Here is a 57,671-nt window from a genome sequence, read left to right as displayed (position 1 = left end):
TCTACTTTTTCATAAAGCTGCTGCTTGATGTCGAGTCGCTCCACGACCACTTCGATGACCCAATCGTAATCCTTGATTTTGGGAAGGTCATCGTCGAAGTTACCCGTAGAGATCAGCGATGCAAACGCTTTGTCATAAATAGCAGATGGATTGGACTTCAGCGTGTTTTGCAAGGCTGTCGTCACAATCCGATTTCTCACTGCGGGATGGTCCTTGGTGAGTCCCTTTTTCTGTTCCTCTTCTGTGAGTTCGAATGGAACAATATCCAACAAAAGTACTTGGACACCGATGTTGGCAAAATGACAGGCTATTCGCGAGCCCATCACTCCGGAACCTAAAACGGCAACTTTTTTAATGGTTCTGTTCATTTTTTTGGGTTTTTTGGTAGTTAAAATCCTGTACTGGGATTGGGTTTATATTTCAAATATGGGCTTGTTGATCTCATTGATCTGAACCTGGTCGATCACCGATTGGATTTTGGAAAAGACTCCAAAAAAGACTTCCAATTCGGCTTCACTTACCACTTCCCGCACTCTTAGATTAAACGTCATGATGGTCTGGATCGAGATTTCTTTTTTCCGCTTGCCTTCGGCTGTGAGAAAAATCCTCACGGATCGTTTGTCCACCGGATCGGCTTTTTTGAAAATCAAGCCCTTTTCCTCCATGGTCTTCAGCATTCTGGTGAGACTTCGGGTCTCCAATCCTATCAAGGGAGCAATTTTAGTAGCTGGAGTTCCTTCTTTCGAATTGATATTGATCAAGACAAATCCTATTGCCGTGGTAAATCCCTCCTCGGCAGCTTGCTGATTGTACATGCGGGAAATTGCATGCCAGGCACTTTTGATATGATAATCGACTGTTTCTTCTCTTTTCATGAACCTCTACTCGAAAAATGGCGAGTTCTAAGTTAGAGAAATTTTGTATGCATGCATACTATTTTTTAAAAAAGTTATGCATGCATCACAAATTAAAAATGGCAATAGGACCAATAGATAAAATATAAATTTGATAAAAGACTATTTCATACTTCCAATCGGAATAAAAATTGAAGAACTTACAGAAATCCAGAAATAAATTTTGGTTAGATTTTTTTATGATTTTAAAGTAATCACAAAAAAACCAGGCAATTAAGCCTGGTATATTTCATCGATCTGCCGCTGATATTTTTGAGTGATGATTTTTCGCTTCAATTTCATGGTAGGAGTAAGCTCACCTGAATCAATTCCCCAAGGTTTATCCAAGAGGGTGAATCGCTTGATCTGCTCCCATTTTCCAAAATACTTGTTGTATGAATCGACCTCGGCTTGATACTTTTCTTTGATCTCAGGCTTATTGACCATTTCTGCATCAGAAGTATAAGGAATATCCTTTCGCTTGCAATATTCCCTCAATCCATCAAAACTGGGAACGATCAATGCAGCCGGAAAATTACGCCCGTCACCCACTACAATCAGTTGTTCGATAAGCAGCGACTCCTTGAATTTATTTTCCATTACCTGTGGAGCAATGTATTTCCCTCCGGAGGTTTTAAACATCTCTTTTTTGCGATCCGTGATTTTGAGATACTCTCCATCCAGCTCCCCGATATCTCCTGTGTGAAACCAGCCGTTTTTAAGTACCTCTGCGGTCATCTCAGGCTCTCGGTAGTACCCTTGCATCACATTGGGCCCTTTGACCAGAATTTCGCCGTCTTCCGCGATTTTTACCTGAACATCTTTTACGATCTTTCCTACGTACCCAATTCGGATTTCTTCTTTTGTCCCAATAGATGCCGTCACGACTGGTGAAGTTTCTGTCAGTCCATATCCTTCACAAACTTTGATACCTGCAGCCCAAAATACTCTGGCAAGGCGTGGCTGCAGGGCTGAGGCTCCCGAATTGATCTGCATTACATTGCCGCCTAAGGCTTCTCTCCATTTCGAGAAAATGAGCTTATTGGCCAGTTTCAACTGAAAATTATACCACCCCCCCATATCAGCTCCCGGATCGTACTTCAAACCCAAATTAAGCGCCCAGAAAAAGAGCATTTTCTTAATTCCGGTGAGTTCATATCCTTTAGCCACAATTTTGTCATAGACCTTCTCCAAAAGTCGCGGAACCGTATTGAAAACATGGGGCTGAACTTCTTTTAGATTTTCTCCGATTTTTTCCATGTTTTCGGCATAGTAGACCGAGAAACCCAAATAGATAAAGCAGAAGGAGGCCGTTCGTTCATAAATATGACAAAGAGGCAAAAAACTCAAGACTTTTGAACTTCCCGGAGGAGGCGACATGATATGGGATACGGAGATCAGGTTAGAAAGGACATTAGAGTGAGTCAGCATGACTCCTTTCGGTTTTCCTGTGGTCCCTGAAGTATAGATGATCGTAAAAAGATCTTCAGGACGTACTTTAGCTTTGGATGCTTCTAAAGCATCCAAATCTCCTGATTCGCCCTTCTCTTCCAGAGCGGACCAATGTTCCACTCCATCCAAACGGTCAAAAGAATAGATTTTGCGGTTTTCAGCCACTTGAGCAGCTTTGTCATAAATCACCTGATCGCCGACAAAAATCATCTTGACCTCTGCATGATCAAAGATGTAAGCATAATCCTCCGAGGTAATGGTAGGATACATCGGCACAGAGATGGCTCCGATTTGTTGCAAAGCCAAATCGATGAAATTCCATTCCGGTCTGTTTTCAGAAATAATGGCAACTTTATCGCCTTCTGTCACTCCTTGATTTAAAAATGCCAAACTGAGATTATCGACAATTTTTTTTAGATTCTGGGAGGAATAAGTTTTCCAAATCCCGTTTTCCTTCCTTGCAAAAGCTACCTCCTTGTTGTACTTGGCGATTTGGTAAGGAATGAGATCAAAGAGCCTTGTAAGTTCCATGGTTGATTTTTTTGGGTTTAAGCTTTCTAATATTACCAAAAGCTAAACGGAATCACAACCCATGTTTTCCACAGAATCCACGACTCTATATTTCTATTAGTTTATTTAATTAAAAAAATCTAATAAGGTTATTAAGGGTGTGGATTTGTGGACAAAGTGATTTGATTTTTTTAGTCACAGTTGTTCTGGTATTATCAATAGGGGTTCCACAGGTTATGTACTAGTTTTCCACTTTCAAGTTACTGGATCTGTTGAAGTTACTTTCGATTCAAATTTTCTGTGGATGAATGCTTGAATAGTATATGGGGGTAAATTCGCTGTTGAAAACTTTGTTGGGCATGGTGGATAATTATGGGGTTATCCCCGATAATTTTCTTTTCGGCAATGAGTTGGCTTGGTTCAGTGGATAAGCTGTCAAATTGAAACATTTATTCCTCAGTTTTACACAGCTATTTATGGGTTTTCCACAGTTCTTTTTATTCCTGTTGGTGGTGTTGCTTTGATATTTTGGTCTTCCAATGTCCATCCACCTCTGACGATAATTTCCTTTTTGTTTTCCTCTCCTACAAAATAAAAGACTCGTTCAGCTTGTCTTTTCTGGGTAAAATTGGATGGATCCCATCGTTTATTGCCGTTAGTATCTTCAATTACCCGGAGTTTGAACGTTCCCGGTTCTATCAGTTTAAAGGAAAACTGATTACCCCTTTCAATGAAAAGTTCATTCACTACTTCACCTTTGCTGTCAATCAGTTGTACAATATAAGGTGGTTTTGAACCTTCTATATTTCCTTTAATTTCGTCTGCGAGCCCTTCTCTCTTTAATTTTCTGTAGTTGGCTGAAACAGGCTTTTCATTGAGCTGTCCTTCGATATCTGTGAAAGTAGAATCAGAGGCTTTTAGTGTGAATATTTCTTTTTGTAATGAATCTGGAATGGCCACTCTGATATTTAGCAGGTCTCTCCTGCTTGAATCCGTGAAGAACATCATCTCGCTCCTTATAGGAATAAATGCTGCTGAATCGTATTGGATATACAGCGAATCCAATTTGATTGAGGTAACGGGCTTATTGAATTTCAATTCAACGTCCAGGTTTTGAAAGAAGTTTTTACCAGAGTTGGGTGTGATTTCGAGTTTTTCGGGTCTTCTTTCGGAGGCTTGAAACTTCGCCCAAATAGTGGTGTCTTTCGTAAACCCAACCGAGTCTAAAAGACTTAATTGAAATGGAATGCTGTCTGTTTTTGGGGATTTGGGATAGATTCTGATTCGTTTATCTGAATTCACATAAAAGTATTCTTGTCCAAGTTCCTCATTTTTAACTGTGGTTTGGATGGGATTTCTGTTCAAAATAAGGTCAAAATTTTGTCCGAATCCTGAAGAACGAAGGATTCTGATGGGTGTCAAATCGGCTTTTGAAAGGTTGAATTGCACGTTTTCCACATTTGAATTGATATCTATAGTATCTAGAATAAAGTCGTGATCCTCTGACTTAAATTCTGCTTTCAAACTTCCATTGGCATCTCTCCAGGCATATCCTCTATATGATCCGTTTTTTATATTGGTAATTTTGAAATTGCCAGCTGTATCTACTTGACTCAGGTAATAGGGAGGAGCGGTGAAAACATCCGTAGTATCATTGACAGGATACAATCCAACCAATACATTTTTATAGTCTTCTTTATTCTCCGGGTAGTAGAAATTGATTTTTCCTGAGAAGTTTAAGCTGTCTATTGAATTACCTGTAGAGAATACGATTTTAAGATTTTCTGCAGGATTCTTCTCTGAGAGATCCACCACTGCTTTTTGAAAGTCAAATACATAGGTTGTGCTGTCTTCCAATTCCTGGTTAAGCTTGACTATTATGCTGTTTTTGATGGAAGAAAATTCGACTTGGTCCTTATTGATTCTTGGCGTAATCACGACTCCTTTAGAAGCGTTTTCTAAAGCGACATATTCGTCAAATGTCAGTTTGATTTGCTCAGGTTTAGTGTTGAGCGATTGATCTTTAGGATCTGACTCTAAAAGTGTGGGAGGAGTCTCATCTCTTGGACCTCCTGTCGGAGAACTCTGTTTAGCACAGGATCCAAGCAGAATTAAAAGTGTTAATGCAAAAATTATTTTCCGTAATGAAATCACTTTTTTTGAAATATAAATATGTTGCTGGAATAGGTTCCTGGTTTTTCGGCATTTGCGTTTGATTTCCAACCGTTTTTAAAGGCTCTTAGGTAGGTTGGTAGTAGTCCTGCTTTTTGATTTTTATATTTTTCGGACAGGAGACTAACGTAATATGCATCAAAATACATGGGTTTGATTTCTATCAGATTCAGATCGAATTCTTCTGTAAATCTCTCCATCGTGTTCATATCAAAGTGGTAGAGATGTCTGGGTACGTCCCAACCAGCCCAATGTTTTCCGTAGTATTTTCCGTCCCAGGATTGATGATTTGGTACTGCTATGATAATGTAACCATTTGATTTTAAATGATTTAATAGTTTTTTGGTGGTTTTTCTTAAATCATGAATGTGCTCCAAAACATGGAAAAGGGTAATGACATCATAGGTGCTTTCTTTCTTTAGCTCATCAATTGAAGCCAGTACTCTGTCTCCAAGTTTTTGGTTTGCTTTGGATCTGGCTTTGTCATTGGGCTCTATACCGCTGACTTTCCAGAGATTGATCTTTGCTTCCATCAAAAACTCACCTGTTCCGCAGCCATAATCCAATAGTTTTCCTTCTTCTATAAATTTCCCAATCAGATCTACTTTTTTGGAGATGCTGTAGTTTCTGACTAGTTGGTATATCCACTGGGTAAGGTTTTGGGATTTATCCTGATGGGAATAGTATTCGGCAAAATCATAGTAGGGAGCTATTTCCTCCATTGTTGGTCTTGGATTGGTAAACAGTAGTTGGCAATCCTTGCATTTTGAAAGGAGAAATGATTCTTGACTCACTGCGAAATCCGTAAGTTCTATGTGGTTAAGAAAATGCCCACTTTTACAGAGTGGGCATTTGGTTAATCTTTCGGGCATTTTATCTTCCTAAATAGACAGTCAATATGGATAAATCGGCCGGTGAAACACCACTTATTCTCGAAGCTTGTCCCATAGTTTCAGGGCGGATCTTATTGAGTTTCTGTCTTGCTTCATTGGAAAGTGCTGTAATCGCTAAATAATCAAACTTAGGAGGTATTCTGAAATTCTCCATGTTTGACAGTTTTTCTACCATTTGTTTTTCCTTGTCTAGGTAGCTATCATATTTGATTTGTACTTCCGCTTGTTCAAGTACTTCTTTGGAATATTTTTCAAGATAGGTTTTTAAGTCAGCATGTATTGTTTTCAATTGCTCCATTCCCACTTGAGGACGCTTGAGAAGTTTCTCTGCACTTATCTTTTCAGTGATTGTAGCTGTTTCAATTTCTGTCAATCCTTGATTGATTTCCTCTGGTGCAAATCGTTTTTGCTTTAGGTCATTGATCAGTTTAGCTGTTTCAGATTTTTTATTCAACATCTTTTGATGCCTTTCTTCGTCTGCCAAACCGATTTTGCGGCCTATATCTGTTAATCTCAAATCCGCATTGTCCTGTCTAAGCAAAAGCCTGAATTCTGCTCTCGAGGTAAACATCCGGTAGGGTTCTTCGGTCCCTTTATTGATCAGATCGTCGATTAATACACCAATGTATGCTTGAGATCTCTGTAAAACCAATGGATCTTTGTCCTGAACCTTGAGACTTGCATTGATTCCGGCCATCAATCCCTGACACGCTGCTTCTTCATAACCGGTGGTACCATTGATCTGACCGGCAAAGTATAGGTTTTCTATTTGATGGGTCTCAAGGGTTAGTTTGAGTTGCGTGGGCGGAAAGAAATCATATTCGATGGCATATCCAGGGCGAAACATTTTTGCATTCTCGAACCCTGGAATTTGTCTCAATGCTTTGTATTGTACGTCTTCAGGAAGCGAAGTGGAAAACCCATTTACGTAAATTTCAACTGTATTCCAGCCCTCGGGTTCTACGAAGATTTGATGCCTTTCCCTCTCTGCAAACCGATTGATTTTATCCTCAATACTTGGACAATATCTAGGTCCGAGTCCTTGAATTCGACCATTAAACATCGGAGACCTATCAAATCCTGTTTCTAACGTTTGATGAACTTCTTTATTGGTATAAGTTATCCAGCAACTTTTTTGAGTTTGGAGTGGCTGTGTTTGGTCTAAATAGGAAAACTTTTCAGGATTTTCATCTCCAAGTTGTTCTTCCATTTTTGAGTAATCCAGACTTCTTCCATCCACTCTTGGAGGAGTTCCGGTTTTCATTCGGCCTGCTTCAAAGCCAAGCTGAACCAGTTGCTCGGTGATTCCTTTCGCTGCTGACTCTCCTGTCCTTCCACCCCCAAACTGTTTTTCTCCAATATGAATGATTCCATTTAGGAATGTTCCATTGGTCAATACTACAGATTCAGATTCGATTTCTATTCCTATTCCAGTTTTTACTCCTCTTACTCTTCCGTCCTTCACCAAGAGTCCACTGATCATTTCCTGCCAAAAGTCTACATTGGGTGTTTGTTCAAGTGCAAGCCTCCATTCCTCGGCGAATCTCATCCGATCGTTTTGTGTTCTTGGAGACCACATGGCTGGACCTTTGGATCGGTTTAGCATCCGAAACTGAATCATGGATTTGTCAGAAATAATTCCGGACATACCTCCTAATGCATCAATTTCACGCACTATTTGTCCTTTAGCCACTCCACCCATAGCTGGATTGCAAGACATTTGTGCAATGGTATTCATGTTCATGGTACACAATAGTACCTTTGAACCCATTTTTGCTGCTGCATGTGCAGCTTCACAGCCCGCATGTCCGGCTCCAACTACGATCACATCATATTTTGGAAACATGATTTTTATGTTTTGATGTTTCACGTGAAACATGTGTAAACCAAATCCTGGTTTTTCACTGTTTCACGTGAAACGTTTATAAGGTTTCGAATAATTCTATTGCAAAGGATTCTTTGCTCCGCATCATTTCCGCTTCCGACTTAGTCTTGTCTTTGTAACCCATCAAATGGAACAGACCGTGAGAAATTACTCTGCTTAATTCAGAAGATTCTTCTTGCTTAAGTTTTTGTGCATTTTCTTTTACCCGATCGATGCTAATGAATATATCTCCTTCGATTACTGAGTCTTCTTCTGAATTATCGAAAGTAATGATGTCTGTGTATGTGTGATGGTTGAGGTAGTCCACGTTGATCTGATAGAGGTATTCGTCGGAACAAAAGATGTAATTCAGTTCGCCTACTTTGTATTTCTCGGATAGAGCAAGTTGTTTCAACCAGTTTTTTCTTTTTTGCTTTTGCTGCAAATCAAATTTGATGTCTTCGGTAAAGAAATTAATCGCCATGTCTTAGTCCATGTAAAAAGAGAGAATGGTTTTTTTTCCTCCTTCTTCAAACTTTACCTCATCACTCAGGTGTCGGATTAGGAAAATCCCTCTACCTCCAGGCTTTTCTATATTTTCAGGTTCGGTTGGATCCGGTAAAAGCGCAAGATCAAACCCCTCTCCTTCGTCTTCTATGATAAATTTCAGCTGATCATCTTCCATCCGGAGTTCCAAATGAACCAGCTTAGTTCTATCATTTTGATTTCCGTGAATGATTGCATTACTGATGCATTCCGTCACCGAAATCATAATATTCCCATAGATATCATCATTGATCTCGAAGTTTTCTTTAGCATTGTCAATGAAACTTTCGATAATCTTAATGTTCTCTATCAGAGAAGGAATTGAAATTTTTATAGACTTCATCAGAGAAATAATCTATGAGGTGTAATTAATTGTCTTTTTCTTACTCAATCTCCAAAACAATCGGACAGTGATCCGAGTGTTTGATGTTCGGCAAAATTACTGCACTTTTCAGTTTGTTTTGCAATTCCTTGGTTGCCATGTGGTAATCTATACGCCAACCCAGATTTTTCGCCCTTGAATTTGCCCTGAAACTCCACCAGGTATATTGATGAGGTTCTGGGTTGAAATGTCTGAATGTGTCAATAAATCCTGATTCGGTAAACTTGTCCATCCAGGCCCGTTCTTCGGGTAGGAAACCGGAAGAGTTTTTATTGGAGACAGGATTGTGGATGTCTATTGGCTTGTGGCAAATATTGTAATCCCCACTCAGTATTAGTGTGGGGTTTTCTTTTCTCAGGTCTTGCATGTATCCATAGATGTCATCCAGAAATTCATATTTGAAATCCTGACGCACATCTCCTGTGGTCCCAGAGGGAAAATAAGATGAGATAAACGAGAAACCTTCAAAATCGGCCTGTATCATTCGTCCTTCATCATCGTATTTGTTGAGCCCAATGCCATATTTCACGGCTTTGGGTTTGATCTTGGTGAAAATAGCTACACCACTGTAACCTTTCTTCACGGCTGGAAACCAATACAATTCATATCCCAAATCTTGGAAAATGCTCGCATCAATATCCTTTTCTTGAGCTTTAATTTCCTGTAATCCAATGATATCTGGATTTTCTTCCTTTAGCCAATCCACAAAACCCTTGTTCATGGCTGAGCGGATTCCATTGACATTATATGAGATTAACTTCATGTGGTTATAATCGATTTTTATTGGTCAGATGGAATCTCGCATGGATCATTTTTCTGTGTTCCTTCAGCATATGTAGAATGCTCGATTTCATTTAGATTTCAATTTGGTACTCTTTTTCGAAGTATTCCAAGACTTGGAGTTTGAGCAATTTTTCTTGTTCCAACAAGTCAAAATGTGGCAATTCTTTCACAAGTCTCCAATGTGGCCAGCCTTCTTGATCGACGTGGTCTAACTCGTAAAATCCGGCATAGCTCAGGACCTTACAAACGGCAATGTGCATCAAGTCCTGTTTTTGCTCTTTGGAAAAGGTGCGCGTTCCCTGACCTAATTCTTGGACACCTATCAAGAAGAGTACGCCATTTAGATCATTGGGTTTTTTACCAATGGTATCCTTGAGCCCGTCCAGTAGTTTTGACCAACGTTTTTCAAGATCCAAATCCCGCTTAAACATAGTCTTTATCCTTGATTTTCAAGTTCTTCCCAATATTCTACGGCTCTTCTTAAATGTGGGATGACAATAGATCCTCCAATAATCATCGCAATGGAAAAGACCTCGAAAACTTCTTTTCTCCCAACTCCAGCCTCAAATGATTTTCCCAAGTGGTACTTGATACAATCATCACACCTTAGCACCATGGAGCAGGCCAATCCGATCATTTCTTTGGTTTTCACGTCCAACTCCCCTTCTGCATAGGTATTGGTGTCCAAATTGAAAAAGCGTTTGATCACTTTGTTGTCCTCAGACAGGATGCGCTCGTTCATTTTGGCGCGGTACTCGTTGAATTCCTCTATCAGATTCATTAACTTAAGAATTAAATTCAGTCCAAAGGGTAAATATAAGGCTTATTCTACCCTAAGGAGGTACAACAACACTTTTTACCCATGCGTTTATTTTTCTGGAAAGATTTTTTGGACCTGATCTTCCCCCGCAATTGTCCTCTTTGCGGCAAAAGCCTCTTTGATTTCGAACCATGCCTCTGTACAATTTGTCAAGGTACACTTCCGAGGGCCAATTTTCACCTTCGTGCTTTTGACAATGAGTTGACCGCCAAACTTCAAGGATTGATGCCGGTAAATCGGGCCATGGCTTTTATCCGGTTTACTAAAAAAGGAAAAAGCCAAAAACTCCTTCATTTGCTGAAATATCGGAATAAGCCAGAGATCGGAGAGGAAATGGGAAGGCTATATGGAATCACGCTAGCTCAAAATGGATACGAAGGAGAATGGGATATCATCATTCCCGTACCGTTACATCCTTTGAAGCAAAAGAGAAGAGGATATAATCAAAGTGAAAGGTTTGCCTATGGCCTTTCTCAATCTTTGAAAATTCCCGCCAAAGAACTGCTGGAGCGGAAAAAATTCACTGAGACCCAGACCAAAAAATCGAGACTTCAGCGATTGGAAAATGTGGATGAGGTATTTGATTTAAAAGAATCGGAGAATGTCAGCGGACTGCGTATTCTCGTGGTGGATGATGTGATTACCACTGGAGCCACACTTTGTGCCTGTGCAAATGTCCTTTTGGCCTATGGGGCAAAACATGTAGATTTGGCTACCATCGCTGCAGGTGGACAATAATCCAAGACCATGAGCATAGACATCGAATTTCTCAAATATCCTGTCGGAAAATTTAATCTCCCTGAAACCATCGATTCCGTATCGATTGGAAATGCCATTCAGACGCTAAGGAGTTTTCCTAGTCTGATTTTTACTGCGGTTAGTTCGTTTTCTCCGGAGCAGCTCGATACCCCTTATCGCCCGGGAGGCTGGACCGTACGACAATTGATCCATCATTGTGCAGACAGTCATATGAATGCATTTATTCGCTTCAAACTTGCCTTGACGGAAGATAACCCAACTATTAAACCTTACGAAGAAGCCGAATGGGCAAAGCTTCCGGATTCTAAATTGCCAATTGAACCTTCTTTGGCTATAATCAAGGCAATCCATCTCAAGTGGGTAACTATTTTGGAGGCAATGAAACCGGGAGATTTTCAGAAGACTTTTTTTCATCCAGAAAAACAGCGCTCCCAATCTTTAGATGAGGTTACGTTGATGTACGCCTGGCATTCTACCCATCACCTTGCCCATGTACAGCATCTGGCATTGAGAAATTTTGACCGATGAGTTTTGATAAACCATGAATATTTCCCTGAAAAATCAACGAATTCTCGTCACTGGAGCATCACGTGGAATCGGCAGAGCCATCGCAAGACAGCTTTCGGATTCAGGTGCCGAGGTCATCATCCATTACAATTCCAATAAATCTGAGGCAGAAACTCTTCTAAGCCAACTCAATAATCCAGCACATATCGAGGCTTGTGACCTTTCCCAATCTGCTGAAGTGGTGGGTTTCATTCCCCGCTTGGTGGGAAAATACGGGCCATTGACTGCTTTGGTCAATAATGCCGGCATCTCCCCCATGGCACCGGATACCTTGCCCACCGGAGAATGGCTCCAAATCTGGGAAAAAGTCATGGCGGTCAATGCTACCGCTGTCGGGATTCTCAGCAAGGAATTTATCGATCAGGCAAAGCCCCAGGAAAATGGCCGAATTGTGATGATTTCTTCCAGAGCGGCTTTTCGGGGAGACACTCCGGATTATTTGGCATACGCCGCTTCCAAAGGCGCATTAGTGAGCTTAACCCGCTCGATAGCAAGGCATTATGGGAAAATCGGAATCAAAGCTTTCCTGATTGCTCCTGGGTTTACGCGAACAGACATGGCCAACGATATTTTGGCTGAATATGGGGAAGACTTTGCACTCAAAGACATTGCGCTGAAAGAACTGACCCTGCCTGAGGACATCGCTCCGATGGTCACGTTACTCTGCTCGGGCTTGGCGGATCATGCTACGGGAACCTCTATTGATATGAACGCAGGATCTTATGTGAGGTAAGCTTCCAAAAACCTCTCTCTTTCTTCCCGGTTATACAGCTAAATCCATTGCCATGCCTGCGAGAGATCCGGTACTCACTCCTGAGCTGATCAAAATTTTGAAAATCTTCATTTTCTCCTCTTTGGGATTAGTGTTGGTTTTTTCCTTTTTCAACTCCTATCGAGCTGATAACACGGGACAAAATCGAACCTTTCGGGTAGCTGACGCAGATCGTTTGTATTTTTTGAATGTTCGAGGCTTATCCTACGATCGAGAGCTGAGGAAAGATGCAGGTATGACGCTTTTTCGTCATGGAAAAAGAAAAGTGGAGGAGGAAAACCCGACATTCTTTCCTCTCATTATCCACAACCCGATCAAAGACGAGGCATATGTCTATTTTGAATTGTTGAATTCGGATTATCCGGTAAAAATCTTTGCGAAATCGACTGATATTATTGATTCGGTGGAGTTTTCAAATGGAAATAATCAAGATCACCTGGATTTGGTGTATAAAATAAAGCCCTGGATTGAAGCAAGTTATGAATTTGAACTAGCAATTTCTGGCAAGAGATTTCCCTTGTGGTCAGATGAAAAAGAAAAAGACGTTTTGAAAACCGTCATGGAGGACTATTTTCGGCTACTTAATCAATCCGATAACTAGTGGAAAAATCAGCTACCCCTCAACTTGAATTTTTTAAATCTCAAATCGGAAAAACACTCAATCATACTCCCTCAGCTGCCGGCAACTGGCTTAGCGGAATTCTTTTGGAGGTGGATCATCATCATATCAAGGTTCAATACACCGTGCGTCCTGAGATGTGTAATCCCGGGAGAATTCTCCATGGTGGTATTGCTTCGCTGATGCTGGACGATGTGATCGGTATGGGGAATTTTGTGGCTGGTTCGGAGTATCTGATGACCAGTATCAATCTGAATGTGGATTTCCTCTCTGCTGCTCAGATCGGCGAAAAGCTCGAAGTCACAGCAAAGTTAGTTCGCTCGGGATCCAATTTGAATCATTGGGAAGCTATTATCCGAAAAGAAACTGGTAAAATCGTAGCCAAAGCCAGTTCCAATTTAATTAAGACACACGTGAAACTGGCGGATTTAGGTTATTGATAAAGCAGAGAAGCCACGGTTTTATTTTTTAAAAAGCCACAGATTCACAGATTTTTATGTAAAAATTTCTTTTGAAATCAGATTCTTCCAAGTGATAGAGATACCGCTTTTTAAAAATTGTATTTAAGTGCATTTAAATTCCAGTTGCAGAAAATGAGATGCCATGAATAGCAAATAATTGATTAGTCGTACTTCGGAATTTTTGCTTGATTTTAGTACCTTACTTTTTTATAAATATCACAATAACAGATTTTTATGGAAAATTTTCCTTTTAAAATAGAAACCTATAAGATAGTGGGACTCTGTATGGAAGTTCATAATAATTTGGGTCATGGATTTTTAGAGATTGTTTACAAGGATGCACTAGAATTTGAATTCAAGAGAAACTAAATTCCATATGAAAGAGAAAAAGAGTACCCAGTGAATTATAAAGGGATCCAATTACCCCATCGGTTTTTTGCTGACTTTATCTTCTTTGAAAAAATTATTTTGGAGGTGAAAGGCGTGAATGGAATACATGATGAACACGTAGCTCAAGCCATCAATTATTTGAAGGTTTCCAAAAATCAGGTGGCTCTTATCGTGAATTTTGGAGAGCCAAAGCTGACATTTAAAAGGATAACGTTGTAGTTTAATCAGACTTTTAAAAATTATCTGTGCATCTGTGGTAATTAAAATCCTTCCAGTTTCACCATCAAGTCCCACACGGCGATTCCCAGACTGACAGAAATATTCAGCGAATGTTTCGTGCCTAGCTGCGGGATTTCCAGGACGGTATCGCAGTTTTGGAGGACTTCTTCTTCCACGCCAAAAACTTCATTTCCGAATACCAAAGCATATTTCTTCCCTTTTTCTGGAGCAAAATCATGGAGCATGATAGATCGGTCTACCTGTTCTAAAGCGCAGATCTGATATTCATCAGCCTTTAGTTTTTCTATGGCTTCCAACGTATTGAGGCAATATTCCCACTCTACGGATTCCGTGGCACCGAGAGCTGTCTTTTGTATATCCCGGTGGGGAGGAGTGCCGGTGATGCCACAGAGGTAGATTTTCTCGATCTTGAAGGCATCTGATGTCCTAAAAGCCGAACCAACGTTGTTCAAGCTCCGAACATTGTCCAGCACAAGAACAATCGGGGATTTTTCGGTTTTTTTAAATTCCTCAACAGACATTCTGTCAAGTTCGTCCATGCTTAATTTCTTCATCTTTTTTGATCTCCTACCCTAATCGGCTATTTTCAGGCCTTATTCCTGATTCCAAAAGTACGACAATTCCATTTTACCCATGAGCAAATCCAAAGACGGACAAGAAACCCCTCTGATGAAGCAGTACAACGCCATCAAGGCCAAGCATCCGGGCGCCTTGTTGCTTTTTCGGGTAGGTGATTTTTATGAGACGTTTGGTGAGGATGCCGTAGTTGCGAGCAGAGTGTTGGATATTGTCCTTACCAAAAGGGCCAATGGGGCCGCCTCACATATAGAATTGGCCGGTTTTCCCCATCATTCCCTGGATAATTATCTCCCTAAGCTTGTCCGCGCCGGAAATCGTGTGGCCATTTGTGATCAACTCGAGGACCCCAAAATGGTCAAAGGAATTGTCAAAAGAGGAGTTACCGAACTGGTTACACCGGGTCTTTCCTACAATGATCAGGTACTCGATACCCGGAAAAACAACTACCTCGCCTCGATTCATTTTGGAAAGGAAAAGCACGGAATCGCTTTCTTGGATGTGTCCACGGGGGAATTTATGTGTGCGGAGGGAAATGCGGCCTACCTCGAAAAGCTATTACAAAGTTTTGCCCCTTCTGAACTTATTTTCTCCAAAGCTGCCAAGAAAACGGCTGCCGAACTGATCAAGAATGATTTCATTACCTTTCACTGTGAAGATTGGGTGTATCAGTTTGATTTTACCTACGAAAAACTCAAAACCCATTTCGGAACGGCCAATTTGAAAGGATTTGGTATTGAGGAATTGGAGTCCGGAATCATTGCTGCCGGGGCAATCCTTTACTACCTCGAAGAGACCGAACACCGCGAGGTACAGCATATATCTTCGATTTCCAGAATTGCAGAAGAAAAATATGTGTGGCTCGACAAATTTACCATACGCAATCTCGAGCTAGTCTATCCTCAACATGAAGGAGGAGTTCCCTTGATCCAAATCCTTGATCAGACCGTCACTCCGATGGGTTCCCGAATGATGAAAAAGTGGATGGTACTTCCCCTGAAGGAAAAGCAGCCCATCGAGGAACGACTGAATGTGGTGGACTTTTTTTATCAAAATTCCTCATTCATTGAGGAAATTTTGAGCCCGCTCCGTCATATCGGTGACTTGGAGCGATTGATTTCCAAAGTTGTGGTCGGCAGAGCTAATCCCCGGGAAATGAATCAGATCAAGCGGGCACTGAAATCCACGCTCCCGATCAAGGAATTGCTGAAAAATCAGTCCAATCCAACGCTGAAACGGCTTTCAGATCAGATTCATCCCTGTGAATTTTTGCTGGAAAAAATTGAACGGGAGCTTCAGGAAGATGCGCCGATGTTAGTGCATCAGGGAGGAGTGATTAAAGATGGGGTTGATACTGAGCTCGATGAATACAGAGGGTTGGCAAATAAAGGCAAGGATTTTCTGGTTCAAATCCAGCAGCGTGAGGTTCAGAATACGGGGATTTCCTCCCTTAAAATCTCCTATAATAAGGTCTTCGGCTATTATCTTGAAGTGACCCATGCTCACAAGGATAAAGTCCCTGCGGAGTGGATCAGAAAGCAGACTTTGGTCAACGCAGAGCGCTACATCACTCCCGAGCTCAAAGAATATGAAGAGAAAATCCTCAATGCCGAAGAGCGGATGATTGCTTTGGAGCAGAGGTATTTCCAAGAATTGGTTCAGGAGGCCGCGCAATACATCACCCAAATCCAGCAAAATGCAAGAGTTTTGGGCACTTTGGATGCCTTGCTCTCTTTTGCAAAAGTGGCTCTAAGCAACGGGTATAACCGACCCAAGATCTCCGATACCGAGACCCTAGAGATCAAGGATGGGCGTCATCCGGTGATCGAAAAGCAACTTCCCATGGGAGAGCATTACGTCCCTAATGACATTTATCTCGATCATGACAGTCAGCAGATCATGATTATTACAGGTCCCAATATGGCCGGTAAATCAGCTTTATTGAGACAAACGGCTCTTATTGTACTGATGGCACAGATGGGTAGCTTTGTTCCGGCTTCATTTGCCAGAGTGGGAATCATCGACAAGGTTTTCACCCGGGTCGGTGCTTCCGATAACCTTTCCAAGGGGGAATCTACCTTTATGGTGGAAATGACTGAGACTGCAAGTATCCTTAATAATCTCTCCGATCGAAGCTTGGTGTTGATGGATGAGATTGGCCGTGGCACTTCTACTTATGACGGGATTTCCATCGCATGGTCCATTGTCGAATTTCTCCACAGCCATCCAAACTTTAAGGCCAAAACGCTCTTCGCCACCCATTATCATGAGTTGAATCAATTAGCAAGTGACTTTCCTAGGATCAAAAACTTCAATGTAGCGGTCAAAGAAGTGGGGAATAAAGTCATTTTTATGAGGAAATTGAAAGAGGGCGGAAGTGAGCACAGCTTTGGTATTCATGTGGCTCAAATGGCAGGAATGCCCAATCCGGTAGTTTTGAGGGCGGCTGAAATCATGAGTCATCTTGAAAAAGACAAAGCACTGAAAGAAAAAAAGGAAACTTTCAAAACCGTACCCAAGAACAATTTCCAATTGAGTCTTTTTGAAATGGATCCAAAACTGACTGAAGCTAAGAAGCTTATTGATGAACTTGATATCAATACGATTTCACCAATTGAGGCTTTATTGAAACTGCATGAGATCAAAAAGAAAATGGAGTAAATATTCTCTTTTTTATTTATAACTTGAAGTAACTAATACTTAACACAAATGACACTTTTCTATGGATAAGGTATTGCTAAAAGACCTTAAAAAGCAGGATAGGTATACCAAGTTCTTTAAAAATTGGAAGGAGCAGGAGTTTCAGGGTGAAATTGATGAACAAAAGCTTAAAGAGGATTTATTGGCTCTAAGCAATACAATCGGTATGCAAGAGGAGCTTCTCATTGCCTGCTTTGATTACCGTAATTTGAATTTGGCATTTTTTGCAGGAAATGTGGAAAAACTTTCGGGTTATCCTGCATCGATGTTCCGAAACAAAGGGATGGAGACATCTTTTGCGATGATTCATCCTGATGACCGTCCGGAGTTGTTTAATTTTCAGAAGATTGTCTTTGAGGCCTTCCATTCCTTGACCATTTCAGAAAGGCATACCTTCCAATTTTCATATACTACTCGGTGGGTACACCGAAAAACTGAAGAAATAACCTGGGTTACTGCCAAAGTAAGACCATATGTGATTGATTCTGCAGGTAATTTTATCATGGACCTGCACATCATCATTCAGCTATTCACTCCCCCCAAACAGAAGGGATATGACTGGAACTATTCTTTCACAAAAGATGATGGAACGAAAATATTTGTAAGTAAAAACTCACCGACAGATAAGGAAGTCAATCTAACCGGAAAAGAGAGAGAAATTGTTGATTTGATCCTTCAAGGAAAAGAGTCCAAAGAGATCTCTGAAATTTTAAATATTTCAATAAATACGGTTGGAACCCACCGAAAGAATATTCTTCGAAAGCTGGGAGCAAGAAATGTGGGTGAAATGGTGAAAATTTTGGCTTCCTATGACTTCTGAAAATCAGGAGGAAAGAAAAAAATAAGTAAAAGCTCGAAAAAATTCTTGCCAGACGTCTTGCAAAAATATTTTACCGCCTTACCTTTGCATCCACAATTCGCTTTGACAACGGTCATTGCCAATTTTAATGCGAGAGTAGCTCAGTTGGTAGAGCACGACCTTGCCAAGGTCGGGGTCGCGAGTTCGAATCTCGTCTCTCGCTCAAAAAAGCCCTTGCAAAAGGGCTTTTTCATTTCAGGACATAGTAGATTTGATGACTGAAATCTCTACGAAAAGGTAGAGCAAGCCGGGATGGTGGAATAGGTAGACACGCAAGACTTAAAATCTTGTGGCCATATCGGCCGTGCGGGTTCGATTCCCGCTCCTGGTACAGAAGCCTCGCATAAATGCGGGGCTTTTTGTATTTAGGCAAAAAAATAAACCGATCAGAGGATTCCGACCGGTTTTTCAATGTTGTTTATCGGCTTATTTCTCCAATATCCCCTTCAAATCTGCCGGAGAGTAATTCACGGATTTCAGCGTCTTGTGATCTCCTTCTCTAAACACCAAAAACAGATCTCCTTCTTTTTCATAAAAGCAAGGCGTGCCTTTGTCTTCATAGTGTTTTACTGTTGCCTTGGCTTCTGCCTCAGTTTTGCATGCCTTGCTCATATTGGAGCGCTGCACTTCATCAAAGAGCGCTTTGAATTTTTCTCCTAAGCCAAATTCCAAGATTGCACCGGAAAGCACGTACTGAAGATCACAAAGTGCATCGGCTATCTCCACCAGATCTTTGTTTTCGATGGCTTCTTCCAACTCTTTCAATTCCTCGGATAAAAGGGAAAGACGAAGATTACAGCGCGTTTCTGATGGAATTGTAGGCTCGGGAAGTACCGGATGCTTAAAGGTTTGATGAAAAAGAGCAACTGAAGTGAGTGACTTAGGATCTTGCATGGAACTACTTTTGGAGATTGAGTCCTGAAATAAGTCAAATTGATCTGATAAATGAAAAATCGTTGACAGAATTACTTGATGAGACAGAAAAAACAAAAAAAGCCGATCTGTTTCCTGATCGGCTTGGTTAATCATGTGTGGATTGGAATTATCGTTTCTGAAGAATCACGGAAGAGGAAAGATTGCTCTCAATTCTACTGAAAATTGCGGCGTTTCCATCAGGACTGTTTGGACCGATTTCGATTCTACCGTCGCCATTGGCATCCAGTGCGGTTGCAAAATTCACCCCTTCAAATAGTTTTCTTAGATCAAAATTGAGCACCAGTTCTGAATTTCCATCCACTTCCACTCCGGTACTTGATTCGGAAACGGCTCTGAGAGTACTTTCCCTTTCGGTCCAAATGGTAGTCAGTTTACCGTTGATTTCCCCAGTGATCAAAAGTGACTTCTGGTGCATTGGGTCATTGCTGTTGGCGCTTGTATTTTTGAAAAGTTGAAAACTGACTTCCCGATAGTTACCTTCAGGTGTTCCCCCTTCTCCGATGACAGCCAATCTCGATTCCCCAGATGCAATTAATACTGTAGATTTTTGGGACGATGATGAGGTTTGAAGTCCCGTACTTACGTTTGACTTCAGTTGCAGATTTCCAAGATTGATTCCTGCCAGCAAATCAGCTTTGGCGTAATATTTCATTTCTACATTCTGGGTGCCCACTGTAAGCTGATTGACTGCAAACCCACTTACAATAATTCTTGCATTTTCGGCACTTCCTGAAGAGGATCCGGATGCAGTCGCGCTTAGTTTGGATTGGGTCTGCGGATCGGTGTTTTGTGGTTCATCACTTACATTGCAGGAAGTAAAGGTCCATGCCAGGCACAAGGATAGGGCTAAAACAACTGTTTTTTTCATGTTAAGTTTAAGTTTGGTTTCCTTTAGCATTTCAAGCCCGTTGCCAAAAAAGTTGAATGTGCCGGGTGATAATAGCGTGCGATAGCTAAATGGAAATGAGAAGACTTATTCCAAAGGCAAGTTTTTTACCTCAAAAAAAGAGGAGAGGCATAAGCCCCTCCTCAATTTAAAAAGCATTGATTTACAGTCAATTGATGGCTAATTCGAATCTTGCGCTTACAGCTTTCCAATCCACCAAATTCCAAAAAGCGGTCACATAATCCGGTCTTCGGTTTTGGTAATGGAGGTAATACGCATGTTCCCAAACATCCAATCCTAAGATGGGAATGCCCTTCGTTTCGGCCAAATCCATCAGGGGATTGTCCTGATTGGCTGTGGAAGAGACGGCCAATTTGGCGCCAGGCTGTACAATCAACCACGCCCAACCGGAGCCAAAACGAGATTTGGCGGCATTTTCAAATTGGGTCACAAATGCTTCATAAGATCCAAAAGAAGAAGAAATAGCCTCCAATAGTTTTCCTTCTGGTTTTCCCCCACCCTTGGGACTCATGACGCTCCAAAATAGCTCGTGGTTATAATGTCCACCGGCATTATTTCTCATTTTAACACTGTATTTGGAAATGGATTTCAATACCTCTTCCAAAGGCTTAGAGGTGTCCACTCCTTCCTCCTTTGCCGCATCATTTAGGTTGCTAGCATAAGATGCAGCGTGTTTGGTATAATGAATCTCCATGGTTCTTGCATCGATGTGCGGCTCCAATGCTTGATAGGAGTAGTTAAGTGGACTTTGAGAAAAACCGGTAGCCACCGAAAAATCAGCAGGTATTCCCATCCCATTGGCGAGCAATTCGGAAAAGGATGAACCGATCAAACCTACCGCAAGTCCAGCTTTTGAAGTTTGGGATAGAAATGATCTTCGGCTTTTGTCTGTGTTTTGATGTTTCATTGACGTTGGAATTTAGGTTTTGAAAAAAACCAGCTTAAACAGGATATAGTTGCAAAAGCTAGAGATAATCTGACGAATTTGGAATTGATACCCAGACAATAAGTCTGATTTTGTGACAAGTTGGTTAAGTTTGTGGTTTGGTGTAGGTATGGATAAGTTTTTGTCTGTCTCACCTTCGAGGACAATCTAATGGAACTTTCATTTTACAAATACCAAGGAACTGGAAATGATTTTGTCATGATCGATGACCGTGAGGAACGATTTGATCAAAATGATTTGGCCAAGGTACAAAAGCTTTGTGACCGCAAATTCGGAATCGGCGCGGATGGCCTGATCCTGATCAGAAATCATGCAGATTATGATTTCGAAATGATCTATTTCAATGCGGATGGATCACAAAGTATGTGTGGAAACGGTGCCCGATGTGCTGTTGCTTTTTCTTCCTTTCTTGGAATTATCAAAGAACAAACCCATTTTCTCGCAATTGATGGTCCTCACGAAGCTGTTTTGAAAGGAGATCAAGTGGAGCTTTTGATGGGAAATGTGAAAGGAATAGAAGAAAGTATGGGCGATTACTTTGTTCATACGGGCTCCCCTCATCATATCCGATTTGTAGAACATGTGAGGGATTATCCTGTTTTTGACCAGGGTAAATCTATCCGATATGACCCCTGCTACGCTCCCGCCGGAACTAATGTCAATTTTGTGGAGGGTATCAAGGATGATGAAGTGTTTGTCCGGACCTATGAGCGTGGAGTAGAAAATGAGACGTTTTCTTGCGGGACAGGCGTGACAGCAGCAGCTTTGGTATATGGAACTCAAACCAATCAGAATGAGATAAAAATCACGACGCTTGGTGGAAAACTGTCTGTAAGATTCCGTCCAAACTCGTCCGGTGGATTTCAGGACATCTGGCTGATTGGGCCGGCAGAACAGGTTTTCAAAGGAAAAATAAACATTTAAACCATTCAACAACCTAGCCTTTCTACTGGGAGGCTAAATTATCAATTCTAACAAAAAGGGCTTATTTTTAGGCCCCCAAAAAGGGATCCAACTCAACATCATGCTAGATTTTATTGCAAAAGGATTGGCCAAAATATTCGGCACCAAATCCGACCGAGATATCAAAGAACTCCTACCCAAAGTCACTGAAATCAATCAGGTTTTTTCAGGGTTAAAATCCCTCAGTGATGATCAGCTTAGGGAAAAGACTCAGGAAATCCGTAACAAAATCAATGACCGGCTCCAATCCATTGATGGGAAAATTGCGGACTTAAGGGGTCAAATTGACGCGCTGCCTTCGGAAGCGATCCATCAAAAAGACCAGCTTTTCAATGAAATAGACAAGTTGGAAAAGGAACGGGACTCGGAGTTAGAAAAAGTCCTGGATGAGGTAATGTCTCAGGCTTTTGCGATTGTGAAGGAAACCGCCCGCAGGTTTAAGGAGAATGGAAAGCTTGAAGTCGCTGCCAATAGCTACGACAGGGAGCTTGCGGCCCGTAAGCCCAATGTGGAAATTCAGGGCGAAAAGGCTATCTGGCATAACAAATGGATCGCTGCAGGCAATGAGGTCGTATGGGATATGGTCCACTATGATGTTCAGCTCATCGGGGGCATGGTCCTTCACAAAGGAAAAATCGCCGAAATGGCTACGGGTGAAGGGAAAACACTGGTTTCCACCCTCCCTGCATTTCTAAATGCGCTTTCCGGAAGAGGCGTCCATTTGGTAACAGTTAACGATTATCTGGCCAAGCGGGACTCCGAGTGGAATGCCCCACTTTTTGAATTTCACGGATTGACAGTCGATTGTATTGACAAGTATCAGCCCAACTCTCCCGGTAGAAAAAAAGCCTATTCAAGTGATATCGTATACGGTACCAACAATGAATTTGGCTTTGATTACCTACGCGACAATATGGCCCGTGAGGCAGGTGATCTGGTTCAGGGCAAGCATCACTTTGCTATGGTGGATGAGGTGGACTCAGTCCTGATTGACGATGCCCGTACTCCATTGATTATTTCTGGGCCTGTTCCTCGTGGAGATGTGCATGAGTTTGACCAAATGAAGCCGAGAGTGGCTGCTTTGGTGGATGAGCAGCGCAAATTGATTCAGGGATTTTTGGCATCAGCCAAAAAACACATCGCTGATGGTAATGAAAAAGAAGGCGGTTTGGCACTTTTTAGGGCTTATAGAGGTATTCCAAAATATAAGCCGCTGATCAAGTACCTTTCCGAGCCTGGTATCCGGGTGATTCTTCAAAAAACAGAGAATTATTACCTCCAGGACAACAAGCGGAATATGCCTGAAGCTGATGAGCCGCTATTGTTTACTATCGATGAGAAAACGAACGTAGTCGATTTGACCGACAGAGGTATCGAAGCGATGACTACCAAAAATGAGGACGCTAACTTCTTTATCCTTCCGGATATCGGGGTAGTGATCGCCGAATTGGAAAAAGACACCGCTATAGATGACAAAGAGAAGCTTATCCGTAAGGAAGAGGTCATCAAAGATTACAGCGTAAAAGCCCAGCGTATCCATACCGTCAACCAATTGCTCAAGGCGTATTGCATGTTTGAGCGCGATACCGAATACATTATCGTGGACGGAAAAGTGAAAATCGTTGACGAGCAGACGGGTCGTGTCATGGAGGGCCGTCGATATTCCGACGGATTGCACCAAGCGATCGAAGCCAAAGAAAACGTAAAAGTCGAAGACGCAACGCAAACCTATGCGACGATTACCCTGCAGAATTACTTCCGGATGTATCATAAGTTGGCTGGTATGACCGGAACGGCTGAAACAGAAGCGGGAGAATTTTGGGAAATTTATAAGTTGGATGTGGTCGTCATCCCTACCAATAAGCCAATTATTCGTCAGGATCGGGAAGATAAAGTTTATAAAACAGTAAGGGAAAAATTCAATGCGGTCACCGACGAAATCAATGAATTGGTCGCTCAAGGAAGACCGGTACTTGTCGGTACTACCTCAGTAGAAATCTCTGAAGTACTCAGCCGAATGCTGACGCTGAAGAAAATTCCGCATCAAGTATTGAATGCCAAGCAGCACGCCCGTGAGGCAGACATTGTAGCTGAGGCCGGTAAGCCGGGCACTGTGACCATTGCTACCAACATGGCCGGTCGTGGTACGGATATCAAATTGACGCCGGAGTCTCGAAAGGCCGGAGGTCTGGCGATCATCGGTACTGAGCGTCACGAATCCCGACGTGTGGACCGTCAGCTTCGTGGCCGTTCCGGCCGTCAAGGTGACGTGGGTTCTTCCCAGTTCTTTGTTTCTCTCGAAGACAGCTTGATGCGACTTTTCGGTTCGGATCGAATCGCCAAGCTGATGGACCGAATGGGTCTTGAGGAAGGCGAGGTGATTCAGCATAGCATGATCACCAAATCCATTGAGAGAGCTCAGCGCAAAGTCGAGGAAAATAACTTTGGCACCAGAAAGCGCCTCCTCGAATACGATGACGTCATGAACTCTCAGCGAGAGGTAGTCTACAAGCGTAGAAGAAATGCCCTTAAAGGGGACAGATTGGAATTGGACATCCTTAATATTTTGTTTGATGTTTGCGAGAGTCTTGTCGAGATGGGTAAATCGACAGAGGATGCGGAAAACCTGAGAATGAATGTTTTCACCACTCTGGGAGTAGATTATCCGATTTCAGAAAACGATCTCAAAACCAAAGATGCTCAAAAACTTACCCAAGAGCTTTATTCCGTTGCTTTTGAAACCTATCAGAAGAAAAATGGAGACATTGCCCAGACTGCCCTACCCATATTCAAGAGAGTATTTGAAGAAAGAGGAGGTACTGTAAAAGATATCATGGTACCGATTACGGACGGAATCAAACAAATAGGAATCGTCTGCAATCTGGAAAAAACCATTCATACCGATGGTCACGAGCTGATCCGGGCCATTGAAAAAAATGTATCCCTTGCCATTATTGACCAGAACTGGAAAGAACATCTCAGGGATATGGATGACTTGAAGCAATCGGTTCAGAATGCCGTTTACGAACAAAAAGACCCGCTCTTGATCTATAAGTTTGAGGCGTTTGAGATGTTCAAGCGATTCATAGGCAAACTCAATGAAGACATGATTTCGTTCTTGAGCCGAGCCGATTTGCCGAAGCAGGATCCGGCTCAGGTACAGCAAGCTCAAGTGCAGCGTGCTCCCGAACCAAAAGTTCATGCGTCAAAAGCTGAAGTGGGGAGTACCCTGAATCCAGGTGCAAATCGTGCCGTGGCAGCTGCTGCTGCAGCTGGCAGGACTGCTCCACAACCTGTCGCACCCCGAAAAACGGAGAAGGTGTATGGTCGAAATGACAAAGTATCCGTTCAGTACAAGGATGGAAGCACTAAGATGGATGTCAAATACAAAAGTGTCGAGCAGGATATTGTAAATGGGACTTGTGTCGTAATTGAACATTAACAGCTTATGAAAAAACTCTGGGTAATTGGATTTTCCTGTTTGATTTTGGGTTGCAAAACTTCAGGTGGTGTTTCAGGAAGCGGTGCATCTGTATATTCTAATTATCAAGAGGATCTTTCAGGTGTACTACCTGATTTCCCTGATTACCGCAATTCAAACAGTACTGCAGATTTGGAGATAATTTCCTCTTCGCAAGCAGTGGATGGTCAATTGTCCGATTTGCAAAAAAGGACTTTTGAAAAAAATAAATCAGAAGCCTATTTCAGTGGATTTACTGTCTTGGTTTATTCGGGTATTGACAGAAATGAGGCATTCAAAACCCGGGATGACCTAGCCTTATATTTTCCGGATATAAACCCGGAAATGCAGTATCAGCAACCCAGATATTTGGTAAAAGTGGGTCAATATGCTTACAAATTCGAAGCTCAGCGGGTATTTTCAAAAGTTAAATCCCAATTTCCAACTGCCCGAATCATTCAGGACAGATTTCAGCGAAAGGAGTATTCCTCTCCCGTAACGACCGATCAAAATGCTCAAGGACAGAATTAAATTCCTGGCTAAGGAATACAAAGAAGAAGTCATCAGCAATAGAAGACATCTGCATGCCAATCCCGAACTTTCGTTCAAAGAGTTTAAAACTGCCGCCTTTGTCGAGGAAAAACTTCGGCAAATAGGAATTACAGAGATCGAATCTAAGGCCACTACAGGCTGGTCGGTCTTGATCAAAGGAAAAAACCCTGACAAAAAAGTCATTGCCCTTCGGGCAGATATGGACGCGCTCCCTATCGTGGAGGCAAATGATGTTCCTTACAAATCACAGAACCCCGGAGTCATGCATGCCTGTGGACACGATGCTCACACGGCTTCACTTTTAGGCGCAGCCAAAATCCTCAACGAGGTAAAAGACCAATTTGAAGGAACCATCAAGCTGATCTTCCAACCGGGAGAAGAATTGGTTCCTGGAGGTGCATCGCTGATGATCAAGGATAAAGTTCTGGAAAATCCACGGCCTAATTCGATTATCGGTCAACATGTGATGCCGATGATCCCAGCTGGGAAAGTGGGTTTCCGTCCTGGTCTTTACATGGCAAGTACGGATGAAATCTATATCACCGTGAAAGGGAAAGGCGGACATGGTGCCATGCCCGAGACATTCATCGATCCCGTGTTGATTTCTTCCCATATGATTGTAGCACTTCAACAGATCGTCAGTCGCGTAGCCAATCCCAAAATCCCTTCCGTGCTTTCTTTTGGCCGAGTGGAGGCACTGGGAGCTACCAACGTGATCCCAAATGAGGTAAAAATCCAAGGGACATTCCGTACACTTGATGAGGCTTGGAGAGCCAAGGCTCATGAGAAGATGCTTCAAATCGCTCATGGTATCGTCGAAGGAATGGGCGGGGAATTGGATTTCGAAATCCGAAAGGGGTACCCTTTTCTCAAGAACGATCCGGAATTGACTGCCAGATCCATGGATGCTGCCAGGGAGTATCTTGGTGAGGAAAATGTGCTGGATTTGGATATCTGGATGGCTGCGGAGGATTTCGCGTTTTATTCCCAGGAAATTGACGGGTGTTTTTACCGATTGGGCACCCGAAACGAAGCTCGGGGTATTGTATCAGGAGTACATACACCTACATTCGACATTGAGGAAGAATCACTGGAAATCGGTGCCGGATTAATGGCTTGGTTGGCTGTTTCTGAACTCTCCAAAGGTTAACTTTCCCTTAACTCAAAATTTCAGCGAAGGTCTATCTTCGCTTTTTTATTACAAACATGAAAAGAGTACAAACCCTCACACTCACGCTTTTCTTTAGTCTCATGGTTTCCCAGGCATTTGCTTGGGGGCAATTGGGTCACTACCTGATCGGGTATATGGCTGAAAAGCAAATGAAAAAGTCTACTAAAAGGAAGGTAGAGAAAATCCTTTTTCCGATGTCCCTAGGTCGAAGTGGTACTTGGATGGATGAAATCCGATCAGATAGAAGCTATGATTATGCCACCACATGGCATTACCTCAACAGTAAAAACGGCGAATACGATCCAAGTACACAAGAGAAAACCGGGGATGCTTACGAGGCTATTCAACGGATCAAAGCTGAGCTGAAAGCCGGTGGACTGGATCCTAAAACCGAAGCCGAGAAGCTTAAAATGCTCATTCACATGGTCGAAGATATTCATCAGCCACTTCATGTGGGCACAGGCGACGACCGTGGAGGAAATGATGTGAAGATTGAATTTTTCAATCAACCAACCAATCTTCATGCACTTTGGGACAGTGGGATGATCGACCGTCAGGGAATGAGCTATACCGAAATCGGAGAAGAGCTCTTTCGCCGGTTGACTCCTGAAATGAAAGAAAAATACCGCTCTGCCACGATGCTTGATTGGCTCAAGGAAGCCGTCAGCTATAGACCAATGGTCTATAATCTTCCTGAAAACAATAAAATCAGCTACCAATACATGTATGACAACTATCATATCGCCGAGGAGCGAATGATTGCTGCCAGTGTTCGGTTAGCTCAGATTTTGGAAGAGATTTATCCTTGATCAAATATTAAAGAGGAATTTGGCCTTTGTCCTTTGGGAGACAAAGGCCATTTTTTTATATTCAAATTACCCTTCGCCCGTTTCGATGCTTTTCCGATTTAGTCTGGTGCTGATTATTTTATTCTTTTCTTTCATGACGACTTTTTCTCAAGAGTCTGATTTGAAAACGTATTTGGGGAAAATGTACACTCAAGTTGATTCTTCAGATTACTTTTTAGAGACAGCAAAATCCCGATTGAAATCTCAGGCAGACAGTGGTATTTACTTTTATTTTTTAGCAGAATCAAAAAACCTTCGTCTCCAAAATCAAGAAGCTATCAGGGCATTTAACCATGCGCTCCAGTTTATTGATTCCAAACAAAATCCTGAACTCATTTCCCTTTCTTATATCCGTCTGACCCGAATTTCTAAGAATACGGGACAGTTTGAACAAGCCTTGGATTTTTCACAAAAGGGCATTCAACATGCCCGAAGTTCATTAGACTCCAATTATTTGGGTTACCATCATCTGGACATTGCGGTAATCTATCATGATATGGAAGATTATGTACAGGGAATTGACTATGGCAAAAGGGCCTTACAAATTTTGAATTCTTATACCAAGGCAAATCCTACCTATAAGGCCTTTGCACTTAACAGCATTGCTATCAATTTTGATGACTGGAATAAGCCGGACAGTGCTTTATTTTATCATTACCAGATTTTAGAAGACTTGGAAATTCTGGACAGCCTTCGGGTGATTTTCACTTTCAACAATATTGGCAATACTCTTTTGAAGCAGAAGAAATTTGAAGAATCCAGAAAGTGGATTGAGATTGCTCTGGGATTGAATAGAAAGGGGGGCTCACCTGCCTATGGCTTAGCAACTAATTTCACCAATTTAGCCACCATAGCCTACAATTTGGGAAATTTCAAAGAGTCGAGACAATGGTTGGATAGTGCGGCCATTTATGTGAAGAAAAGCGAATCTGTGGAAAAAAAGAGGGACTACCTCTATGAGGAGTTTCAATATTTCAAAAAACTAGGAGAGTCGGCAAAAGCAATTTCCTTCTTGGAAGAATATGCTGCATTGAAGGATTCGATTTTTAAGGAGGAACGGGTTAAGCTCATGGGTGAACTGGAAACCCGCTATGAAGTCGAAACTAAGGAGCTAGAACTTGCTCAGTCCAGAGCTGCTTTGGCGGAAAACGAATTAATTGTAAAAAATCGAAATAATCAGCTTTTGTTGCTCCTTTTGGCACTTTTGATCATTTTAGGTTCCTCATTTTTCATTTATTACAGACAGAAAAATAAAAACCTTCAACTCGAGCAAGAAGCAAAACTGCAAGCTATCTATGCCGAACAGGAAACTCAGAAGAAGCTCGCTGAACAACGTAATCGTATCTCCTCTGATCTCCATGATAATATCGGTGCTCAGCTTACTTTTATAGTTTCCTCGCTGAATCAATTGAAGTTTGGAAACTTAACCAAAGATCAATTGGGTGAGAAAATTGACCGGATCTCCAGCTTTACGGTCGATACGGTCAATGAACTCAGAGATACCATCTGGGCGATGAACAAGGACGCCATTTCAGTAGAAGACCTTCAACTTAGGTTGGCCGGATTGATTCAGAAGGCTCAAGAGTCCTGTCCTCAGATTCAGTTTGAACTAAAGATCGATGAAGGTGTCACACCACAGCTCCATCTCAATTCGCTCGAAGGGGTTAATCTCTATCGAATAGCTCAGGAGGCGCTTAACAATGCCATTAAGCATGCTGAGGCAGGAAAAATTGAGATTTTCATCACCCAAGAAAATGAAGCCGATATCTGCCTGTCTGTAATGGATAATGGTAAGGGCTTTGATGAAAAAAATCCGGATGGAAATGGCATGAACACCATGCGCACCCGTGCAGAACGTATTGGAAAAGAATTGAAAATCGATTCACAGGAAGGTTCAGGTACTTTTATCAGTGTATGCTAAAATGATCTTTGTATGAAAATAAAAATCGCGATCGCTGAGGATAACAGTTTTTTGCTCAAAGCTGTACGGGATAAGCTTGCAATTTATCCTGATCTGGAGCTGAAGTTTTGGGCAATGAATGGAGTGGAGCTATTGGAAAAACTCGAACAAGACCCCAATGTCCACCTCATCCTGATGGATATCGAGATGCCCAAAATGAATGGCATCGATGCTGTGGAAAAAGTGGCTCAAAAATACCCCCAGATCAAGATGATCATGCTGACTGTCTTTGATAATGACGAACATATTTTCAAGGCGATCCAAGCTGGCGCGCATGGGTATTTTTTGAAAGAGGTCGATCCTCCTGCCCTTCATCAAGGCATTTTGGATACTCTAGAAGGCGGCGCTGCGATGACTCCTTCCATCGCGATGAAGGCCCTTAAGCTCCTTCGCAACCCGCCTAATTTTGAAGACACCAAGGAAGAAATCAATCTTACCACTCGGGAAATAGAGATACTCGAACAAACCGCCAAGGGGCTCAACTATCATCAGATTGGAGAAAATCTGTTCATTTCCCCGAAAACTGTACGCAAGCATATCGAAAATATCTACGCCAAACTCCAAGTGCATAATAAGATGGAAGCTGTCCAAAAGGCAGTGAAAAATCGAATCATTGAAGGGTAATTATTTAAGATTGGATAAAAAATGAATAGAAGGAAATCATTTTTGGAAAAATGTCGTAAATTAAAAGACAAATTTCTAAGCTATGAGTGATTCAGACTATATCCAACTAAATTCCGTAGCCGAGGAGATGGCTACTTATGTCACGAGTCTTCCTCGCTATTCAAAATATCCAACGCTACATGGGGTTCCTTTGAGACGATTTTTCACAGACAGGATGATGGTCGTAGATGTGATCCGTCAGGGGATTCCTAATCCGCTATTTATGTCGATCAAGGAATTGACCCCATTTTCTGATCAGGAGTGGTCGGATTTTTTGGATATTTCTCTGAAGTCTCTGCAGCGCTACAAGAAAGAATCGGATTACGTCTTTCGCTCGATTCATTCCGAGAAGATCATCGAGCTGATGGAGGTGACGGTTGTTGGCTTGGAGGTTTTTGATACTGCGGAGGATTTTGCAGCTTGGCTTAATGCCAGCAGTCATGCCCTCGGGAATCGACGTCCGATCGAGTTACTGAGGGACTCTTACGGCAAAGAATTGGTGCTCAGCGAGCTACAGCGGATCGATCAGGGTGTTTTTGTCTGATGCGGGTTTTTCGACTGATTCGGAAAAAGTATGGAATAGAACTGTCCGGAAAGGGTGCTGCTCTCTGTGGTAACCGATGGAATTCCAAAGGAACAGAGTTGATTTATTGTGCAGACAGTCGGGCTTTGGCCATGGCCGAGGTGGCGGTTCACCTTTCCTTATCCATTTTGCCAAAAGACTATGTGATGGTGGAGATTGATATCCCGAGTTACGTTTCGATCGCTAGCCTTTCCAAGGAAGATTTACCTGTCAATTGGAGTAGTTTTCCGCAAGTTTTGGATACACAGCAAATTGGCGATGCATTTGTAGCCGAGCGGAAAAACTGTGTTCTGAAAATACCTTCAGCCGTGGTTCCGGGTGATTTTAACTTTTTGATCAATCCACAACACCCGGATTTCTCAGCGATCCAAATTGTCGGTCAGGAAGATTTTCCTTTTGATTCTAGACTTTTTCAATGATCAATTTTCAATAACCAAAACTCAATTTTCAAGGAAAAAAAATTGAAAATTGACCATTGAGTTTGATTCATTGTCTTTGCTCATTGAATATTTTCTTCGCCTCATCCAAAAACTCCACAAACGCCGCTATATCCGTATTGTATCCCCTTGGCTTAGCTACAAGTTGCTCATTGTGGTCTAAAATGACATAATACGGCTGGGCGTTGTTGTTGAATCGGGTGATCTGGAAATCGGCGTTTTGCTTGCCGAGTGTTTTTTTCACTTTGCCGTCATAGCTTGAGGTGTACCACTCGCTTTCCGGAAGTTCCAGCCGTTCGTCGATGTACAGAGCGACCATGACAAAGTCCTCTTTCAGCCGCTTCAACACCTGCGGATCGACCCAGACATTTTCTTCCATCTTTCGGCAATTCACACAGCCATGTCCGGTAAAGTCGATCAAAAGAGGCTTCCCTTCCAGCTTGGCTGCGGCCAAAGCTTGTTCGTAGTCGAAATAGCCCGGAATTCCGTGGGGAATTTTCAGGCGATCAGCGTATTTGATCACTTCGGTGGAAGTAGACGGCATTTCCCCTGAAGCGATGCCACCTTCAATTTTAAATTGTTGCGTAGTGATCGGAGGCAGATAACCGCTGAGAATTTTGAGCGGAGCGCCCCAAAGTCCAGGAATCATGTGAACCACAAAAGCAAAAGTCAGCAATGCCAACAGCAATCTAGGTACGCCGATGTGGTCGAGCTTGGAATCGTGGGGTAAGCGGATTTTTCCCAACAGGTAAAGTCCCAAAGCCGAGAAGATCACAATCCAGATCGCCAGGAAGATATCCCGATCCAAAATTCCCCAGTGGTAAACCAAGTCAGCAATGGAGAGGAATTTGAAGGCCAAGGCCAATTCCAAAAAGCCCAAGACCACTTTGACGGTATTCAGCCAACCGCCAGATTTTGGGAGACGCTGCATCCACTCCGGGAAAATCGCAAACAAGGTAAACGGAATTGCAAAAGCCAAACCAAAAGAAAACATACCCAAAACCGGTTTGACCAGTTCGCCGCCCGCAGAGGAAATCAGGATAGAACCCACAATAGGCCCGGTGCAGGAAAAGGAAACCAAAACCAAGGTAAAGGCCATAAAGAATACGCCACCTAGTCCTCCTTTTTCGGCTTTCGCATCGATCTTATTGACAAAGCTCGAAGGCAAGGTCAGTTCAAACATGCCCAAAAACGCCAAGGCAAAAACAATGAAAATCAGAAAGAAAAACACGTTTGGAATCCAGTGGGTAGCCAGCCAATTGGCAAATTCAGGCCCTTGAATCGCTGCCACAGCTGTTCCGGCAATGGTGTAAATCGCGATGATGGAAATCCCATAAATAAAGGCTTGACGGATTCCTTCTGAGCGCTTTTTGGATCGTCCGGTAAAAAAGCTAACCGTCATCGGAATCATCGGAAACACGCAAGGTGTAATCAATGCAGCCAATCCTGCCAGAAAAGCCAAAACCATAAAACCCAAAAGCGATTCGGTTTCCCCCTCGGCTGTAAAGTCTTGAGGCTCGGGAATGACTTCTGATTCGGTTTCTGCCAAAGCAAACGGGGATTCTGGTGCAATCGAATCTTGGGAAATGGCTTCTGTTATTACTTCAGCTTCTTCAGAAATCACTTCTTCTGTTGCCGATTGTGGCTTAAGTGATCCTTCCTTTGCCGTGAACTTAATCTCTATGTCCTGCTCGTAATTGATGCATTGCCCGGTAAGGTCAGAGCACATTTGGTATTCCAGTGAACCTTTTACAGTTCCAGATGTGGCATTGATCGTGATGGGCTGCTCAAATCGCCCTTTTCCCATAAAGTAGGTCACATCCCCTTCCCAGACTTCGTCAAACTTCTTTTTCGGATTGATGGCTTTGAGTTTGGATGCTACGGCAAAATCTCCAGATGCGGCCGGTACAAACTCAGTCAAAAGCGGGCCCAAATCTTTGTCAAAATCGTTGGAATAAACATACCAACCCATGGGAATCTCCGCCTCCAGGATCACCGTGGCTTTTTCTCCTACTTGCAGATCCTTTGGTTCAAGAGTAAAGGTCCACTTGGGTGGCTTTACCAATTGAGCTTGGGCAAGAAAGGAGATCAAAAGAAAAACCGGAAGCAGGAGCTTGCCGACTTTTTTGGGAGCGAGGGTCATGCAATGTTGGGATTTACTCTGGCAAACAGGGATTTAGGTCTTGGGGTTCGAAATTAAACCCTTTGGAAATAGCTTTTGGCGACTTTGATCACTTTCCGCTGAGCTTTCTGAAGTGTCTGAAGAATGCCGCAATGGTCTCGATGCCGATAAAGTAGTTTTTCACGCCATAATGCTCGTTCGGAGAGTGAAGCGCATCGGTATCCAAGCCAAAGCCGAACAGAATCGGATCGCTACCCAATTCTTTTTGGAACAAAGCCACAATCGGAATCGAGCCGCCTTCCCGAGTTGGAATCGGTCTTTTTCCGAAGGTTTCTTCCATCGCTGCTTCTGCTGCTTGATAGCCGATTGATGAATCTGAGACTACTGCAGGAGCTCCGCCATGGTGGGCTTTGACCTTTACTTTGACGGATTTTGGCGCATTGGCTTTGAAATGAGACTCGAAAAGCTGCGCAATCTCATGCCAATCCTGATCCGGAACTAATCGCATGGAGATTTTGGCGTAGGCCTTCGAAGGCAAAACGGTCTTCGCTCCTTCTCCGGTATATCCACCCCAAATTCCATTGACATCCAAGGTCGGACGGATACCCACGCGTTCGATGGTGGTGAAGCCCTTTTCCCCATGGACATCGTCAATATCGAGTTTTCCTTTGTATTCATTAAGGTCAAAAGGTGCCTCATTCAGTCGCTGACGCTGCTGAGCAGTCAGTTCCTGGACTTTGTCATAAAATCCCGGAATGGTGATGTGCTCATTTTCATCCTTCATGGAAGCGATCATTTTGCAAAGCACATTGATCGGGTTGGCGACAGCACCTCCGTAGGTCCCGGAGTGGAGGTCCCGATTCGAACCGGTCACTTCGACTTCCATGTAAGCCATTCCTCGAAGTCCAACTGTGATGGAGGGATCCTGCATACTGATCATGTGCGTATCGGAAATCAAAATCACATCGGCTTTTAGTCGCTCCTTGTTTTCCAAAACGAACTTGTCCAAGTTGTCCGAACCCACTTCTTCTTCCCCTTCGATCATGAACTTGACATTGCAGGGCAAATCTCCGGAAGCCATCATGGCTTCGAAAGCCTTGATGTGCATGTAGAATTGGCCTTTGTCATCGGCAGATCCCCGGGCAAAAATGGCTCCCTCGGGATGATTCGGCGTGTTTTTGATGACAGGTTCGAAAGGCGGAGAGTCCCAAAGCTCATACGGATCTGCCGGCTGTACGTCGTAGTGGCCGTAGACAAGGACGGTTGGCAGTGCCGGATCGATGATTTTTTCCCCATAAACAATAGGATAGCCTGCTGTTTCGCAGATTTCAGCGACATCGGCTCCGGCTTTTTCCAGGGATTTTTTAACAAACTGAGCTGCTGCAAAGACATCATTTTTGAATTTGGGATCGGCGCTGACGGAAGGAATGCGAAGGAGTTCCAAGAGTTCGTTGAGGAAACGGTCTTTGTTGTTGGCGATAAAAGCAGCTACGGACATATTTGGGTGTTTTAGGTTTCTAAAGGCCTCAAAATTATTCCTTTCGGGAGGATTTGCCTAGGAATTTTTGATTTTACCGCAAAGGCGCCGAGGTCGCAAAGAATAATGCTTAAGGAGAAAAAGTTTAAGCTGAATATCAGGTTAATTCAAGGCTTAATATTGAACAGATCAATCAAGCATTGGTCCACATCATATAACTCTTTTTGGGATAATTCCCCCAACTTGCCCAAAATTAGGTCTTTACTTATCGTTGCCATTTTACTAAGTCTAACAAGCGATTTCACTTTTATGCCGTTTAGTAAAGACGGGAATAAAACGATGTCATGGTTTGAGGACCATTTGATTTGAGAGGTGATAAAAGAAACGGTTACATCTAATTCGTTGGAAAATAATACTAGAGCAGGTCGATTTTTAGTTCCTGTCAAATCAGAAAAGGGAAATGGAATTAGTATCAAATCGCCTTTCTTCACTTGTACTTTTCTTTAAGGTCTTCCTCAGAATAAATCTCCTCGTCATCTTCCAAAAAATCGAAAGATTTGTACTCAGAAACCATTTTTTGAATTCCTTCGGTTAGGATCTGATTGTCAATTTTGAATAGTAAAAACTCAGCAAAGTCAGAGACTTCTTTCACTTTCTGATCTGGTAATTGTTCCAAATGCTGAAGAGTCTTTTGGATTAGGCTTTCCCGAGTCATTTCTTGAATTTTTGATAATAACCGAAATTAAAAAGAAATTGGTTTACTATAAGTTATAAGTAGCACATTCTTGCCTTCGTGGCAAAAATCAAACTATGAAAGCACTACTCTGTACCCAATTTGGCCTGCCGGAAACCTTGTCGGTAAAGGAAATTCCAGACCCCAGTCCTGCCTCAAATCAAATCCTGATCGCTGTCGAAGCCTGCGGGGTTAATTTTCCCGATGTGCTGATTATTCAAAACAAGTATCAGTTTAAGCCGGAGCTGCCTTTTGCACCTGGGGGTGAAGTGGCTGGGAAAATCATCGGGATGGGTGAGCAAGTTCAGGGATTTCAGCTTGGTCAGCCGGTTTTGGCACTCTGTGGTTGGGGAGGATTTGCTGAGAAGGTCGTGGTGGATGCTGATCGGGTTTTTCCATTGCCTCCTGGGCTTTCTGCCGAGGTTGCCGCCACTACCCTTTACACCTATGGCACTTCGTACCATTCGCTAAAAGACCGAGCAAATCTCCAAGCCGGAGAAACTTTGCTGGTGCTGGGTGCGGCAGGCGGAGTAGGTTTAGCCGCAGTGGAGTTGGGAAAAGTAATGGGTGCAAAAGTCATTGCAGCCGCTTCTTCCGAGGAAAAGCTTGCCCTCTGCAGGGAAAAAGGTGCAGATCTCACCATCAATTACGAAACCGAAGATCTCAAAACCCGCATCAAGGAACTCACCGGTGGCAAAGGTGTGGATGTGGTCTATGATCCCGTTGGGGGAAAATTCACCGAATCGGCACTCCGGGGCATGGCTTGGAAAGGTCGCTACCTGATTGTGGGCTTTGCCAACGGGGAAATCCCGCAAATCCCTATGAACTTGCCTTTGCTCAAAGGCTGCTCGATAATGGGGGTGTTTTGGGGACAGTTTTCCAAAGTGGAAGCAAAGGCGAGTTTCCAGAATATCCGCCAACTCGTGGCCTGGATTCAGGAAGGAAAAATCAAACAGCATATCGGGAGGACCTATTCATTGGAAGAAGCTCCCGAAGCCTTGCAGGCCATCTTGGATCGGAAGATGCTGGGAAAGGGTGTTGTTGTTATTTGATTGTAAAACTTTCCCGCAGATAGGCGCAGATTTCTTTCGCTGATCTCCGCGGATTTTATCAGCGAAAATCTGTGGGAAACACATTTATTCAAAAAAATTTACCATGAAAATCGTAAATCAAACTTTCGATTTTCATGGTAAAATGATTTGATTTGACTTTTAATCTTTCTACTTTTACCATGAAATCCGTAAATCAAACTTTCGATTTTCATGGTAAAAGATCGTAATATTTTCCCTCTTTTGCAGGAATATCTTTCCATTTTCCCAGCTGTAGGCCTGTTGGGTCCTAGGCAGGTGGGTAAGACTACCTTGGTCAAAAACCTGAAACTCGAAAAAGAAAGCCTTTACCTCGATCTGGAAAAAGCCTCCGATCGGGCCAAATTGGTCGATGCCGAGCTTTTCCTAAAAGCTCATGCGGACAAAACGGTGATTCTCGATGAGATTCAACTCATGCCGGAACTTTTTGCGGAGCTTCGGAGCCTGATCGACGAGCAGCGGGAAGCCGGACGGTTTATTTTGTTGGGTTCGGCTTCTCCGGATCTGATTCGGAAAAGTGCAGACTCTTTGGCTGGCCGGATTGGGTATTTGGAGCTGACGCCATTTTACCTTGGAGAGATTGAGGTTGACGAACTCGAGAAACTATGGATTCGGGGCGGTTTTCCGCTTTCCTTTTTGGCCAAAAGCGAACGTGAGTCTCAGCTTTGGAGGCAAAATTTCATCAAGACCTATCTGGAGCGTGACTTGGCCCAAATCGGATTGAGCACTGATCCACGACTGGTAGAACGCTTTTGGATGATGCTGGCCAATGCGCAAGGAGGAATCTGGAATGCGGAAAGTTTTGCCAAAGCACTCGGTATCACCCGCCCGACAGTCAACCGATACCTTGAGTTTTTGGAAGGGTCGTTTATGGTGCGGGTTTTGGCACCTTTTCATCACAATATCAAGAAGCGGCTGGTCAAATCGCCCAAGGTATTTATCCGAGATACGGGTTTGCTGCATTCTCTGACAGGTGTAACCAGCATGGATTCCCTGATCAATCAGCTGCTGGTTGGACCAAGTTGGGAGGGGTTCGTGATCGAGCAGATCATTGCCACGCTCAGGGAGGACTATGAGTACTACTTCTACCGAACCCATCAGGGCGCAGAGTGTGACTTGCTTTTGGTGAAAAACGGGGTAGTCAAAACGGCCATCGAGATCAAAAACACCCTTTCGCCCAAGCTCAGCAAAGGCATGCAGATCAGCATGGAGGATACCGGAGCTGAAAATGGGGTGATTATCTGTCGGATTGCAGACAGTTATCCCCTATCGGAAAAGGTTAGGGCAGTGGGACTGAGGGAGTTTTTGAAGGAAGTATAGCCACGAAGTCACAAAGACTCTAAGTTTTTACTACAAATTTCCCTTAAATTTGATTTTAAGGCTAAAAGGCGGGTGTAGCTCAGTTGGTAGAGCGTCAGCTTCCCAAGCTGAAGGTCGTGAGTTCGAGACTCATTACCCGCTCAAGATTCTGGAGTCATGTTTGAAAGGCGTGACTCTTTTTTTTTAGTCGAGTTTTTGGGTCGGAATTAAAGGTCTTAAAAAGAAAAAAGGCACAAAATCTTCGCGACTTTGTGCCTTAGTGGCTAAATCAGTGGAATCTAAGGGATTCGAACCCATGACCTCTGCTCTGTCAAAGCAGCGCTCTAAACCAGCTGAGCTAAGATTCCAATTTTCAGTTTTTTCAATTCAGTAGCTTAATCAAGTTGAATTAGACTTCTAGACCTTCCCGTTATCCAACGGGACGTTCTAAACCAGCTGAGCTAAGATTCCAAATTGTGTTTGCGAATATAGATAACCCTCCAAGGGTTCGCAACCCTTGGAGGGTTTTTACTTAGAGAAAACTCTCCCTCACATACTTCGCCGTGTAATTTTCCCCCTCATTGGCCAAATCCTCAGGCGTACCGGCAAAGGTCAAGTAACCTCCTTTGTTTCCTCCCTCGGGACCCAAATCAATCACCCAATCGGCTGACTTGATCACCTCGGTATTGTGCTCAATGATGATAACTGAGTGACCTTGATCGATCAGCGCATTGATGCTATGCAGGAGCTTGCTGATGTCATGGAAATGAAGTCCGGTAGTGGGTTCATCGAAGATGAAGAGGATATGATCTCCGGTTTTGGTTCCGCCTTTTCCCAGGAAAGAAGCGAGTTTCACCCGCTGGGCTTCTCCTCCGGACAATGTATTAGAACTTTGGCCCATGCCGATATAGCCCAATCCAACTTCCTGAAGGGGTTGGAGGCGGTTGATGATTTGGGTTTTTCCTTTGAAAAACTCCAAAGCTTCGTCGATGGTCATGTCCAGGACTTCGGAGATGTCCTTTTCCTTGTATTTGACCTCGAGGATTTCATTTTTGAAGCGTTTGCCTTTGCAGGATTCGCAGGTCAGGTGGATATCTGCCATAAATTGCATTTCCACGGTGATGGTGCCTTCGCCCTGACAGGCCTCGCATCGCCCTCCGTCCACATTGAAGGAGAAAAAAGCAGGTTTGTACCCTCGTTGCTTGGAAAGGGGCTGCTCTGAAAAGAGGTTTCGGATAGCATCGTAAGCCTTCACATAGGTTACCGGATTAGAACGGGAAGACTTGCCGATCGGATCCTGATCCACAAATTCCACCTGGGTAACCCGCTTGTAGTCCCCTTCAATCTTGTCGTATTTTCCACCCTCGTCTATCACAGTGCCGAGCATTTTTCCCAAAGCAGGATAGAGCACTTTTTTGATCAAGGTGGATTTACCCGAACCGGAAACTCCCGTAACGACGGTGAGCGTATTGAGCGGAAACTGGACAGTTAGGTTTTTCAGGTTGTTTTCACGGGCACCTTTGACGGTGATGGAATCTTTCCACTTTCGATTGCCTGTTTTGATGAAAATCTTCTCTTCGCCCCGTAGGTATTTGGCCGTGTAAGTGGTGCCGCTTGCGATCAAGTCTTCGATTTTTCCCTGGAAAAGCAATTCTCCTCCTTTCACTCCTGCATCTGGGCCTATGTCAATGATCTGATCAGAGGCCTTCATGACTTTTTCCTCATGCTCCACCACGATGACCGTGTTGCCTAGATTTTTGAGTTCTTTCAGTACTCCAACCAAGCGATCGGTATCTCTCGGGTGAAGTCCGATGCTGGGTTCGTCGAGGATGTACATCGATCCGACCAGCGCCGAACCCAAAGAAGTAGCCAATTTGATTCGCTGATATTCTCCTCCGGAAAGTGTAGAGGTCAGCCGGTTAAGTGTCAAATAACCCAATCCCACCTGATCCATAAATTCCAGTCGGCTCGTGATTTCCTTCAGCAGTCGGTTGGCTACCTTGGCTTCGTGCTCGGCAAGCTGGAGATTTCTGAAGAATGCCAAAGCATCTTCAATCGGCATCAGCACGAGATCTGTGATGGATTTTCCATCAATTTTGACGTAGCTGGCATCTTTGCGCAGGCGGGTTCCACGACAATCCGGACAGGTGGTTCGTCCACGGAATCGGGACAGCATCACCCGGTATTGGATTTTGTAGGTTTTGCTTTCCAGATCTTCGAAAAAGGCATTCAACCCTTCGAAGTATTTATTTCCAGTCCAGAGCAATTCCTGCTCTTTTTCTGTAAGCTCATTGTAGGATCTATGAATCGGAAAATCGAATTCGATCCCTTTTTTCAACAGCGGTTCCAGCCATTGTTTGCTGGATTCTCCCCGCCAAGGTGCGATCGCTCCTTCATAAACCGAAAGTTCTTTATCCGGAATCACCAAATCCCGATCAATTCCCAAGACATTTCCGAATCCTTCGCATCGCTTGCAGGCTCCATAGGGATTGTTGAAGGAGAAAAAGTTGACCGAAGGAAGCTCGAAGCTCATTCCGTCCAGTTCGAATCGGTCTGAAAAAGATCTGGTTTCCACATCCGGAACGGTGATTTTGCAGTCGCCATGTCCTTCAAAAAGAGCTGTTTGGACCGAATCGGCTATGCGGAACTGATTGTCTTCGTCGTCTTTACGGACGGTGGCGCGGTCGATTAGGATTTCGTAGTTGCCTTTGGGGACTTTCTTTTCCCCCAAAAGATCCTCGACGAAATAGACTTCTCCATCGATCAGGATTCGGGTGTAGCCTTTTTGCAGCAACAGCTCCAATTCTTGCTCGATTTTTCTTCCTCTGCCTACCTGAAGCGGACAGGAAATCATGACTTTGGCTCCCTTTTCAAAGGAAAGCACATAATCGACGATATCGGTGACGGTGTGGTGCTTGACTTCTTTACCAGAAATAGGCGAAAACGTTTTGCCCACCCGGGCAAAAAGTAATTTGAGGTAATCGTAAATCTCGGTAGTCGTGCCGACGGTGGAGCGTGGATTTTTGGTGCTGACTTTTTGCTGAATGGCGATCGCAGGAGCTACGCCTTTGATGTATTCCACATCGGGCTTTTCCATCCGACCGAGGAATTGGCGAGCGTAAGAGCTCAAGCTTTCCACATACATGCGCTGTCCTTCGGCAAAGAGCGTATCGAATGCCAAGGAAGATTTGCCCGAACCTGAAAGTCCGGTGACGACCACAAACTGGTTTCTGGGTATGGCAACGCTCAGGCTTTTGAGGTTATTGACCTTAGCGTTTTTGATAATGATGAATTCTTTGGGATCGAGGGAATCGATGTCGATTTTAGCGGGTAAAGTGCTTAAAGTCATAGCTGGCAAAGTTAGCAATCAAACCCGGCAAGTGGGAGAAAAGTTGCGGATTTGACGTGGTTGTTTCACCGCGAAGTCCAGAAGAAGATTGGCCACAAAGTCGCCAAGGCTCTAAGTTTGATTCTTTTGAAAATGTATCTAATACATACTTCAAAGTAAATTTGAGAACCTTTGGGCTTCTTAGTGTTCTTTGTGGCAGCGAAACATTGGTGGCTAGAAAACAAATCCCTTAATTCGGGCCATGGATTTTCAATTTCTCCTCGACGGATTTGCCGAAGGCTTGCAAAATATGACCTGGCTGGAGGCGGTGGCGGTATTTTTTGGGATTGCCTCAGTGTTTTATTCCATGCGGGAACATATTTGGGTGTATCCCACGGGAATTGTTTCCACGCTGATTTATGTCTGGATTTGTTTTGAATATAAACTCTACGCCGATATGGGCATCAATGCCTACTATTTCAGCATGTCTATTTACGGCTGGTATGTGTGGACGCATCCTAAAGAAAATCAGGAAGTCCTTCCTGTGACTTGGCTGGATGGAAAAGGCTGGATGATTTCGGCTGCCCTATTTGCGGCTTCCTACCCTACTTTGGTCTTTGTCCTGAGTAAGTTTACAGACAGCGATGTGCCCTATTGGGATTCATTTACCACGGCTTCTGCCTTTGTAGGTATGTGGCTGATGGCCAAAAAGAAGGTGGAAAACTGGATTTTTTGGATCATTACGGATTTGGTTTCCGTGCCTTTGTATTTCTACAAAGGCTTGGTGTTAACCTCATTTCAGTTTTTGTTTTTTACTGTCCTAGCTACCATGGGCCTTTTTGCTTGGATCAAATCAGCCAAAACCTATGCAAAAGCCTAAGCGCATATTGATTTTGGGTCCGGAATCTACGGGGAAAAGTACCTTGGCGGAAGATTTGGCCCATCACTTTGGAGAACCTTGGGTACCTGAGTTTGCCCGGGAATATTTGGAAAAAATAGACCGACCTTATCGATTTGAAGATCTGGTAGAAATCGGAAAAGGCCAGGTATTGCTTGAGGATCAACAGGCCGAAAAGGCCAAGAACTTTCTTTTTTGCGACACAGATCTACGAGTTATCCATATATGGTCGGAGCATCGGTTTGGGAAGACAGACCCTTGGGTATTGGGAGAAATCAATCGCCGAACCTATGATTTGATTTTGTTGACAGATACCGATTTGCCTTGGGAGCCCGATCCGCTGCGGGAATATCCGGAATTAGAAATGCGAAAGTATTTTTTTGAGAAATATTTAAAACTAGCACAGGAAAGCGGTTTTCCTTTTTGGACAGTTTCCGGGAATCGGGAGGCAAGGATGAAAATGGCTTTGACGGCCCTGAAAAAAATTGAATCCCAAAGTTGAATCAAGATTTGCCAATCGTTGATTTTTTTGAGGGAAAAAGCAGATTCTTCTTAGATTGAGTTTAGGTGGGATTTTCCTTATTCCTTATTAGATAATACAAAATGGAAGAAAAGTCCGAATTATTGACTTTGCCTCACTGACTCAATACCTCTTTCGATCCTTTGCCATGCTGCATTTGCCTGTATTTTATCTTTCACTGTTTCTGAATTATCAAAGTCCCGGGACTTCACTTTTGGAATCAAAAACGCTGATTCCTTCAGATACCGCCTTTTTCCAAAATCCTGTGTTTGAACCTGTTTTGGCAGATCCTTCAGTGCTGAGATTTGGGGAATATTTCTATGCATACGGGACAGAGGATAATTGGGGCGAAGAAGGTGGGTATCATCTGGTGCCGATCATCAGATCCAGGGATTTGGTCCATTGGGAGTTTGTCAGAGATGCCTTTGAAAAAAAGCCGAATTGGAAGCCGAAAGGAGGAATCTGGGCTCCGGATGTGACTGAGGTAGACGGAAGCTTTGTGATGTATTATTCCTTTTCTACTTGGGGTGATCCCAATCCGGGAATCGGGGTTGCTAAAGCAAAAAGTCCAGAAGGTCCATTCGAGGATTTGGGATCCGTTTTTGATTCTCAGGAGATTGGAGTTGCCAATTCCATAGATCCTTTTTACTGGGAAGAAGACGGGAAAAAATACTTGATTTGGGGAAGTTTTCATGGTTTGTTCCTTACTGAATTGAATCCGGAGGGGACAAAGGCTCAGGGTCCAAAGGTTCAGCTGGCCGGGAATCATTTGGAGGCAGCGTATATCCACTTTCGGCAAGGATTCTACTATCTTTTTGGATCTGCCGGAACCTGCTGCGAGGGAGAAAAAAGTACCTATCGAGTTCTGGTAGGGAGATCTAAATCACTTTTGGGACCTTATTTGGATTCGGCGGGAAACCCTCTGATGGATGGCAAGTCAGGGGAACTGGTTTTACATGGAAATTCCCAAGTAACCGGTGTGGCCGGTCCAGGGCATAATGCGGAAATAATTACAGATAAGGCGGGGAATAGTTGGATTCTTTACCATGGCATGGAGCTCAGCAAACCCAAGCTTGCAAACGGGACAAACCGCAGGGCTTTGTTTCTGGATCTTTTGCGTTGGAAAGAAGGCTGGCCCTTTGTGGAAAAACTGGAACCAAGTACCGGTAGACGGTCTGCACCAGTTTTTTAATAAATCCGAATCTCCACGGGTAAACCGTTTTCAGATCACGGCCTGGATTAAGCTTCAAAAATGAATACTACATGATTATGACTAAGAAACCTTCTTTAGCCTTTTTACTCTTGCTTTTGATGACTTTGAGCTGGACACCGGTATTTTCCCAAAGCCTGGTTATCCAAAATCCCGTTTTGCCGGGCGACAGGCCGGATCCCACTTTGATCAGGGTAGGAGAATATTATTATGCATCCGCCACTTCCAACGAATGGGCGCCGCTTTTTCCCATCTTTAAGTCCAATGACTTGATCCGTTGGGAGGTGGTGAACTACGTTTTTCCGGATGGGGCTCCCGACTGGGCCAAAAACAACTTTTGGGCACCCGAGCTTTCCTATGATGAAAAGAAAGGAAAGATTTATGCCTATTACACTGCCCGGGACAAATCTTCCAATCGGCTCAGTGTAGCCGTGGCAAGTGCCGATTCTCCCGAGGGAAAATTCCGGGATCATGGTCCTTTGGTGGCACAGGAACTTGGCTCCATTGATGCCTTTGAGACCAGAGACGAAAACGGAAAGCTGTATCTCCTTTGGAAGGAAGATGGAAATAGCCGGGGAAAAAAGACACCGATATGGGCCCAGGAAATCAATGAAGACCGAACCCAACTTTTGGGTGAAAAAACATTGCTTTTCGAAAATGATCAAGATTGGGAGGGGAATCTGGTGGAAGGAGTGGCGATTTTTTGCAAAAACGGTTATTTCTACGCCACCTATTCAGCTCGGGGTTGTTGCGAAATTGACTGTGATTATGTCACAGGCGTAGCAAGAAGCAAGTCGCTTTTAGGTCCTTGGGAAAAGTATGAACGCAATCCGATTCAAGTGGATAATGCCCACTGGAAATGTCCCGGTCACGGGACTGTGATAGAAAACGATAAGGAATTCTATATGCTTTATCATGCCTACAATACTGAAGGAAGCGTGTACGTGGGTAGGCAGGGGGTTTTGGAAAAAATCCATTGGACCGAGGACTTATGGCCGATTTTGACCGATGAGGCTGGCTATGATAAAGCTGCGAGTTCCCTGGATTTTAGGGATGATTTTTCCAAGGGCCTGGATCCCATCTGGCAATGGAGAGTGACGCAGAAAATCAAGCACAGAACGGATCAAAATGGCTTGCATCTCCAAGCATCAGAGGAAAATGAAGCCTTGGGTACATTGCTTGTTCAGGGAACCAAATCTCTCGATTATCAGTACGAGGCGGTTCTCACTTCTGACCCAAAAGCAGAAGCGGGCTTGGCCTTGATTGGTGGAGCATCCAATCGATTTGGTGCTCCTGTGGCTGGAATTGGGATTTCGGTGGTTGGTAATAAACTGACACTTTGGGAAAGCATTGACCGGGAGAGAAGAGAAATCCATATTCAGGAAGTCTCAGCAAATCCAGTCAGGTTGGTGCTTCAAATCCAGGACGGGTATCGCATGCAGGCAAAAGTTGAGGTTAACGGGAAACTACAGGATTTTGGACAGGAGCAGGATACCCGACATCTCGTTCCCTGGGGAATGGGATTTAGATTGGGACTTGTCTCAAAAGGGCCATCGGATTCTTATGGGCATTTTCAAGCCGTAAAAATCTCCTATTAATAAGTCTTTATTACTTGAGAATTGCAGGTTATCCACATAAAATTTATGTGGATAACCTTCCTATTTCGCCAAAGAATGTTTTGTTATGAATTGGTAAGTGGCATCAAAAGCTTTCACCCAATTTTGGTGTAAAAGGAAAGCATGTACCTCGTCCGGAAAGACCAATTGCTCGACTTCAACTCCCTGTTTACGAAGCACTTCAGCCAACTCTACGCTTTCCGAAAAGAGCACATTCCGATCATCGTCTCCATGGATTAAGAGTACCGGATCTACCCACTTATCCACATAGGCCATAGGGGAAGATTTGAATGCGAGTTCGGCCATTTTTGGGAACTTCTCCGGAGCATACCAAGGGGCAAAAACGGGAATGTCATTGTTCCAATTGTGTACGCCATGGATATCCACACCTACATGGAATTTCTCAGGGGCCTGAGAAAGGGCATGCGCTGTCAGATAGCCTCCATAGCTTCCTCCCCAAGGTGCAATTCTTGACGGATCGACATCCGATCGGGCTGCCAGAAAATCTGCAGCAGCCAACACGTCCTGCACTTCGCTGGCACCTCCGGCCCCGTAATTTTCCTCCTCCCGGAAATCCATTCCATAGCCGATCCCGCTGCGGTAATTGATGGTCAAAGCGATGTAGCCCTGAGAAGCGAAAAACTGCTGTGCGCCATAGGTATGCGAATAGTAAAGCCCATAATTGTAGCCCAAGAGCATTTGTCTTCTACTGCCTCCATGGATAAAGATGACTGCCGGATATTTCTTTTTGGGATCGTAATTGGCTGGAAGGAAAAGTTGGGCAGACGTTTCAAAACCGTCTTTTGCCTTGATTTTCACCGGTTCGGGTTTGCTGAGCGTTTTGGGGAAATTGGTAGGAAAATAAGATTCCGCCAGCATCTTCTTTTTTCCATCCGTTTGGATCATCGGCCAACCAGGGCGGTTCCAGTTGGATTCCAGCCAAGCCAATCCATTTTCTACCCGCACCGGAGCCCAATTGATGGTTTGCGGATCGGATAGGAGTTGCAGGTCAAATGTGGATAAGTCCAGTCGGGAAACCTGTCTTCGGTCGATGTTACCCATATTATGGGTTACTAAGAGTTCGTTTTTGGTAAAGGAGCTTTGCACCCATTCCACTTGTCCTTCGCCGGGAGTTAGGTGACGTACTGCCTTTGTTTGAGGATTGATCGCATAGAGTTGCATCCAATTGTTCTTTTCCCAAGGAAAAACCAAAGAACCGTTTGGGGTCCACCAAAGGCGTTCGCTGATGGCCGGTAAATCATCTACCATGACTGAACCCCGACCCGGATCTGCTTTCCAAACTTCCTCGGCTTTCATGGTCGCAATATCCAAAACCCGAATGCTCCAAGGATTGGCTTCTTTGATGGAGGTGAAAGGCAAAAGATTTAAAATGTTTGGAATTCTGAGGTAGGCCAGTTTTTTCCCGTCAGGGCTCCAGGTCGGATAAGAATCAAAATCAAGACTCGCTTCGGGATATTTCAATTCCTTTTTCTCCAAATCCCAAATACCCACAAAGGAATGGTCACCTCGTCCCGAAACAAAGGCGAGGTATTTTCCATCCGGAGAAAATGAGAGCATGGAAGCACTGCCTCTCGCGGTGAAAAGTTGCTTGACGGAATCAGTGGTATCTGAGCTTGCTTTGAGATAAACCGAACCTCCAATCAAATAAGCGACTTGTTCTCCATTTGGGCTGAAAACAGGCGAAGTCCCGGGAGCGAACCAGCTGGACTTTCCGCTTTCCAAATCCAATTTGAAAATCTTCTTATCCGTATTTTCCTGCAATTGTGCCGGATTGGCAGGCTGGCCGCTTGAATTCCTTCCATTGCCACGGACGAAAAGCAGGGTTTTTCCATCCGGAGAAAAAACCACAGGGCCAAGATCCACCCCGATGTCTCCTTTATATTCTGTCAGTTTTTTAGCTTCGTAGTCAGGTGCTTTGGCGTAGAAAACATTTCGTTCGCCTTTATCATTGAACACCCAAGCCACTGCTTTTCCATCGGGAGCAGCAGTCATGTAAGTGGGAAAAGGAGCAGAAATGTAATCGGCCACGGATTGTGCCTTGACCTGCATTGCCAACAGAATCAAGATGGAGGCAAAAAGGATCTTTCTCATAAGGTTGGGGTTTGGTAAAAGGTACAAATTCCGCGTTATTTCCAAAAAGTAATTCTAATGGAAAGCTCTGTTCTGTTTCGGTTTTTGCTGTTTTCAGTCATCCATCTCTGGGCGCTTCCGATTTTTTCTCAGGAGAAAAAATTGGTTTTTATCATTTTGGACGGTATTCCTGCTTCGGAATTGGAGCGGGCCGAAACCCCAAATCTGGACCAAATTGCGGGGATCGGTGGCTATGCCCGGGCTTTTACCGGAGGAATAAAAGAGGGCTATTCCCAGACCCCAACCATCTCAGCGGTCGGTTACAATTCGTTATTAACCGGTACTTGGGCCAATAAACACAATGTCTGGGGAAATGGAATCGAAGCTCCGAATTACCATTATTGGACGATTTTCCGCTTTTTGAAAGAAGCCCGACCGGATGCCAAAACAGCTATTTTTTCCACTTGGCAGGACAACCGGACCAAGCTTTTGGGGGAGAGTCTGGCAGAGACCAACTTTCTGAAATTGGATAAATCATTCGATGGCCTGGAGCTGGACACGCTGACTTATCCACATGATGAAGACCATCTGTATATCCGGGATATTGACCAAAAAGTAGCCGAAAATGCCGCTGACTATCTACGTGATGCTGGTCCTGATTTGAGTTGGGTGTATTTGCAGTTTACCGACGATATGGGGCACCGCCATGGGAAAAGTGCCCAGCTTGACGAAGCCATCCGGCTGGCAGATGCGCAAGTTGGCAAAGTCTGGGAAGCGGTGCAGTATAGACAAATGGAATACGGAGAAGATTGGATGATCTGGATTACCACCGATCATGGCCGCAAGGAACCTGAGGGCAAAGATCACGGAGGACAATCGGACTCCGAACGGGAAATCTGGATGGTCACTAATGCCAAAAATCTCAATGAGCGATTTTATTCCGGCAAAGCTGCCATGGTGGATATTTTGCCTTCTTTTCTTCGTTTTTTCAATTTGGTGGTAAAGGAGGAACGAGAAGCTGAGCTGGACGGAGTTTCGCTGATTGGGAACATCTCAATCGAAAATGCAGACCTGTCAGGCAAAAAGAAAAATCAAAAAGTGGTCTGGAGGCCTGTGGATGACTCCGAAAAGGTCAGCATCTACTGGAGTCCGACCCATCATTTTTCAAAGGGTGGTTTTGATGAATATATGCTTTTAGGAGAAGTGGGCGCTGCAACAGGTTCTTATGATTTGCCCCTGTGGATTTCGAAGAAAAAGTTTTTCAAGATTTTGATCGTAGGGGAGCGTAATTCTTTGAATGTATGGAAGCTGAGTAAAAAATAATCCCAGGCCGGATTACTTTCATGCAACCTGCCAAAGTTTTTTTCCATCTCTTGGGAAATTCAAATCCCAAGTTTTATGCAAAATCAAATCAAACTTTTCTTAAGCTCCATCTGCCTGCTTGGAGCTTTAGCAGCTTGCCAATCTCCAGCCGAAAAATCGGATTCTTCAAAATCAGAATTTCAGGAACCTGCCCTCACTGAATTTGCGAGCAAAGCAGCACTCGGAGAGCATTTGGTCACCATCGCCGGATGCCACGATTGCCATACTCCTAAAAAAATGGGCCCTTTGGGTCCGGAATTGGATATGGATCGCGCCTTGTCTGGCCATCCGGCCTTGCAGCCACTCCCGGATTTAGATCGAAAGGATTTGGAGTCCAAGGGCGTTGCGGCTACCCAAGGCCTGACTGCTTGGATCGGTCCATGGGGCGTTTCTTTTGCTTCCAATATTACCTCAGACGCTACCGGAATAGGCAATTGGACAGAGGAACAGTTTTTCATTGCACTTCGGGAGGGAAAATCCAAAGGCATCGCTTCCAATCGGCAGATGCTTCCTCCCATGCCTTATGAGATGTTTCGGCATATGACGGATGAGGAGATCAAGGCCATTTTTGCTTTCCTCAAAAGTACCCGCCCCGTGGACAATGTCGTGCCTGAGCCACTGCCTCCATTAAGTGCACCGCCTCAACCATAAAAAAGTAAACTTTATATAAGATCGAATCGAGCAAGACTAAAAAGTCACACACCGGAATGCCCCGATAATATCGGGGAAACCTTGCGAGATTCTCCCGATGAAAAATCGGGACAGGCTATGTGGCAAATGAAAATCAAATCATAAACATATGAAAGCTAGGCTTTTAACTATTGCATTTCTTCTCTTCTCTATGGTGGCTTTTGCTCAGCAGAAAACCCTCCATTACAATGAAGCGGTTGAAAAAGAATGGAATTACGCGCAGGTTTATCGATCAGGGAATCTACTTTTTCTTTCAGGCGTCACTGCAAAAGGAACTATGGAAGAATCCGTGACGCACGTATATAGAATCCTGCAAATGACTCTGGACAAGTATGGACTGGATAAAACCCATGTTGTCAAAGAAGGTCTTTTCACCCGTGATATGGAAGCCATGAAAAAGGCTCAGCCGATCCGGAAAAAGTTTTACGGGGACCATAGTCCTGCGAGTACTTGGGTTCAAATTGACCGGCTATTTGAAGAAAACTATATGCTGGAGGTAGAATGGATCGTCGAAATAGAATAACAATGAAATCCTTAAAACTCACTTTTCTCGCATTTTTGGCAATCTGTTTTAGTCTCAGTGCACAGCAACTGCAGCAACCGCTTGAAGAAATTCCATTTTCCAACAAGGGCTACGTTTTGTTGAAATCCGGCGAGGTGGTCGAAGGCACTATCCGATCGACCACGAGCGGCCGTGGCATCAACCAAGTCAAAATGGAAGATGCTCACGGGATAAAACATACCCTAAAAGCAGCCGAAATCCAAGAGTTTGCCGTGGCCATGAATGGTGCCGTGAGATTGCAGTATTTCTCTGAGCGAGGGTCATCGGTCAAAAAACTATTTTCCAAAGACCAGCCCACCGCCATGCCAAAGGACTTTATTGTCTTTCGTAATACCAGTATCAATGGGGAAAAGGAATTGCTGCTCCAGTTACTCAATCCGGATTTTGATACTGTTTTTGAGGTGTACTATGATCCTTTTGCCAGAAAAACCACTGCTCTTGAAGGCGATTGGATTACCTGGACCGGAGACAAGCATAGAGCCTATTTTATTTCCAAACAGGGTGGCCCGCTTGTTAAAGTCAAAAAGGGAAATTATACCAAAGCTTTCGCCACTTTATTTGGGGATTGTTCCCACCTGGCAGGGCTTCGCAAACCAAAACTTATGGATATGGAAAAGCATATCCTCTATTACCAAAACTATTGTGTGTTTAATTGAACAGAAAAATGAAAGATGTAAAAAAATGGGTCATCGCTACCCGATTATATTTAGGGTTTTCATTGCTATCCCTGCTTTCCGTGAGCATGATGGCACTATTTGATCCCCAATCTGTCATGGATTTGGTAGGAGTTAAATTAACCAATACCGATGCGTTGAGCTCTATTCGCGGGGTATATGGAGGTGTAGGAATTACGATTTGTCTCAGTATTCTCTATTTGCTGATCAGGCATCCGGAGAAAGGCGCGGGCTTCTTGAGCATTTTTTGGGGTGCTTATGCGTTTTCGCGTTTGATTACCCTGATATCTGATGGCCCTCTTGGGGATTTTGGAAACCAATGGCTGCTAATCGAGTCAATCATGGCGGTGATAGGTTTGGCACTTTGGGTTCAGCTCAACTCCCGCCGTCGAAAGCAAAAGTTGGTTTTTCAACCTGGATTTTGAGTCGTTTGAGTTTGTACCGGACTAATTACCGCCTGAATTTTTTTCGGGCGGTATTTGTCGTTTTATCCAAATGTAAAACTGAACCAGGCCCGCATACTTTTCAGTTTTCAAGCACATTCTTTATCCAAACTAATACTATGACTAGAAAAACAATCCTTTACATCGCAGCCAGTGTGGATGGGTATATTGCAAAGCCCGGAGATCGCCTTGACTTCTTGGATGCGGTTGCCCGAGAAGGGGAAGATTATGGATATTCTGCCTTTTATGACCAGGTCGATACGGTCATTGTGGGAAAACGAACCTACGATTGGGTGCTGGCTCAAATGGGAGACTTTCCCCACCAAGGAAAAGAAACCTATGTATTGACCAGACAAAATCTTGATTCGATCGGCACTGTCCAATTCTATTCTGGAGAGCTTTCAGACTTGGTTTCGAGCCTTAAATCCAAAGCTGGCAAGCATATTTTTATCGATGGAGGCGCGCAGACCGCCCACAGGTTTTTGAAAAATGAATTGTTGGATGAGGTGATCATTTCATTTATACCAGTGCTTTTGGGAGTAGGGATTCGCCTTTTTCAGGAAGGATTTCCCGAGCAACAATTGGAATTGTTGAGCTCAAAAAGTTATCCTTCAGGATTGGTGCAGGTTCATTATCGGGTGATCCGGCGAAAAATCAACTGATTTTACCATCAATTATTTAAAAAAAAAGAAGGCTAAAGCCACATGTAAGCCCTATCCTAGTCCCAAAAGAGGTAGACCAGAGGATTTTGCCGGTTTGTGGCTTTAGCCAATTAAGAAAAAAGTCAAGAATTAGGACGGCATCATTCCGGTTTTGCCTCAGATCCCGCCAAAATTCCCCCGTCCACATTGAGCTCAATTCCGGTTACATATCGGGATTCGTCAGAAGCTAAATACAAAGCGGCATAAGCCACGTCCTCCGCATTTCCGAAATGACCCAAAGGAATTCCTGACTCGATGTCTTTGATGATTTTTTCCCGGATCTCTCCCTCTCCCAGCATTGCATCCCATATCGGGGTCATGATCGCAGCCGGATGGATGGAATTGCAACGAATGTTGTAGCCTTTTTCCGCACAAAGTAGCGCCACGGATTTGGTATGGTTTCTTACCGCTGCTTTGCTAGCCGCATAGGCAGCTGCACCGGGTATCCCCACTATTCCGCTTCTGGAGGAGATGTTAATGATGGTTCCCTTACCTTTTCGCTTCATCAGCGGGATGGCGTATTTGCACCCTAGGACAGTTCCGTTGAGATTGACGCGCATTACTTCCTCAAAAGATTCCATGTCCGGATTTTCGGCATCGAATGGTCCTTTGGTTTCCATAAAACCAGTGATACCTGCATTATTTACCAGAATGTCCAAGCCTCCAAATTCCAGCAGGAGTTTTTCATAGACCAACTGCCATTCCCCCTCATGTTTCACATCCAAGTGGGTATAGCAAGCCATCTCACCCAGTTCTTTTGCCAAAGCCTTGCCCTGTTCATCCCGAATATCGGATAGAATAACACGTGCACCTTCCCGATGAAATATTCGGGCGATACCTTCGCCAATTCCTCGAGCGGCACCGGTGATCAGGGCTATTTTGTTCTCTAATCGTCTCATTATGCTTTAAATTTAATTTTTTCAAAATCAGCTCAAAATTCAAGGTGAGTTTCAAGCCTACTCATTCTCATCCCGAAAGTGAAATTTCATTTGGCGTTTGAAGGACATTCCTTCCATTTGATCTGTTAAGTATGGATGGACGAGAACTAAGTTAAGTTGCATGCCCAGGCCCACATAATCATGTGATTTAAAGGGTGACAAGAAGTCAAGATGTCTGGGAATCATCTATTTTTAGCTAGACAAAATGAAAAAATCACTTTTACTCCTACTGTTGTTTCTTAGCTGCTGGATACTGAAGGCAGAGACCAAGCGATTTTATGTCACCCGTTTGGGCACGACAGAGGGCTTGGCTTCCAATCAGGTCTTGACGGTATTCAAAGACAAAAATAATTACCTCTGGGTCGGGAGTTCCAATGGACTTCAGCGATTTGACGGACGCAAATTCATGTCCTATCAGATGGAGACTCCCCAAGGACGTCTTCCCGCCCAATCCATTTCTGAGATATTGGTGGATCGTGATGGAAAAATGTGGTTGCGGGTAGGCGATCAATACGGTACTTACATTCCTGAAAAGCAAGAATTTTCCCCTGTTCCATTTGAAAAAAGTGAAAACCGTTTTCAGGGCGAATCTTTATGGATGGATAGAAACGGAAACCTGTTTGTGATCCTGTTTAACAATAAGCTCCTTTGGATAGATCAAAAAAACGGGAAAATCACAGACCAGAATCTCCCAATCAAAATTCCTGATGGATGGAGACCGCGGTCGATTTTTGAAGACAAAAACGGACGTTATTGGGTAAGCAACATAGAAGGAATCAGCGTCTATGATCCTCATAATGGAGAGATTTACACATACGCTTCCAATCCCCTCGGACTGGAAGTGCTCAAAAAACCGGGTCTGGGTTATGTATTTAATGTCTATGAGGACTCTGAGGGCATTTTTTGGATCAATTACTGGGCTCCTGATGAAAGGCTACTTTCTTATGATGCTTTGACAAAAGTCTGGAGAAATCACAAAAGCGAGATTGCTCCTCCCAACAACAATTATCAGGAGGCGTTTGGAAGTATCGAATTACCCCATGCTGAAATTTGGAGATATGGAATCCAAACCCTGGCAAGCTTTGACAGGAGATCAAAAACCTTCACTCCGCTGATCCAAAATGACATCAAGTTTGATAAGATTTCCAAACTTATATGGGACGAAGCGGGTGGCATTTGGATGGCCACAGATGCCGGGCTTTACTTCCTGCACTTTGATACACCCAGTATTTATTTCCTAGAGCGAACTACCGAGAACGGAAACTTTGAATATCAAGCCGTGGAAGAGGTAATTCATCGGGGTGATACCACTGTCTGGCTGGGAAGCTGGGGTAAGGGAATTGGTGTAATTAAACCCTTGAAAGAGGAATTAGATACCAAATGGATGTACCAAGGGGCACCCAAAGGCATAGAATCCTACCAAATCTGGGATCTGCACCATGATAAAAAGCGCAACTTGGTGTGGGTAGCTCTTCAAAAAGGGCTGATTCAGATGATTGAATTGGACACGAGAAAAGTCCACTTCATTTATCCGGAAGTCTTTGAAGGATCCACCATCCGAACCATTGCCCAGGATGAGCTGGGTAACCTGTGGTTTGGAACCCAAAACGGGAGTGTTATCAAATACGATGGAAAAGGTATCAACAAGGATGGATTTTCAAGATATCGGAAATTTCAGGGTATAATCCCTAAACTCCTGATCAGCGATGACCAGCATCTATGGGTTACTACGACTAATGAGGGAGTCTACGAACTCGATCTGAAGGAAGGAAAAATCCTTAGACATTTGGATCATTCCATCCTGAGTTCAAACAGCAACGAGCAGCTATTGCAAGTAAACGACAGCATTTTCCTGATAGGATATGAGTTGCTCAATAAATACAATATCCGAACCGGAAAAAATGAAGTCTTCTCCTACTCGGATGGAATGCTTAGCAATACGATGCTGGGTATGGAAAAAGATGCGGATGGATTGGTATGGATTTACACACCGAATGGTCTGACCCGTTATGACATCAAAACCAATACCTTCTATTCCTTCGGGAAAAATCACTTCTTTTCGAACATTCCGATTGACGGCCGAAGCGGAACCCGATTTGCCAATGGGGAATTGGCTTTTGTGAGCAACAACGGGATCATCATTTTTGACCCAAGGCAATTTGCACGCAATCTTCCTCCTCCTATCCCAACGATTACTGGCATTGAACTTTTTGGTCAATATATAGGTGATGGGGCTTTGCCTGTCATGAGACGGGAGTTTACAGCTCAGGAAAATAGCCTGGCCTTTGATTTCAATATTCTCAACTTTTCCAAACAGGATAGGTTCACCTATCAGTATCGACTGGTGGGGGCTGACCTCGATTGGGTCAATGCAAACAATAATTTTCAGGCGGTCTATTCCCTCCTTCCCCCGGGAGATTACCGGTTTGAAGTGCGAAGCATCAATGAATCTGGAGTTTTCTCAGATCCAGCCGTTTATGCATTTGAGATCAAACCCAGCCTTGTCCAAACTTGGTGGTTCAAGGCCATTTTGGGATTGCTTTTCCTTGGAATCGTGGGCCTGATCTATCGCTTGCATGTCAACCGGATTTTGGCAGTGGTCAAACTTCGAAGCCGTCTCGCCCGAGACCTTCACGACGACATGGGGTCAACGCTCAGCACAATAAATATTCTCAGCTCCATGGCTAAGACAAAAATCGGAACCGATCCGGCCAAATCGAGCGAATATATTTCCAAAATTTCCGAAAACAGTCAACGCATGATGGAAGCCATGGATGATATCGTCTGGAGTATCAAGCCCCAAAATGATACCATGGAAAAACTCATTGCAAGAATGCGGGAATTTGCCAATCAGGTGCTGGAGAGTAAGGATATTCTGTTTAACATGGAAATAAAAGAAAAAGTCCTGGGCATGAAACTGAGTATGGATGCCCGAAGGGATTTGTTTCTGATCTTTAAAGAGGGAATCAATAACGCAGCCAAATACTCCGGAGCATCCAGGGTGTTCATTTCATTTGGATTAGATGGACAGCTGTTTACCATGCGGATCAGAGATTATGGAAAAGGGTTCAATATGGCAGACCTTGATGAAGGAAACGGTCTGGAAAACATGCAAAAAAGAGCTACGCAGCTCGGAGGAAATCTGGAAATCAAAACCGAACCCGGAAACGGAACCGAATTGATTCTCAAAGTCCTCCTTTGACAAAACCACTTCAATATGTGATTGATAGCCTTTTTGGGCTTCCTTAATTTTGTATCGCTTAACTCCGCAAACCATGATCAAGCTCCTGATATACGAAGACAATCCCCAACTCCGCGAAGGCCTCACCATGCTCATCGATGGCAGCGAGGGATTCAGCGTATTGGCTGCATTTAAGAATTGCTCCAATGTAGCCCATGAGGTAAAGACCTACCGTCCTGATGTAGTGCTGATGGATATCGACATGCCCGGAGTGAATGGGCTTGAAGGGTTGAAAATTATCCGTCAATCCGACGATCAGGTGAAAGTGCTCATGCTAACGGTCTTTGATGACCATCAAAATATCTTTGACGCCTTGAAAAGTGGAGCCAATGGCTATATCCTGAAAAAAACTCCTCCTGCCAAACTCCTCGAATATATTCAGGAAGCCTCCACAGGCGGAGCACCGATGACTTCTTCCGTGGCCGCTCAGGTGCTAAAAATGTTTTCTCAAATCCAGCCTGCTGTCGAAAAAGATTATAACCTGACTGATCGTGAAAAAGAAGTACTGCAATGGTTGGTCAATGGGTATTCCTATAAAATGATCGCATCGGAAATGTTTATCGCCATGGATACCGTCCGTTCTCATATCAAAAAAATCTACGAAAAGCTGCACGTCAATTCTAAAAGTGAGGCGGTGGCCAAAGCTTTCCGGGATAAAATTGTTTAACCTCAATTCCATCTTCTCAATTTTCAGACCTGCCTGGTTTTCAAAACCAGGCAGGTCTTTTTTTTCCAATTCAGACTCACATCTTTTTCCTTTTCCATCCCCATATCCGCTTATTTTCCACCCATTTATGTGATTTTTTTGAGATGATTTTCGAAGCAATTTTGTCTTGTACTTATTGATAATCAAGACGATGAAAACTTTTTGGAAAATCACTTTGCTGGTTTGGGCCTTAACGGTTTGCATTGGGGGTCAAGATCCCAAGCCTTCCGAAACCGGGTCCATGGTGCAGCAGACTTTGGTGGCAAAAACCACACATTCATGTGAGGC

53 protein-coding genes, 4 tRNA genes and 1 pseudogene (2 of these 58 running past the window's edge) are annotated in these 57,671 nt (G+C 43.7%); 35 read left to right on the top strand and 23 right to left on the bottom strand.

Annotated features, from left to right (window positions below):
- From CLV31_RS03385 to CLV31_RS03335, 11 genes are all read right to left on the bottom strand, one after another.
- Positions 1 to 368: the 5' end (the start) of a 3-hydroxyacyl-CoA dehydrogenase/enoyl-CoA hydratase family protein gene (locus tag CLV31_RS03385; protein ID WP_111391465.1), read on the bottom strand. Its footprint begins 2,038 nt before the window's first position; only the first 368 of its 2,406 coding nucleotides appear in the window; its start codon is at positions 366 to 368; the stop codon falls past the left edge of the window.
- Between the two features lie 45 nt (positions 369 to 413).
- Entirely contained in the window at positions 414 to 875 is a 462-nt protein-coding gene (locus CLV31_RS03380) for a MarR family winged helix-turn-helix transcriptional regulator (protein WP_111391464.1), read from the bottom strand.
- A 252-nt stretch (positions 876 to 1,127) separates the two neighbouring features.
- Positions 1,128 to 2,876, bottom strand: coding sequence for an AMP-dependent synthetase/ligase (locus tag CLV31_RS03375; protein WP_111391463.1), 1,749 nt, complete (start codon positions 2,874 to 2,876; stop codon positions 1,128 to 1,130).
- A gap of 453 nt (positions 2,877 to 3,329) precedes the next feature.
- Positions 3,330 to 5,009: an Ig-like domain-containing domain gene (locus tag CLV31_RS03370; RefSeq protein ID WP_245943310.1), complete on the bottom strand. Its 1,680-nt coding sequence runs from the start codon at positions 5,007 to 5,009 to the stop codon at positions 3,330 to 3,332.
- On the bottom strand, positions 5,006 to 5,749 hold the full coding sequence (locus tag CLV31_RS03365) for a class I SAM-dependent methyltransferase (protein WP_245943309.1): 744 nt from the start codon (positions 5,747 to 5,749) through the stop codon (positions 5,006 to 5,008). Before CLV31_RS03365 ends, CLV31_RS03370 begins: the two co-directional genes overlap by 4 nt.
- 151 nt (positions 5,750 to 5,900) lie before the next feature.
- On the bottom strand, positions 5,901 to 7,766 hold the full coding sequence (gene mnmG, locus CLV31_RS03360) for a tRNA uridine-5-carboxymethylaminomethyl(34) synthesis enzyme MnmG (protein ID WP_111391661.1): 1,866 nt from the start codon (positions 7,764 to 7,766) through the stop codon (positions 5,901 to 5,903).
- A 76-nt stretch (positions 7,767 to 7,842) separates the two neighbouring features.
- The gene (gene ybeY, locus CLV31_RS03355; RefSeq protein WP_111391461.1) at positions 7,843 to 8,268 is read right to left on the bottom strand and encodes an rRNA maturation RNase YbeY; all 426 of its coding nucleotides are present in this window, start codon (positions 8,266 to 8,268) and stop codon (positions 7,843 to 7,845) included.
- Between the two features lie 3 nt (positions 8,269 to 8,271).
- Positions 8,272 to 8,673, bottom strand: a complete 402-nt coding sequence (locus CLV31_RS03350; RefSeq protein ID WP_111391460.1) for an ATP-binding protein — start codon at positions 8,671 to 8,673, stop codon at positions 8,272 to 8,274.
- Between the two features lie 40 nt (positions 8,674 to 8,713).
- Positions 8,714 to 9,475 (bottom strand): exodeoxyribonuclease III, encoded by a 762-nt coding sequence (locus tag CLV31_RS03345; protein ID WP_111391459.1) that lies wholly within the window; start codon positions 9,473 to 9,475, stop codon positions 8,714 to 8,716.
- Positions 9,476 to 9,566: 91 nt separating this feature from the next.
- A complete protein-coding gene (locus CLV31_RS03340) occupies positions 9,567 to 9,926 on the bottom strand; it encodes a hypothetical protein (RefSeq protein ID WP_111391458.1) in 360 nt (119 codons plus the stop codon).
- Positions 9,927 to 9,931: 5 nt separating this feature from the next.
- Positions 9,932 to 10,276: a carboxymuconolactone decarboxylase family protein gene (locus CLV31_RS03335; protein ID WP_111391457.1), complete on the bottom strand. Its 345-nt coding sequence runs from the start codon at positions 10,274 to 10,276 to the stop codon at positions 9,932 to 9,934.
- A gap of 81 nt (positions 10,277 to 10,357) precedes the next feature.
- Between CLV31_RS03335 and CLV31_RS03330 the strand changes: the two genes are divergently transcribed.
- From CLV31_RS03330 to CLV31_RS03305, 6 genes and pseudogenes are all read left to right on the top strand, one after another.
- Positions 10,358 to 11,053, top strand: a complete 696-nt coding sequence (locus tag CLV31_RS03330; RefSeq protein ID WP_111391456.1) for a ComF family protein — start codon at positions 10,358 to 10,360, stop codon at positions 11,051 to 11,053.
- Positions 11,054 to 11,062: 9 nt separating this feature from the next.
- Positions 11,063 to 11,602 carry a YfiT family bacillithiol transferase gene (locus tag CLV31_RS03325; RefSeq protein WP_111391455.1) on the top strand — a complete coding sequence of 180 codons (540 nt, stop codon included), beginning with the start codon at positions 11,063 to 11,065 and terminating at the stop codon, positions 11,600 to 11,602.
- A gap of 13 nt (positions 11,603 to 11,615) precedes the next feature.
- Positions 11,616 to 12,374: an SDR family NAD(P)-dependent oxidoreductase gene (locus CLV31_RS03320; protein ID WP_111391454.1), complete on the top strand. Its 759-nt coding sequence runs from the start codon at positions 11,616 to 11,618 to the stop codon at positions 12,372 to 12,374.
- Between the two features lie 52 nt (positions 12,375 to 12,426).
- Positions 12,427 to 13,014: a hypothetical protein gene (locus CLV31_RS03315; RefSeq protein ID WP_111391453.1), complete on the top strand. Its 588-nt coding sequence runs from the start codon at positions 12,427 to 12,429 to the stop codon at positions 13,012 to 13,014.
- On the top strand, positions 13,014 to 13,472 hold the full coding sequence (locus tag CLV31_RS03310; protein WP_111391452.1) for a PaaI family thioesterase: 459 nt from the start codon (positions 13,014 to 13,016) through the stop codon (positions 13,470 to 13,472). Before CLV31_RS03315 ends, CLV31_RS03310 begins: the two co-directional genes overlap by 1 nt.
- Before the next feature lie 255 nt (positions 13,473 to 13,727).
- Positions 13,728 to 14,102, top strand: a pseudogene (locus CLV31_RS03305) (GxxExxY protein).
- A 41-nt stretch (positions 14,103 to 14,143) separates the two neighbouring features.
- Here the strand turns inward: CLV31_RS03305 and CLV31_RS03300 are convergent.
- Entirely contained in the window at positions 14,144 to 14,677 is a 534-nt protein-coding gene (locus CLV31_RS03300) for an RNA methyltransferase (RefSeq protein WP_111391451.1), read from the bottom strand.
- A gap of 79 nt (positions 14,678 to 14,756) precedes the next feature.
- On the opposite strand from CLV31_RS03300, the gene mutS reads away from it, so the two are divergent.
- From mutS to CLV31_RS03280, 4 genes are all read left to right on the top strand, one after another.
- Positions 14,757 to 17,360 (top strand): DNA mismatch repair protein MutS, encoded by a 2,604-nt coding sequence (gene mutS / locus CLV31_RS03295; protein ID WP_111391450.1) that lies wholly within the window; start codon positions 14,757 to 14,759, stop codon positions 17,358 to 17,360.
- Between the two features lie 61 nt (positions 17,361 to 17,421).
- Positions 17,422 to 18,219 (top strand): LuxR C-terminal-related transcriptional regulator, encoded by a 798-nt coding sequence (locus tag CLV31_RS03290; protein WP_111391449.1) that lies wholly within the window; start codon positions 17,422 to 17,424, stop codon positions 18,217 to 18,219.
- Between the two features lie 129 nt (positions 18,220 to 18,348).
- A tRNA-Gly gene (locus CLV31_RS03285) sits at positions 18,349 to 18,421 on the top strand.
- Positions 18,422 to 18,504: 83 nt separating this feature from the next.
- Positions 18,505 to 18,589, top strand: a tRNA-Leu gene (locus tag CLV31_RS03280).
- Between the two features lie 95 nt (positions 18,590 to 18,684).
- On the opposite strand, the gene CLV31_RS03275 is transcribed toward CLV31_RS03280, so the two are convergent.
- The 3 genes from CLV31_RS03275 to CLV31_RS03265 all read right to left on the bottom strand — a co-directional run bounded on the left by CLV31_RS03275 (position 18,685) and on the right by CLV31_RS03265 (position 21,008).
- Positions 18,685 to 19,152: a pyrophosphohydrolase domain-containing protein gene (locus CLV31_RS03275; protein WP_111391660.1), complete on the bottom strand. Its 468-nt coding sequence runs from the start codon at positions 19,150 to 19,152 to the stop codon at positions 18,685 to 18,687.
- 148 nt (positions 19,153 to 19,300) lie between these two features.
- Complete coding sequence (locus CLV31_RS03270) at positions 19,301 to 20,062, bottom strand: hypothetical protein (protein ID WP_111391659.1); 762 nt, start codon at positions 20,060 to 20,062, stop codon at positions 19,301 to 19,303.
- A gap of 187 nt (positions 20,063 to 20,249) precedes the next feature.
- On the bottom strand, positions 20,250 to 21,008 hold the full coding sequence (locus CLV31_RS03265) for a superoxide dismutase (protein WP_111391448.1): 759 nt from the start codon (positions 21,006 to 21,008) through the stop codon (positions 20,250 to 20,252).
- 189 nt (positions 21,009 to 21,197) lie between these two features.
- Between CLV31_RS03265 and dapF the strand changes: the two genes are divergently transcribed.
- The 9 genes from dapF to CLV31_RS03220 all read left to right on the top strand — a co-directional run bounded on the left by dapF (position 21,198) and on the right by CLV31_RS03220 (position 31,666).
- Positions 21,198 to 21,971 (top strand): diaminopimelate epimerase, encoded by a 774-nt coding sequence (gene dapF / locus CLV31_RS03260; RefSeq protein ID WP_111391447.1) that lies wholly within the window; start codon positions 21,198 to 21,200, stop codon positions 21,969 to 21,971.
- A gap of 100 nt (positions 21,972 to 22,071) precedes the next feature.
- A complete protein-coding gene (secA, locus tag CLV31_RS03255) occupies positions 22,072 to 25,452 on the top strand; it encodes a preprotein translocase subunit SecA (RefSeq protein ID WP_111391446.1) in 3,381 nt (1,126 codons plus the stop codon).
- 6 nt (positions 25,453 to 25,458) lie between these two features.
- Positions 25,459 to 26,001 carry a hypothetical protein gene (locus tag CLV31_RS03250; RefSeq protein ID WP_111391445.1) on the top strand — a complete coding sequence of 181 codons (543 nt, stop codon included), beginning with the start codon at positions 25,459 to 25,461 and terminating at the stop codon, positions 25,999 to 26,001.
- On the top strand, positions 25,982 to 27,172 hold the full coding sequence (locus tag CLV31_RS03245) for a M20 metallopeptidase family protein (RefSeq protein ID WP_111391444.1): 1,191 nt from the start codon (positions 25,982 to 25,984) through the stop codon (positions 27,170 to 27,172). The genes CLV31_RS03250 and CLV31_RS03245 overlap by 20 nt, the downstream gene beginning before the upstream one ends.
- A 56-nt stretch (positions 27,173 to 27,228) precedes the next feature.
- Complete coding sequence (locus CLV31_RS03240; RefSeq protein WP_111391443.1) at positions 27,229 to 28,002, top strand: S1/P1 nuclease; 774 nt, start codon at positions 27,229 to 27,231, stop codon at positions 28,000 to 28,002.
- Positions 28,003 to 28,135: 133 nt separating this feature from the next.
- On the top strand, positions 28,136 to 29,962 hold the full coding sequence (locus tag CLV31_RS03235) for a tetratricopeptide repeat-containing sensor histidine kinase (protein ID WP_181452561.1): 1,827 nt from the start codon (positions 28,136 to 28,138) through the stop codon (positions 29,960 to 29,962).
- A gap of 12 nt (positions 29,963 to 29,974) precedes the next feature.
- Entirely contained in the window at positions 29,975 to 30,625 is a 651-nt protein-coding gene (locus tag CLV31_RS03230; protein ID WP_111391441.1) for a response regulator transcription factor, read from the top strand.
- A gap of 82 nt (positions 30,626 to 30,707) precedes the next feature.
- A complete protein-coding gene (gene parS, locus CLV31_RS03225) occupies positions 30,708 to 31,208 on the top strand; it encodes a type II RES/Xre toxin-antitoxin system antitoxin (protein WP_111391440.1) in 501 nt (166 codons plus the stop codon).
- Positions 31,208 to 31,666 (top strand): RES family NAD+ phosphorylase, encoded by a 459-nt coding sequence (locus CLV31_RS03220; protein ID WP_111391439.1) that lies wholly within the window; start codon positions 31,208 to 31,210, stop codon positions 31,664 to 31,666. The genes parS and CLV31_RS03220 overlap by 1 nt, the downstream gene beginning before the upstream one ends.
- A 67-nt stretch (positions 31,667 to 31,733) precedes the next feature.
- Here CLV31_RS03220 and CLV31_RS03215 read toward each other — a convergent pair whose 3' ends face one another.
- The 4 genes from CLV31_RS03215 to CLV31_RS03200 all read right to left on the bottom strand — a co-directional run bounded on the left by CLV31_RS03215 (position 31,734) and on the right by CLV31_RS03200 (position 35,998).
- Positions 31,734 to 33,827, bottom strand: a complete 2,094-nt coding sequence (locus CLV31_RS03215; RefSeq protein WP_111391438.1) for a protein-disulfide reductase DsbD family protein — start codon at positions 33,825 to 33,827, stop codon at positions 31,734 to 31,736.
- Between the two features lie 88 nt (positions 33,828 to 33,915).
- On the bottom strand, positions 33,916 to 35,304 hold the full coding sequence (locus CLV31_RS03210; RefSeq protein ID WP_111391437.1) for a dipeptidase: 1,389 nt from the start codon (positions 35,302 to 35,304) through the stop codon (positions 33,916 to 33,918).
- Between the two features lie 146 nt (positions 35,305 to 35,450).
- A complete protein-coding gene (locus CLV31_RS03205) occupies positions 35,451 to 35,774 on the bottom strand; it encodes a type II toxin-antitoxin system PemK/MazF family toxin (protein WP_111391436.1) in 324 nt (107 codons plus the stop codon).
- Positions 35,771 to 35,998, bottom strand: a complete 228-nt coding sequence (locus CLV31_RS03200; RefSeq protein WP_111391435.1) for a DUF2281 domain-containing protein — start codon at positions 35,996 to 35,998, stop codon at positions 35,771 to 35,773. Before CLV31_RS03200 ends, CLV31_RS03205 begins: the two co-directional genes overlap by 4 nt.
- A gap of 95 nt (positions 35,999 to 36,093) precedes the next feature.
- On the opposite strand from CLV31_RS03200, the gene CLV31_RS03195 reads away from it, so the two are divergent.
- The 3 genes from CLV31_RS03195 to CLV31_RS03185 all read left to right on the top strand — a co-directional run bounded on the left by CLV31_RS03195 (position 36,094) and on the right by CLV31_RS03185 (position 38,565).
- Positions 36,094 to 37,068, top strand: coding sequence for an NADPH:quinone oxidoreductase family protein (locus CLV31_RS03195; protein ID WP_111391434.1), 975 nt, complete (start codon positions 36,094 to 36,096; stop codon positions 37,066 to 37,068).
- A 210-nt stretch (positions 37,069 to 37,278) separates the two neighbouring features.
- A complete protein-coding gene (locus CLV31_RS03190; protein WP_111391433.1) occupies positions 37,279 to 38,424 on the top strand; it encodes an ATP-binding protein in 1,146 nt (381 codons plus the stop codon).
- Between the two features lie 68 nt (positions 38,425 to 38,492).
- Positions 38,493 to 38,565 (top strand) — tRNA-Gly (locus CLV31_RS03185).
- Between the two features lie 131 nt (positions 38,566 to 38,696).
- Here the strand turns inward: CLV31_RS03185 and CLV31_RS03180 are convergent.
- Positions 38,697 to 38,771: transfer RNA gene (locus tag CLV31_RS03180), tRNA-Val, on the bottom strand.
- 164 nt (positions 38,772 to 38,935) lie between these two features.
- A complete protein-coding gene (gene uvrA, locus CLV31_RS03175) occupies positions 38,936 to 41,752 on the bottom strand; it encodes an excinuclease ABC subunit UvrA (protein ID WP_111391432.1) in 2,817 nt (938 codons plus the stop codon).
- Positions 41,753 to 41,993: 241 nt separating this feature from the next.
- On the opposite strand from uvrA, the gene pnuC reads away from it, so the two are divergent.
- The 4 genes from pnuC to CLV31_RS03155 all read left to right on the top strand — a co-directional run bounded on the left by pnuC (position 41,994) and on the right by CLV31_RS03155 (position 45,957).
- Positions 41,994 to 42,611 carry a nicotinamide riboside transporter PnuC gene (pnuC, locus tag CLV31_RS03170; protein ID WP_111391431.1) on the top strand — a complete coding sequence of 206 codons (618 nt, stop codon included), beginning with the start codon at positions 41,994 to 41,996 and terminating at the stop codon, positions 42,609 to 42,611.
- Positions 42,598 to 43,131, top strand: coding sequence for an AAA family ATPase (locus CLV31_RS03165; protein ID WP_111391430.1), 534 nt, complete (start codon positions 42,598 to 42,600; stop codon positions 43,129 to 43,131). Before pnuC ends, CLV31_RS03165 begins: the two co-directional genes overlap by 14 nt.
- 166 nt (positions 43,132 to 43,297) lie before the next feature.
- Entirely contained in the window at positions 43,298 to 44,341 is a 1,044-nt protein-coding gene (locus CLV31_RS03160) for a family 43 glycosylhydrolase (protein WP_111391429.1), read from the top strand.
- 77 nt (positions 44,342 to 44,418) lie between these two features.
- A complete protein-coding gene (locus tag CLV31_RS03155; RefSeq protein ID WP_245943308.1) occupies positions 44,419 to 45,957 on the top strand; it encodes a glycoside hydrolase family 43 protein in 1,539 nt (512 codons plus the stop codon).
- Positions 45,958 to 46,017: 60 nt separating this feature from the next.
- On the opposite strand, the gene CLV31_RS03150 is transcribed toward CLV31_RS03155, so the two are convergent.
- Entirely contained in the window at positions 46,018 to 48,087 is a 2,070-nt protein-coding gene (locus tag CLV31_RS03150) for a S9 family peptidase (RefSeq protein ID WP_111391427.1), read from the bottom strand.
- Between the two features lie 57 nt (positions 48,088 to 48,144).
- Between CLV31_RS03150 and CLV31_RS03145 the strand changes: the two genes are divergently transcribed.
- The 6 genes from CLV31_RS03145 (at position 48,145) to CLV31_RS03120 (ending at position 52,459) form a co-directional block, all read left to right on the top strand.
- Positions 48,145 to 49,389 carry an alkaline phosphatase family protein gene (locus tag CLV31_RS03145; RefSeq protein WP_111391426.1) on the top strand — a complete coding sequence of 415 codons (1,245 nt, stop codon included), beginning with the start codon at positions 48,145 to 48,147 and terminating at the stop codon, positions 49,387 to 49,389.
- 75 nt (positions 49,390 to 49,464) lie between these two features.
- Positions 49,465 to 50,079: a c-type cytochrome gene (locus tag CLV31_RS03140; protein ID WP_111391425.1), complete on the top strand. Its 615-nt coding sequence runs from the start codon at positions 49,465 to 49,467 to the stop codon at positions 50,077 to 50,079.
- 148 nt (positions 50,080 to 50,227) lie between these two features.
- Positions 50,228 to 50,641, top strand: coding sequence for a RidA family protein (locus CLV31_RS03135; RefSeq protein ID WP_111391424.1), 414 nt, complete (start codon positions 50,228 to 50,230; stop codon positions 50,639 to 50,641).
- Between the two features lie 2 nt (positions 50,642 to 50,643).
- Positions 50,644 to 51,336: a hypothetical protein gene (locus tag CLV31_RS03130; protein ID WP_146250856.1), complete on the top strand. Its 693-nt coding sequence runs from the start codon at positions 50,644 to 50,646 to the stop codon at positions 51,334 to 51,336.
- Positions 51,337 to 51,344: 8 nt separating this feature from the next.
- A complete protein-coding gene (locus CLV31_RS03125) occupies positions 51,345 to 51,779 on the top strand; it encodes a DUF4345 domain-containing protein (protein ID WP_111391422.1) in 435 nt (144 codons plus the stop codon).
- A 137-nt stretch (positions 51,780 to 51,916) separates the two neighbouring features.
- Positions 51,917 to 52,459, top strand: a complete 543-nt coding sequence (locus tag CLV31_RS03120) for a dihydrofolate reductase family protein (protein WP_111391421.1) — start codon at positions 51,917 to 51,919, stop codon at positions 52,457 to 52,459.
- Between the two features lie 140 nt (positions 52,460 to 52,599).
- Here CLV31_RS03120 and CLV31_RS03115 read toward each other — a convergent pair whose 3' ends face one another.
- Complete coding sequence (locus CLV31_RS03115) at positions 52,600 to 53,397, bottom strand: glucose 1-dehydrogenase (protein WP_111391420.1); 798 nt, start codon at positions 53,395 to 53,397, stop codon at positions 52,600 to 52,602.
- A 244-nt stretch (positions 53,398 to 53,641) separates the two neighbouring features.
- Between CLV31_RS03115 and CLV31_RS03110 the strand changes: the two genes are divergently transcribed.
- The 3 genes from CLV31_RS03110 to CLV31_RS21775 all read left to right on the top strand — a co-directional run.
- Complete coding sequence (locus CLV31_RS03110) at positions 53,642 to 56,638, top strand: ligand-binding sensor domain-containing protein (RefSeq protein WP_111391419.1); 2,997 nt, start codon at positions 53,642 to 53,644, stop codon at positions 56,636 to 56,638.
- A 73-nt stretch (positions 56,639 to 56,711) separates the two neighbouring features.
- Positions 56,712 to 57,344: a response regulator gene (locus CLV31_RS03105; RefSeq protein ID WP_111391418.1), complete on the top strand. Its 633-nt coding sequence runs from the start codon at positions 56,712 to 56,714 to the stop codon at positions 57,342 to 57,344.
- A gap of 190 nt (positions 57,345 to 57,534) precedes the next feature.
- Positions 57,535 to 57,671: the 5' portion of a hypothetical protein gene (locus CLV31_RS21775; protein WP_181452560.1), read on the top strand. The gene runs 34 nt beyond the window's last position; 137 of the gene's 171 nt are visible here — the first part of the coding sequence; it begins with the start codon at positions 57,535 to 57,537; the stop codon falls past the right edge of the window.

It is taken from the genome of Algoriphagus aquaeductus (assembly GCF_003253485.1).
GTDB classification, from domain to species: domain Bacteria; phylum Bacteroidota; class Bacteroidia; order Cytophagales; family Cyclobacteriaceae; genus Algoriphagus; species Algoriphagus aquaeductus.
Note: the sequence above shows the minus strand (reverse complement) of the source record. Positions and strands in the feature narration are given on the sequence as shown.

Excerpts from the sequence above, each read along its gene's own strand:
- CLV31_RS03130 (WP_146250856.1), top strand. The coding sequence starts at position 50,644 with ATGAAATCCTTAAAACTCACTTTTCTCGCATTTTTGGCAATCTGTTTT.
- secA (WP_111391446.1), top strand. The coding sequence starts at position 22,072 with ATGCTAGATTTTATTGCAAAAGGATTGGCCAAAATATTCGGCACCAAA.
- CLV31_RS03365 (WP_245943309.1), bottom strand. The coding sequence starts at position 5,749 with ATGGAGGAAATAGCTCCCTACTATGATTTTGCCGAATACTATTCCCAT.
- CLV31_RS03315 (WP_111391453.1), top strand. The coding sequence starts at position 12,427 with ATGCCTGCGAGAGATCCGGTACTCACTCCTGAGCTGATCAAAATTTTG.
- CLV31_RS03125 (WP_111391422.1), top strand. The coding sequence starts at position 51,345 with ATGAAAGATGTAAAAAAATGGGTCATCGCTACCCGATTATATTTAGGG.
- CLV31_RS03165 (WP_111391430.1), top strand. The coding sequence starts at position 42,598 with ATGCAAAAGCCTAAGCGCATATTGATTTTGGGTCCGGAATCTACGGGG.
- CLV31_RS03275 (WP_111391660.1), bottom strand. The coding sequence starts at position 19,152 with ATGCAAGATCCTAAGTCACTCACTTCAGTTGCTCTTTTTCATCAAACC.
- CLV31_RS03235 (WP_181452561.1), top strand. The coding sequence starts at position 28,136 with ATGACGACTTTTTCTCAAGAGTCTGATTTGAAAACGTATTTGGGGAAA.
- CLV31_RS03290 (WP_111391449.1), top strand. The coding sequence starts at position 17,422 with ATGGATAAGGTATTGCTAAAAGACCTTAAAAAGCAGGATAGGTATACC.
- CLV31_RS03380 (WP_111391464.1), bottom strand. The coding sequence starts at position 875 with ATGAAAAGAGAAGAAACAGTCGATTATCATATCAAAAGTGCCTGGCAT.
- mnmG (WP_111391661.1), bottom strand. The coding sequence starts at position 7,766 with ATGTTTCCAAAATATGATGTGATCGTAGTTGGAGCCGGACATGCGGGC.
- dapF (WP_111391447.1), top strand. The coding sequence starts at position 21,198 with ATGGAACTTTCATTTTACAAATACCAAGGAACTGGAAATGATTTTGTC.
- CLV31_RS03335 (WP_111391457.1), bottom strand. The coding sequence starts at position 10,276 with ATGAATCTGATAGAGGAATTCAACGAGTACCGCGCCAAAATGAACGAG.
- CLV31_RS03115 (WP_111391420.1), bottom strand. The coding sequence starts at position 53,397 with ATGAGACGATTAGAGAACAAAATAGCCCTGATCACCGGTGCCGCTCGA.
- parS (WP_111391440.1), top strand. The coding sequence starts at position 30,708 with ATGAGTGATTCAGACTATATCCAACTAAATTCCGTAGCCGAGGAGATG.
- CLV31_RS03330 (WP_111391456.1), top strand. The coding sequence starts at position 10,358 with ATGCGTTTATTTTTCTGGAAAGATTTTTTGGACCTGATCTTCCCCCGC.
- CLV31_RS03350 (WP_111391460.1), bottom strand. The coding sequence starts at position 8,673 with ATGAAGTCTATAAAAATTTCAATTCCTTCTCTGATAGAGAACATTAAG.
- CLV31_RS03300 (WP_111391451.1), bottom strand. The coding sequence starts at position 14,677 with ATGAAGAAATTAAGCATGGACGAACTTGACAGAATGTCTGTTGAGGAA.
- CLV31_RS03240 (WP_111391443.1), top strand. The coding sequence starts at position 27,229 with ATGAAAAGAGTACAAACCCTCACACTCACGCTTTTCTTTAGTCTCATG.
- CLV31_RS03325 (WP_111391455.1), top strand. The coding sequence starts at position 11,063 with ATGAGCATAGACATCGAATTTCTCAAATATCCTGTCGGAAAATTTAAT.
- CLV31_RS03195 (WP_111391434.1), top strand. The coding sequence starts at position 36,094 with ATGAAAGCACTACTCTGTACCCAATTTGGCCTGCCGGAAACCTTGTCG.
- CLV31_RS03190 (WP_111391433.1), top strand. The coding sequence starts at position 37,279 with ATGGTAAAAGATCGTAATATTTTCCCTCTTTTGCAGGAATATCTTTCC.
- CLV31_RS03140 (WP_111391425.1), top strand. The coding sequence starts at position 49,465 with ATGCAAAATCAAATCAAACTTTTCTTAAGCTCCATCTGCCTGCTTGGA.
- CLV31_RS03245 (WP_111391444.1), top strand. The coding sequence starts at position 25,982 with ATGCTCAAGGACAGAATTAAATTCCTGGCTAAGGAATACAAAGAAGAA.
- CLV31_RS03105 (WP_111391418.1), top strand. The coding sequence starts at position 56,712 with ATGATCAAGCTCCTGATATACGAAGACAATCCCCAACTCCGCGAAGGC.
- CLV31_RS03120 (WP_111391421.1), top strand. The coding sequence starts at position 51,917 with ATGACTAGAAAAACAATCCTTTACATCGCAGCCAGTGTGGATGGGTAT.
- CLV31_RS03250 (WP_111391445.1), top strand. The coding sequence starts at position 25,459 with ATGAAAAAACTCTGGGTAATTGGATTTTCCTGTTTGATTTTGGGTTGC.
- CLV31_RS03160 (WP_111391429.1), top strand. The coding sequence starts at position 43,298 with ATGCTGCATTTGCCTGTATTTTATCTTTCACTGTTTCTGAATTATCAA.
- ybeY (WP_111391461.1), bottom strand. The coding sequence starts at position 8,268 with ATGGCGATTAATTTCTTTACCGAAGACATCAAATTTGATTTGCAGCAA.
- CLV31_RS03270 (WP_111391659.1), bottom strand. The coding sequence starts at position 20,062 with ATGAAAAAAACAGTTGTTTTAGCCCTATCCTTGTGCCTGGCATGGACC.
- CLV31_RS03210 (WP_111391437.1), bottom strand. The coding sequence starts at position 35,304 with ATGTCCGTAGCTGCTTTTATCGCCAACAACAAAGACCGTTTCCTCAAC.
- CLV31_RS03135 (WP_111391424.1), top strand. The coding sequence starts at position 50,228 with ATGAAAGCTAGGCTTTTAACTATTGCATTTCTTCTCTTCTCTATGGTG.
- CLV31_RS03345 (WP_111391459.1), bottom strand. The coding sequence starts at position 9,475 with ATGAAGTTAATCTCATATAATGTCAATGGAATCCGCTCAGCCATGAAC.
- CLV31_RS03145 (WP_111391426.1), top strand. The coding sequence starts at position 48,145 with ATGGAAAGCTCTGTTCTGTTTCGGTTTTTGCTGTTTTCAGTCATCCAT.
- CLV31_RS03230 (WP_111391441.1), top strand. The coding sequence starts at position 29,975 with ATGAAAATAAAAATCGCGATCGCTGAGGATAACAGTTTTTTGCTCAAA.
- pnuC (WP_111391431.1), top strand. The coding sequence starts at position 41,994 with ATGGATTTTCAATTTCTCCTCGACGGATTTGCCGAAGGCTTGCAAAAT.
- CLV31_RS03320 (WP_111391454.1), top strand. The coding sequence starts at position 11,616 with ATGAATATTTCCCTGAAAAATCAACGAATTCTCGTCACTGGAGCATCA.
- CLV31_RS03340 (WP_111391458.1), bottom strand. The coding sequence starts at position 9,926 with ATGTTTAAGCGGGATTTGGATCTTGAAAAACGTTGGTCAAAACTACTG.
- CLV31_RS03155 (WP_245943308.1), top strand. The coding sequence starts at position 44,419 with ATGACTAAGAAACCTTCTTTAGCCTTTTTACTCTTGCTTTTGATGACT.
- CLV31_RS03265 (WP_111391448.1), bottom strand. The coding sequence starts at position 21,008 with ATGAAACATCAAAACACAGACAAAAGCCGAAGATCATTTCTATCCCAA.
- CLV31_RS03150 (WP_111391427.1), bottom strand. The coding sequence starts at position 48,087 with ATGAGAAAGATCCTTTTTGCCTCCATCTTGATTCTGTTGGCAATGCAG.
- CLV31_RS03375 (WP_111391463.1), bottom strand. The coding sequence starts at position 2,876 with ATGGAACTTACAAGGCTCTTTGATCTCATTCCTTACCAAATCGCCAAG.
- CLV31_RS03110 (WP_111391419.1), top strand. The coding sequence starts at position 53,642 with ATGAAAAAATCACTTTTACTCCTACTGTTGTTTCTTAGCTGCTGGATA.
- mutS (WP_111391450.1), top strand. The coding sequence starts at position 14,757 with ATGAGCAAATCCAAAGACGGACAAGAAACCCCTCTGATGAAGCAGTAC.
- CLV31_RS03220 (WP_111391439.1), top strand. The coding sequence starts at position 31,208 with ATGCGGGTTTTTCGACTGATTCGGAAAAAGTATGGAATAGAACTGTCC.
- CLV31_RS03200 (WP_111391435.1), bottom strand. The coding sequence starts at position 35,998 with ATGACTCGGGAAAGCCTAATCCAAAAGACTCTTCAGCATTTGGAACAA.
- uvrA (WP_111391432.1), bottom strand. The coding sequence starts at position 41,752 with ATGACTTTAAGCACTTTACCCGCTAAAATCGACATCGATTCCCTCGAT.
- CLV31_RS03215 (WP_111391438.1), bottom strand. The coding sequence starts at position 33,827 with ATGACCCTCGCTCCCAAAAAAGTCGGCAAGCTCCTGCTTCCGGTTTTT.